Below are 54,782 nucleotides of genomic sequence, written 5' to 3'. Positions count from 1 at the left end.
ATCGCGAACTGGTTCTGCGGGGACTGCTTCGCCGAGAGCTCGCCGGTGACCTTCGCGAACGCGTCGGTGCCGCGGTCGTTGAAGTCCATCGTGACGATCCATCCACCCTGCTGCGGGTCGATGACGCCCTTGGCGCTCTTGACGTCCTTGCCCTCGACGGCGGCCGGGCCCAGGACCCACTTGCCCCAGGCGGTGCCGCGCTGGCCGCAGGCGAGCGTCGGCTCCTCGGGCTTGACGCCCTTGCCGACGGTGGCGCGCTGCGCCTCGTCGGTGCAGTCGAGCGCGGCGAACTTGGCCTGGAGGTCGGCCGCCGCGGCTTCCTCACCGGTGGGCGGGGCGGACGCGGAGGGCGACGGCGCCTTGTTGTCGTCTGCCTTCTTCGACTCGCTCGCCGAGGGCGAGGGAGTGGGGGTGGCGGCCGGGGCCTTGAGGGCCTCACTGAGCGCGCGGCCCTGGGAAGTGGCGCTGGACGACGGGGTGGCCGACGGGGACTTGTTGCCGTCCTCGGCCTTGGGAGCACCGGAGCCGCTGGCGGACGGGCTCGGGCTCTGGGTGCCCTCGGGAGCGGCGGGGGCGCCGTCCGCGAAGGCGATGACCGGGCGGAAGTAGAGCTGAGCGGTCGTACCGACCTGCTCGCGCGCCTGCTTCTCGTTCATCCCCTTGGGGATGTTGACGATGATGTGGTCTTTGCCCTGGGTCTGGACCTCGGCCTCGGACACGCCGAGACCGTTGACACGGCGCTCGATGATGCCGACCGCCGTCGCCATGTTCGTCGGGTTGACGGCGTTCTCTTTACCGGGCTCGCTCTTGGCCTTGAGCGTGATGCTCGTGCCGCCGGCGAGGTCGATGCCGAGCCGGGGAGTCGTCTGACCAGTGAGGAACATCCCCGCGGTGAGCGCCACCATCGCGATCAGGATGAGGGCCAGGGCGCGCCCCGGCCTCCCCTGAGCCCCCGTGGGCCGCCGGCCCTTCTTCGGTGCTGCCACCTTGTCGTTTCTCCCTGTCCAACCGTCCCGCGCCGGGTCAGCGCGCGGACGGCCACGAAATGTGTGGTGGGGACCCCTGCCCCCCGCAGAAGTGGGTCACTGACCGGGACCGCGACGGCCGCCGGTCAGGCGCCCCCGCGGTCCCCGGCCGCGCGCTACTTCGCGCCGGCCTCGCCGTCGGTCTTGCCGTCGCTCTTGCCGTCCTCGGGCTCGTCCCCGGGGGTGTCCTTCTTGCCCAGGTCGAGCTTGGGAGCCTCGTCCCCGCCCTTCTCGTCCTTGGTGAGGTCGGCCTTGGGGGCCTCGGTCAGCGAGGACGCGTCGTCGGGGACGACCGGCGTGTCGCTCTCGGGCACCTCGCTGACGCCGTGGACGATGCGGTTGTACTCCTCGTCGTCGAGGACGGCGCCGATGGAGTTCTTGGCGTACACGGCGTGGACGCCGGGAGCCACCTCGAGGGTGACGGTGTCTTCGCCGAGCTCCTTCACCGTGGCGTACATGCCGCCGATGGTGCGGACCCCGGTGCCGGGCGTCATTTCGTTGCGCATCGCGACCGCCGCCTGCTGCTTCTTCTTGGCGGAGCGGGTCATCAGGAACATGGCCCCGATGAGCACGATGAACGGGAGGAGTGTCACGAGATTCACGGGACGGAGATCCTTCGCACGACCGCACGCGGACGGCGGCCTTTTTACGGGGGGTGGGCATACCGACCCGAAGGGTCGGCATCGGCGGAGTCTAGGCGAGTCCGCACCGATGGAACAACGCCCAGCATGGCATCGCAGTTCCTGAGGGGGCGAACCTCCGCGCCGTCAGGCCCCGAACAAGCCCTGTTGTCCGCTTGATCCTCCCACGCCGTGCTGCGGCGGGACGAGCCCCAGGTGAGCCCATGCGGCGGGGGTCGCCACCCGCCCCCTGGGAGTGCGCGCCAGCAGGCCCTCGCGGACCAGGAAGGGCTCCGCGACCTCCTCCACGGTCTCCCGCTCCTCGCCGACGGCCACGGCGAGCGTGGACAGCCCCACGGGGCCGCCGCCGAACAGCTTGAGCAGGGCCTCCAGCACCGCCCGGTCGAGCCGGTCGAGCCCGCGCGCGTCCACCTCGTACACCTGGAGGGCGGTACCGGCCACCTCCCGGTTGATCACACCGTCGGCCCGTACCTGCGCGTAGTCGCGGACCCGGCGCAGCAGGCGGTTCGCGATGCGCGGGGTGCCGCGGGAGCGGCCGGCGATCTCGGCGGCGCCCGCGGTGTCGATCTCCACGTCGAGGAGGCGGGCGGAGCGGTGGATGACGCGCTCCAGCTCCTCGGGGTTGTAGAACTCCATGTGCCCGGTGAAGCCGAAGCGGTCGCGCAGGGGCGGGGGCAGCAGGCCGGCCCGGGTGGTGGCCCCGACGAGGGTGAAGGGGGGCAGCTCCAGCGGGATCGCGGTGGCCCCGGGGCCCTTGCCGACGATCACGTCGACGCGGAAGTCCTCCATGGCCATGTAGAGCATCTCCTCGGCGGGCCGGGACATGCGGTGGATCTCGTCGAGGAAGAGCACCTCCCCCTCCTGGAGGGAGGAGAGGATGGCGGCGAGGTCGCCGGCGTGCTGGATGGCGGGACCCGAGGTGATCCGGATGGGGGCGCCCATCTCGGCCGCGATGATCATCGACAGGGTGGTCTTGCCGAGGCCGGGCGCCCCGGACAGCAGGACGTGGTCGGCGGTGGCCCCGCGCTGGCGGGCCGCCTTGAGGACGAGGTCCAGCTGCTGGCGGACCTTCTCCTGGCCGACGAACTCGCCGAGGTCCTTGGGCCGCAGCGCGGCCTCGACGGCGGTGTCCTCGCCGTCGGCCGCGGCGGCGACGATGCGCGCCTCTTCCTCGGCGGTGGTCTCGTCGTCCCAGTTCACGGTGTCAGTCTGCCTTCTCGGTGGTGGAGCGGGTGGTCGGTCCCTGCGGGTGCGGCCCCGCGGCGCGGCCGGGCCCGCCCGGCCCCGCCCGGCCCCGTCCCGTCCCGTGCGCACGCGGGTGCGGGGGGCGGGGCAAGGGACCCCTCGGCGGTGGTCAGCGGGCCCGGTTCAGGGTCTGGAGGGCGGCCCGCAGGAGCTGCGGCACCGGGGCCGGTCCGCCGGCGGCGATGGCCTCCTCGGCCTGCGGGGTCACCGCGGAGACCGCCTCCTCCGCCTCGCGGGAGGCGTAGCCCAGCCCGATCAGCGCCGCGGCGAGCTGCTCGGTCCAGGGCGCGGGACCGGTGGCGGCCGCCCGCTGGGCACCGACGAGGCCGCCGGCCCCCAGCGGGGCGCCCAGCTTGTCCTTCAGGTCCAGCAGCAGTTTCTGGGCACCCTTCTTGCCGATGCCGGGCACCGCCGTCAGGGCCTTCTCGTCCCCGGTCGCCACGGCCCCGCGCAGCGCGTCCGGGCTGTGGACGCCGAGCATCGCCTGGGCCAGCCGCGGACCGACCCCGCTCGCGGTCTGGAGCAGCTCGAAGACCTGCCGCTCGTCGTCGTCGGCGAATCCGTACAGGGTGAGCGAGTCCTCCCGTACGACCAGGGAGGTGGCCAGCCGGGCCGGCTCGCCGGTCCGCAGCCCGGCGATCGTGTTCGGCGTGCAGTGCACGGCCATCCCCACTCCCCCGACCTCGATCACGGCGAGGGCGGGGGTGAGCGCGGCGACCGGGCCGCTGACGAAGGCGATCATCGGGTACGGCCTTTCGAGGCGTGCAGGGCGACCGCCTGCTGGAGGCGGTTCTGGGCGGGGGCCCGCCAGATGTGGCAGATGGCGAGGGCGAGGGCGTCGGCGGCGTCGGCGGGCTTCGGCGGTTCGGCGAGCCGCAGCAGGCGGGTGACCATCGCGCCGACCTGGGCCTTGTCGGCCCGCCCGCTGCCGGTGACGGCGGCCTTGACCTCGCTCGGGGTGTGCAGGGCGACGGGGATACCGCGGCGGGCGGCGCACAGCATGGCCACGGCGCTCGCCTGGGCGGTGCCCATCACGGTGCTGACGTTGTGCTGGCTGAACACCCGCTCCACGGCGACGACTTCCGGGCGGTGGGCGTCGAGCCACTCCTCGATGCCCTGCTCGATGGCGACGAGCCGGCTGCCCAGAGCGGCATCGGCGGGCGTCCGTACGACCCCCACCGCGAGCATGGCCAGGGGACGGCCGGCGACACCCTCGACGACGCCGACACCGCACCGCGTCAGCCCCGGGTCCACACCGAGTACGCGCACCCCGCCCCCTGTTCCGTTCGATCGCCCGTCCGTGTGCGTGCAGGCTATCCGGCGCCACTGACATCGCGCACAACGCGACGGCGGGCCGCCGGGGTGTGTCCCCGTCGGCCCGCCGTTCGAATGCCGCGTGGTGGAGGCGTTACGCGTCGACCTTCTCCATGACCTCGTCCGAGACGTCGAAGTTGGCGAAGACGTTCTGCACGTCGTCGCTGTCCTCCAGCGCGTCGATCAGCTTGAAGATCTTGCGCGCGCCCTCCTCGTCCAGCTCGACCTGCATGGTCGGCAGGAAGTTGGAGTCGGCCGAGTCGTAGTCGATGCCCGCCTGCTGGAGCGCGGTGCGGACCGCGACCATGTCGGTGGCCTCGCTGATGATCTCGAAGCTCTCACCGAGGTCGTTGACCTCCTCGGCGCCGGCTTCGAGCACCGTCTCCAGGACGTCGTCCTCGGACAGCTCGCCCTTGGGCAGGAGGACGACGCCCTTGCGGTTGAACAGGTACGAGACCGAGCCCGGGTCGGCCATCGAGCCGCCGTTGCGGGTCATCGCGACACGCACGTCGGACGCGGCACGGTTGCGGTTGTCGGTGAGGCACTCGATGAGCACCGCGACGCCGTTCGGGCCGTAGCCTTCGTACATGATCGTCTCGTAGTCGGCGCCGCCGGCCTCCAGGCCGCCGCCGCGCTTGACCGCGGAGTCGATGTTCTTGTTCGGAACCGAGCTCTTCTTGGCCTTCTGGATGGCGTCGAAGAGCGTCGGGTTGCCGTCGATGTCGGCGCCGCCCATCCGGGCCGCGACCTCGATGTTCTTGATCAGCTTCGCGAAGAGCTTGCCGCGCTTGGCGTCGACCACGGCCTTCTTGTGCTTCGTCGTAGCCCATTTAGAGTGGCCGGACATCTGCCTGTCTCCTTCGCGTCACCAACAGTGTTCGCTCAGATCCTACCGGGACGCCGTTACAGCCCCGCGCGCACCATGTCGACGAAGTACGCGTGCACCCGGTCGTCGCCGGTCAGCTCGGGGTGGAACGAGGTCGCCAGGACGCTGCCCTGCCGCACGGCGACCGTGTGGCCGTCGTACGTGGCGAGGACCTCGGCGGCGGCGCCGACGGACTCGACCCAGGGGGCGCGGATGAAGACGCCCTCGACCGGCCCGCCCGCTATGCCCGCGAACTCGACCTTCGCCTCGAAGGACTCGTTCTGCCGGCCGAAGGCGTTGCGGCGGACGATCATGTCGATCCCGCCCAGCGTCTCCTGGTCCTCACGGCCGTCCAGGAGCTTGTCCGCCAGCATGATCATGCCGGCGCAGGTCCCGTAGACGGGCATGCCGCCGCGGACGCGCTCGCGCAGCGGCTCCAGCATGCCGAACAGCACGGCGAGCTTCGACATGGTCGTGGACTCGCCGCCGGGGATCACCAGGGCGTCGACCTCGGCGAGCTCCTCGGGACGCCGGACCGGCCTGGCCACGGCGTCCGCCGCGGCCAGGGCGATCAGGTGCTCCCGTACGTCGCCCTGGAGGGCCAGGACACCGATCACGGGGGTGTGGGTCATGTCCGGTTACCAGCCGCGGTTGGCGTAGCGCTCGGCCTCGGGGAGGGTGTCGCAGTTGATGCCGACCATGGCCTCGCCCAGGTTGCGGGAGGCGTCCGCGATGATCTTCGGGTCGTCGAAGAAGGTGGTGGCCTTCACGATGGCGGCGGCGCGCTTGGCCGGGTCGCCCGACTTGAAGATGCCGGAGCCGACGAAGACGCCCTCGGCGCCGAGCTGGCGCATCAGCGCGGCGTCGGCCGGGGTGGCGACGCCACCGGCGGAGAACAGCACGACCGGGAGCTTGCCGAGCTCGGCGACCTCCTTGACCAGCTCGTACGGGGCGCGCAGGTCCTTGGCGGCGGCGAACAGCTCGTTGTTGTCGTAGCCGCGCAGGCGGGCGATCTCGTTCTTGATCTGGCGCAGGTGGCGGACGGCCTCGACGACGTTGCCGGTGCCGGCCTCACCCTTGGAGCGGATCATGGCCGCGCCTTCGGCGATGCGGCGCAGGGCCTCGCCCAGGTTGGTGGCGCCACAGACGAAGGGGGTGGTGAACGCCCACTTGTCGGAGTGGTTGACCTCGTCGGCCGGGGTCAGGACCTCGGACTCGTCGATGTAGTCGACGCCGAGGGACTGGAGCACCTGGGCCTCGACGAAGTGGCCGATGCGGGACTTGGCCATGACGGGGATCGAGACGGCCTCGATGATCTCTTCGATCATGTTGGGGTCGGACATGCGGGCCACCCCGCCGTCCTTGCGGATGTCGGCGGGGACCCGCTCCAGGGCCATGACGGCCACGGCGCCGGCGTCCTCGGCGATCTTCGCCTGCTCGGCGTTGACCACGTCCATGATCACGCCGCCCTTGAGCTGCTCGGCCATGCCGCGCTTCACGCGCGAGGTGCCGATCGCCGACTCGGCGGACTGGGGGGAGGTGGGAAGCGTGCTCACGGATTGACCTCACTCGAAGGGGAAGACGCAACTACTACACGACTGAGAAAACCCCACCGACCAGTCCACAGCAAGGGCCAATGTGTAGCCGGTGGCTCCTCGACTTGTCCGCTGCGGCCCTGGACCGCTCCCCGACGGGTCCCTGCTGGGCCCTGTCGGTCGAAGTCCCGCCCGGCCCTACGTTGACGACAGGACCTAGACCGGCCGGTCCGCGAGATCGGCGGGGGGCTCGTCGTCCATTTCGAAGGCGAGCGGGAAGGGCGCGTGCCCCGCCAGCCTGAACCAGCGGACCTTGCGGTGCCTGCGCAGGGCGCGGGCGGCGCGTACGGAGTCGTTGTGGAAGCGCCGCGCCATGGGCACCCGGCGCACGGCCGCGGCGAGCTCCTCGGTGGCCTCGGCCCCGCCGGGTGCGGCCTTGAGCACCTCGACCTGGTCGACGTCGGCGAAGACGGCCCGCAGTGCCTGGCTGAGCTCGCTCTCGGCGACCTCCCGGTGCTCCTCCTCGGCCTGCCGGGCGGCGTGCGCGGCCTCGTACAGCACCAGGGAGGAGGCGGGGTCGAGCACGCCGGAGGTGGAGACCTCCACGACGACGGAGGCCCGCCGTACGAGCTGTGCGTCGAGCGCCGCCCGCGCGGCGTCCATCCGCGAGTGGAGCCGGTCCAGACGGCCCGCCGTCCAGCTGAGGTGGACACCGACCACGGCGAGCGCCAGGGCGATCCAGACAAGGTTTTCGATCACGGGCGGCGACTCTACCGGCCCCCGCCCCGCCCACGGTCAGCCCCCGGGGGCGCTACGGCGGGCCCGCCGGGCCCCCGTGGCCGGTCCGGGCCGCGCCCCCGGCCGTCGCGGGAGTGCCGGCCCGTCGCGGGAGTGCCGGCCGGGCCCGGCCGCGCCCGCGGCGCGGCCCTCACGCGTCCCGGGAGAGGCCCAGCCTGGTGCGCAGGGGGACACGTTCGTCCGCGGCCACCGCCGCCGCGCCGTCCGTCACCGTCTCGTAGACCGCGAGGATGTCGGCTCCGACCGTCGCCCAGTCGAAGCGGCGTACGTGGGCCGAGCCGCGGGCGCTGAGCTCGGCGCGCCGGGCCGGGTCCCGCAGGAGGGCGATCGCGCCGGCCGCGAGGGCGTCGGCGTTCTCGTTGGCGAAGAGGTCGCCCGCCCCGCCCTGGTCCAGGACCTGCGCGAAGGCGTCCAGGTCCGAAGCCAGCACCGCGGCGCCCGCCGACAGGGCCTCGACGAGGATGATGCCGAAGCTCTCGCCGCCCGTGTTGGGGGCCACGTACACGTCCACGCTGCGCAGCAGCCGCGCCTTGTCCTCGTCCGAGACCATGCCGAGGAACTCCACCCGGGACCGGAGGTCCGCCGGGAGCGTCGCCACGGCCTCCTCCTCGTCGCCCCGGCCGGCGACCAGCAGCCGTACGTCCGGGCAGGCCTCCACGATCTTGGGGAAGGCCGCCATCAGCACCGGCAGCCCCTTGCGGGGCTCGTCGATGCGGCCGATGAAGCCGAGGGTCCGGCCGCCCCACTCGGGCTTGGGTTCGGCCTTCGCGAAGAAGTCCACGTCGACCCCGTTCGGGATGACCACCGCGTCCCCGCCCAGGTGCTCCACCAGGGTGCGCCGCGCGTACTCGCTCACCGCGATCCGCGCGCTGATCTTCTCCAGCGCCGGCTGGAGGATCGGGTACGCCGCGATCATCGCCCGCGAGCGCGGGTTCGAGGTGTGGAAGGTGGCGACGATCGGTCCCTGCGCCGCCCAGCAGGCCAGCAGGCCCAGCGAGGGCGAGGCGGGCTCGTGGATGTGGATCACGTCGAAGACCCCGTCGTGCAGCCAGCGGCGCACGCGGGCGGCCGAGAGGAAGCCGAAGTTCAGCCGCGCCACCGACCCGTTGTACGGCACCGGCACCGCCCGTCCCGCCGAGACCACGTACGGCGGCAGCGGGGTCTCGTCGTCGGCCGGGGCCAGGACGGACACCTCGTGGCCCAGGCGGATCAGGTGGTCGGCCAGGTCGCGGATGTGGAACTGGACGCCTCCGGGCACGTCCCACGAGTACGGGCACACGATGCCGATCTTCACTACGGGCGCTCCTCCAGGTCGTCGAGCCACAGCCGCTGCAGCATGTGCCAGTCCTCCGGGTGCTCGGCGATGCCCAGGGCGAAGGCGTCGGCGACCGCCTGGGTCATGGCCCGGGCCTTCTCGGGCCGGGTGCCGGTCCCGGGCACCTCCACCGCGGGGTGGATCCGGCCGTACATCTGCGGCGTCTCGCCGTAGTACAGCGTCGCCGGGAGCAGCACCGCGCCCGTCTGCTGGGCCAGCAGGGCCGGCCCGGCCGGCATCCGCGCCGTGGAGCCGAAGAAGTCCACCTCGACCCCGGAGGCCGACAGGTCCCGGTCGGCGACCAGGCAGACCAGGCCGCCGGAGCGGAGCCGGCGGGCGAGCGTGCCGAAGGCGGAGCCGCCGCTGTGGGGCAGGACCTCCATGCCCAGGCTCTCCCGGTAGGCCACGAACCGGTCGTAGAGGGACTCGGGCTTGAGGCGCTCGGCGACCGTGGTGAAGGGCACCCCGAGGTGGCCGGTGGCCCAGGCCCCGGCGAGGTCCCAGTTGGCGAGGTGCGGCAGGGCCACGACGACCCCGCGCCCGGAGGCGAGGGCCTCGCGCAGGATGTGGTCGTCCTTCATCTGCACGTCCGTGCCGAACCGCTGCGGGTCCATCGTCGGCAGCCGGAAGGACTCCATCCAGTACCGCATGTAGGAGCGCATCCCCGCCCGCGACAGCTCGCGCAGCCGCTCCGGGCCGGCGTCGGGCACCACCCGCGCCAGGTTCGACTCCAGCCGCAGCACGCTCTTGCCGCGGCGCTTCCACGCGAAGTCGGCGATGCGGCGGCCCAAGGCCACCGCGGCCGGCTCCGGGAGCTTCTTGACCCCGGCCCAGCCCAGCCCGTACAGCCGGTCGACCAGCTTGTCCTGTGCGGCGCCCATCAGGCGGCGCCCCCTTCCGCCGACGCCGCGGCGTCGGCCTCGGCCGCCTCGCGGCGCACGGTGACCACCCGCTGGATCAGCGTGACGAGCGAGCCCGCCGCGACGATCCACAGGGCGACCGGGAGCAGGACGCCGATCCAGGACGGCGCCCCGAAGACCTGCAGGCCGGAGAGGCCGGCCGCGACCAGCGAGATCACCAGGCGCTCGGCGCGCTCGATGAGCCCGTTGACGGCCACCGGCAGCCCGATCGACTCGCCGCGGGCCTTGGTGTACGAGACCACCTGGCCGCTGGCCAGGCAGAAGATCGCGACCGCGCACAGGGCGTTGTCGTTCCCGGAGCCCGCGTACCAGAGCGCGAGCCCGCCGAAGATCGCCGCGTCGGCGACCCGGTCGAGGGTCGAGTCGAGGAACGCGCCCCACCGGCTGGAGAGGCCGGCCTGGCGGGCCATGTTCCCGTCCACCAGGTCGGAGAAGACGAAGAGGGTGATGGTGATCGTGCCCCAGAAGAACTCGCCCCGGGGGAAGAAGACCAGCGCTCCCACCACCACTCCGGCCGTGCCGATCAGGGTGACCGCGTCCGGGCTCACCCCCCGCCGGAGCAGAAAAGCGGCGAATGGCGTGAGAACACGCGTGAAGAATGCACGCGCGTACTTGTTCAGCATGGCCTTCCCGGAGGGTCGCTGGGCCGCACGGCCACCACGGCCACCGGCTGGCCCATCGTAGCCAGCACGCCGCGCCCCGGGCGCCGCGCACCCACCGGTTCGGGCCATGTGGGCCGTACTTCATCCCCCCCGCGCCCTCCCGTCGTGCCGCCGGCACGTGCCCGGCACGACGTATGGACGCGGTGTGACACCGGTGCAAAGCTCGAAGGACCCCGTTTCCCTCCTCACCGTCACCACCGGGAGGCACGAACACCATGGGAGCCACATCACACCAATCCGGAGCCGCCGGCAGGGCACCGACGGCCGACCGCCCCGCCTCCGTACGGAACGTCGTGCTGGTCGGCCACAGCGGGTCCGGCAAGACCACACTGGTCGAAGCCCTGGCCCTGACCGCCGGAGCCGTGAACCGGGCCGGCCGGGTCGAGGACGGCGCCACCGTCTCCGACTACGACGAGATCGAGCACCGCAGGCAGCGCTCCGTCCAGCTGTCCCTCGTCCCCGTCGAATGGGGCGGAATCAAGGTCAACATCCTGGACACCCCGGGATACGCCGACTTCGTCGGAGAGCTCAGGGCCGGTCTGCGCGCCGCGGACGCGGCCCTCTTCGTCGTCTCGGCCGCCGACGGCGCCGAGGGCCTCTCCGGGGCCACCCGCGCGGTCTGGGACGAGTGCGAGGCCGTCGGGATGCCCCGCGCCATCGTCGTCACCCACCTGGAGGCCGCCCGCGCCGACTACGCCGCGATGGCCGCCGTCTGCGGCGACACCTTCGGCGCCGAGGACCCCGACGCCGTCATCCCGCTGTACCTGCCCCTGTACGGCCCCGCCGCCCCCGACGGCCGCGCCCCCGTCACCGGGCTCCTCGGCCTCCTCTCGCAGCGGGTGTACGACTACGCCTCCGGCGAGCGCGCCGAGCGGGAACCGGACCCGGCCGAGCTCGCCCTCATCGCCGGGGCCCGCGCCCGCCTCATCGAGGGGATCATCGCCGAGAGCGAGGACGAGAGCCTCATGGACCGCTACCTCGGCGGCGAGGACATCGACCTCAAGACCCTCGTGGACGACCTGGAGCGCGCCGTCGCGCGCGGCACCTTCCACCCCGTCCTCATGGCCGCCCCCGCCGCAGACGGCGCGCGCCAGGGCCTGGGCACCGTGGAGCTCCTCGAACTGGTCACCGGCGGCTTCCCGAGCCCGCTGGAGCGGGCCTCCGTCGGGGTCACCGCCCCGGACGGCTCCGCCTGCCCCGATGTCGTCTGCGACCCCGACGGCCCCCTCGTCGCCGAGGTCGTCAAGACCTCTTCGGACCCCTACGTGGGCCGGGTCTCCCTCGTCCGCGTCTTCTCCGGCACCCTGCGCCCCGAGGAGACCGTCCACGTCTGCGGGCACGGGCTCGCGGAGCGCGGCCACGCGGACCACGACGTGGACGAGCGGACCGGCACTCTCACCTCCCCCTTCGGCAAGCAGCAGCGCCCCCTGACCCGCTGCATCGCGGGCGACCTCGCCTGCGTGGCGAAGCTGACCCGCGCGGAGACCGGCGACACCCTCTCCGCCAAGGACCACCCGCTGCTCATGGAGCCGTGGGCGATGCCCGACCCGCTGCTCCCCCTCGCCATCGAGGCCCACAGCAAGGCCGACGAGGACAAGCTCTCCCAGGGCCTGGCCCGCCTCGTCGCCGAGGACCCCACGATGCGGCTGGAGCAGAACCAGCACACCCGCCAGCTCGTCCTGTGGTCCCTCGGCGAGGCCCACCAGGACCTCGCCCTGGAGCGGCTGCGCACCCGCTACGGCGTCCGGGTCGACCCGGTCCCGCACCGGGTCAGCCTGCGCGAGACCTTCGGGGCCAAGGCCTCCGGCCGCGGGCGGCACGTCAAACAGTCCGGCGGCCACGGGCAGTTCGCCATCTGCGAGATCGAGGTCGAGCCGCTCCCGCCGGGCAGTGGCATCGAGTTCGTGGACAAGGTCGTCGGCGGAGCCGTCCCCCGGCAGTTCATCCCGTCCGTGGAGAAGGGGGTCCGCGCCCAGGCCGCACGCGGCCTCGCCGCCGGCCATCCGCTGGTCGACGTACGGATCACCCTGCTCGACGGCAAGGCGCACTCGGTGGACTCCTCCGACGCCGCCTTCCAGACGGCCGGCGCGCTCGCCCTGCGCGAGGCCGCCGCCGAGGCGCTCCTGCACCTCCTCGAACCGGTCGCCGAACTCTCCGTCGTCGTCCCCGACGAGTACGTCGGACCGGTCATGAGCGACCTCGCGGGCCGCCGCGGCCGCGTCGTCGGCACCGACCAGGCGGGCCCGGGGCGGACCAGGGTCCGCGCCGAGATCCCCGAGATCGAGATCGGCCGCTACGCCGTCGAGCTGCGCTCCGTCTCGCACGGCACCGGCAGCTTCACCCGCAGCTACGCCCGGCACGAGCCCATGCCGCCCCACATCGCCGACACGGTGCGGGAACAGTCCGCGAAGGGAGCCCGGTTGAACTAGTGCTGTGACCGGAACGGTTCACCGCACCGGTCGAAGTGCCGCCCGACCGCCAACCCGCTTGCGGTGGGCGGCATTTCCCTGTCCCATGACCATGGGGCGGAATCCGCCGATAGGCTCTTCGGCGCACGCAGAGCACGGCACAGCGATGGGGGCAGCGGTGGCGGACGACGGATTCGACTTCAGGCCCGGAGCGCAGGTCCCCCTCCAGGGGGGCGGGGGGCAGACGGCGGCGACCAACGCGCTGGCGTCGGCCGCCTACCGGGACGGCGCGAAGGACACCAAGCTCGACCTCATACTCGGCGCCAACGGCGAACACCACGCGGCCACGGTCAAGCCCCCGCGGATCTCCCTCTTCGAGCCCAGCCTGGGCGAGGCGTTCTGCCGGGCGGTCGAGACCCGCACCCTCGGTCCCGGCCGCAAGCCGCTGATCCAGTCCTTCGGCGCCGATCCGCAGACCGTCGTCGAGCACTGCCTGGCCGCCTCCCGCATCCGCAAGGAGCGCGACCGCAAGCTCCGCCTGATCGTGCTGGTCTGCGGCGTGCTGTTCCTGCCCGGCCTGCTGCTGTGGCTGGGCCTGTTCCAGCTCCGCAAGTCCCTGGCCTCGGGCGACGGCAAGCGCGCGTCCTGGGTCGGCACGGCCCTGCTGGTCGGGGTCGCCGTCCTGGTCGCGATCCTGATGTTCCGGCTGCCGTTCACCGGCTTCCTCGGCCTGTACCTGCGCGCCATGGTCATCGCGCCGGCGCTGGGCTGGCTGCTCGCCCGCCGCATCTGCGAGGCCACCGCCGCCGACCTGCGCTCGCGCTGGGACGGGCTGCTGGGGGGCGGCGGCGTCGCCGCCAAGATCCCCGAGGCGGTACCCGGCAACCCCGACGAGAAGGCCCGCGAGGACCTGCGCCACCAGCTGGCCAAGCTGACCGCCGAGGACCGCAGCAACTCGGTCTTCTACGCGGGGTCCAAGGGCATCCTCGGCATGGGCACCCGCTGGGGCAACTGGCAGCTGGCCGAGGAGCTCGCCCCCAAGACCGAGGGCGGCGAGATCCACCCCTTCCGCAGCTGGGACGTCATACGCGCGATCGACGCGCAGCTGCGCAAGCTGGAGCGCGGCCCCCTGCACACCGGCGGGTTCCCGCCCGCCGCCATCCAGCACTGGATCGTGACGCCGGTCGGCGAGGGAGCCGCCGAGGTGGCCCGCCCCACCGGCGAGAACGTCGACACCTTCCTGATCAAGCCGCACGAGATCACCCGGATCTGCAACGAGCAGCAGTTCAACGCGGGCAACCGCCACTACCTCGGCATCCAGTACCCGCTCTGGGACGGCCAGCTCGTCATCACCATGCTGGTGACCGTCACGGTGCTCTACAAGACCCTGCGCGTGGACGTGACCGCCCACGCCCTGGGCCCCGTACACGGCCTGTTCACCACGAAGTCCAAGGCGCCGGTGGTGGAGGTGCCCAAGAGCATCCGCTTCTGGGAGACCGTGGAGCGCCCCCTGCCGCTGGTCGACGCCCAGGAGGTGGTGCGCCTCGCCGTGCGCGCCCCCCTCACCTGGTACCCGCCGATCCTGGACTACTTCGGCGGCAAGCTGGTCCTGCCCGAACCCTTCGGCGTCCGGCACGTGTGGGCGGGCTCGATGTGGCGCCACCGGTTCATGGCGGACGACGCCCTGCGCACGGTCGCCCCGGTACTGCGCGCGGTCCACGCGGCGACCTTCAGGGTCCTGGAGGAGAACGGCGTCGACACCGAGCGCTTCACCAACCGCTCCTCGATCATGAGCGGCATGATCCAGGAACCGGCACCGCGCAAGGCCGACATGTACGACGCCTAGCTAGGCTGGGGGCGCAGGGCAAGGCGTCCGTACGATCCGGAGGTGCAGCCGTGACCGAGCGCAAACCCCCTGGTGTCAGCTTCGAGTCCTTCGTGGACCGGCAGATCGGCGAGGCCGCCGCGCGGGGGGACTTCGAGAAGCTGCCCGGCTACGGCAAGCCGCTGGCCTCGCTCGACGCCCCGTACGACGAGCTGTGGTGGATCAAGGGGAAGCTGCACCGGGAGGGCTTCTCCGCGCTGCCGCCGGCCCTCGCTCTGCGCAAAGAGGCCGAGGACGCCCGGGAGGCGGTCCGCGCGGCCCGCTCCGAGCGCCGGGTGCGGGAGGTCCTCGCCGAGATCAACGACAAGATCCGGGCGGCCCTGCGGATGCCGCCGCCGGGCCCGCCGCTGAACCTGACGGAGTTCGACGTCGAGCACGAGGTCGCCGCGTGGCGGGCCTGCGCTCCCGACCGCGCCTAGTGCTGTGACCGGATGGGTTCACCGGGGCGCGGCACTAGGCGACGGGCCAGGCGTCCGCGAGCATCTGGCGGGTGTCCGCGAGGAGTTGCGGCAGCACCTTGGTGTGTCCGACGACCGGCATGAAGTTCGTGTCGCCGCCCCAGCGGGGCACGATGTGCTGGTGCAGGTGCGCGGCGATGCCCGCGCCCGCGGCGGCGCCCTGGTTCATGCCGATGTTGAAGCCGTGCGCTCCGGAGGCCTTGCGCAGCGCGGCCATCGCCCGCTTGGTGAGCTCGGCCAGCTCGGCCGTCTCGGGGCCGTCGAGCTCGGTGTAGTCGGCGACGTGCCGGTACGGGACGACCATCAGGTGGCCGCCGTTGTACGGGTAGAGGTTGAGCACGGCGTAGACGTGCCGGCCCCGCGCCACGACCAGTCCGTCCTGGTCGGACATCTCCGGAATCCCGCAGAAGGGACAGCCGTCCCCGGCCTCCGGGCCGGTGGGCTTGTTCTCCCCCTGGATGTAGGCCATCCGGTGGGGCGTCCACAGACGCTGGAACGCGTCCTGCGTGCCCACACCGATCTGCTGCTCCGGCTCAATCGTCATGGGATGCAGCATATGACCTTGCCCGCGCGGACGAGGAAGGCCCCCGGGAAGCGGTCGCTCCCCGGGGGCCCGGCCTGCGCGTTCCGTGCGGATCAGACCTGGACGCGGTCCGCGACGACCTTGGCCAGCTTGGCCAGCGCCTCGTCCTTGGCGATGCCGTTCTCCTGCGAACCGTCGCGGTAGCGGAAGGAGACCGTGCCCGCGGCCATGTCCTCGTCACCGACGATGATCATGAAGGGGACCTTGAGCTTCTGGTGGTTGCGGATCTTCTTCTGCATGCGGTCGGAGGAGGCGTCCACCTCGACGCGCAGACCCTGCTTCTTCGCCTCGGCGGCGAACTCCTGGAGGTACTCCACGTGCCCGTCGCCGATCGGGATGCCGACGGCCTGGACCGGGGCGAGCCACGGCGGCATGGCGCCCGCGTAGTGCTCCAGCAGTACGGCGAAGAACCGCTCGATGGAACCGAACAGCGCGCGGTGGATCATGACCGGGCGCTGGCGGGAGCCGTCGGGCGCGGTGTACTCCAGGTTGAAGCGCTCCGGCAGGTTGAAGTCCAGCTGGACGGTCGACATCTGCCAGGTGCGGCCGATGGCGTCCCGCGCCTGTACGGAGATCTTCGGGCCGTAGAAGGCCGCGCCGCCCGGGTCGGGGGTCAGCGGGAGCCCCTGCTTCTCGGCGACCTGCTGGAGGACCGCGGTGGCCTCCTCCCAGGCGTCGTCCGAGCCGACGAACTTCTCCGGGTCCTTGGTGGACAGCTCCAGGTAGAAGTCGGTCAGACCGTAGTCGCGGAGCAGGTTCAGCACGAAGGTGAGCGTGCGGTCGAGCTCCTCCGCCATCTGCTCACGGGTGCAGTAGATGTGCGCGTCGTCCTGGGTGAAGCCGCGGGCGCGGGTCAGGCCGTGCACGACGCCCGACTTCTCGTACCGGTACACGGTGCCGAACTCGAACAACCTCAAGGGAAGCTCGCGGTAGGAGCGGCCGCGCGCGTCGAAGATCAGGTTGTGCATGGGGCAGTTCATGGGCTTGAGGTAGTAGTCGGTACCACCGTCGAGCTGCATGGGGGGGTACATGCCCTCCGCGTACCAGTCCAGGTGGCCGCTCTTCTCGAAGAGGGCGCCCTTGGTGGCGTGCGGGGTGTAGACGAACTCGTAGCCCTCCTCCTCGTGCCGGCGGCGCGAGTAGTCCTCCATGGTCCGCCGGATGACGCCGCCGCGCGGGTGGAAGACGGCCAGGCCCGAGCCGATCTCGTCCGGGACGGAGAAGAGGTCGAGCTCGTTGCCGAGCTTGCGGTGGTCGCGCTTCTCGGCCTCGGCGAGGAAGTCGAGGTGCGCCTTGAGCTCGTCCTTGGTGGGCCACGCGGTGCCGTAGATGCGCTGGAGCATCGGGTTCTTCTCGCTGCCGCGCCAGTAGGCGGCGGCGTTGCGCATCAGCTTGAAGGCCGGGATGGTGCGGGTGGTGGGCAGGTGGGGGCCTCGGCAGAGGTCCTTCCAGCACAGCTCGCCGGTCTTGGGGTCCAGGTTGTCGTAGATGGTCAGCTCGCCGCCGCCCACCTCGACGTTCGCGCCGTCCTCGGTCGAGGCGGAACCCTTGATGCCGATGAGCTCCAGCTTGTACGGCTCGTCCGCGAGCTCTTCGCGGGCCGCCTCGTCGGAGACCACGCGGCGGGCGAACTTCTGCCCGCGCTTCTGGATCTCCTGCATCTTCTTCTCGATGACCTTGAGGTCCTCGGGGGTGAAGGGCTTCGCGACGTCGAAGTCGTAGTAGAAGCCGTCCCGGACCGGCGGGCCGATGCCCAGCTTGGCCTCCGGGAACAGCTCCTGCACGGCCTGCGCCATGACGTGCGCGGTCGAGTGGCGCAGGATGTTCAGGCCGTCCTCGGAGGAGATCTCCACCGGCTCGACGCTCTCGCCGTCCTTCACCTCGTACGCGAGGTCCTTCAGCTCACCGGCGATGCGGGCGGCGACGATGGTGCGCTCGCCGGCGAAGAGCTCCGCCGCCGTAGTGCCCGTGGCCACCACGCGCTCGTCCCGCTCGGAATCGCGTTGGATGATCACACGGACGTCTGACACCGGTCTCTCCTGACTCAGGGGGTGCGCAAGCGAACACTGCGCGCCTGAATCGTACCGAGCGGAGTGGCTGCGCCGCTAAACGGTTATCGGGCGGGCCCGCCCGGGGGCTCCCCGGCCCTCGGTAGCCTGGCCGCATGCGCAGCCCGCGAATCCGCCCCCTGGACCTGACCGACCACGCCACCGCGGCGGCCGTGCACCGGATCGGGCTGGCCGCGTACGCGGTGGAGGCGGAGCTGATCGGCTTCCACGGGATCCCGGCGCTGGGCGAGAGCCTCGGGCAGATGCGGGCGCACGCCTCGAACTGGGTCGGGTCGGTCTCCGAGGGCGGGAAGATCGCCGGTTTCCTCGCCTGGCAGGAGCGCACCGACGGCGGCGTCGGGATCGACCGGCTCTGCGTGGACCCGGCGTGGTTCCGCCGGGGCGTCGCCTCCCAGCTGCTGCGCCACGCCCTGACGGACCTCTTCCCCGGCCGTCCCCTCACGGTCACCACGGGCGCCGCCAACACCCCCGCCGTGACCCTGTACGCACGCATGGGCTTCACCCGGGGCCCCGACTTCTCCCCCGCCCCGGGCCTGCGCATGGCGTCCTTCAGCCGCCCGTAGCGCGGCGCTACTCGTCCGAGGGCAGGACGTCCGCCGGGTCGAAGGCGTCGTCCAGCGACTTCATCAGCCGGTCCCGCTCGACCTCGTCCAGCGGGACCGGCGCGACCTCGGCCGCGTCCGTCAGCCGCCGGAAGCCGCCCCGCTGCTGGAGCCGCCCGCCGACCCTGATCGGCAGGCCCACCAGGTGCGCGTGGCCCGCCACCCGGTACGCCTCCTCGTCCAGCGCGGCCCGTACGTACGGGACCTCCGCGCCGCCGAGGACCCGCAGCCGGACGGTCCCGCCGCCGCCCGGCGCAGAGCGCCGCATCCGCACCACCGCGCCCGTGATCCTGACCTGCACGGCCGGCTCGTCGCGGGTGTAGCGGGCCGCCGCCTCGCGCAGCACCGGCAGGTCGCCGGGTGAGAACTCCACCGGCTCCGGGCGGGCCGCACAGCCCGCCGGCACCCCCGCCGCGGGCGCCCAGGCCAGGGCGATCCGCGCTCCCTCAGTGCCCCGGACCAAGGCGATCAGCGCGTCGGCGAGCTCCCGGCTGACCCCTGCCTCCACGGCGGCGTCGAAGGCCTCCATGCCTCCGGTGGCCCGCCGGTAGTCCACGGCCTCGCGGGCCGCGTGCAGGGCGTGGTGGAGCCGGGTCGCGATGCCCCGCCCGCCCTCGACCGGGACGTAGGCGGTGAGCCGCCGGCCGCCGGGCGAGGGGCCCACCAGGACCCCTTCCAGGGCCCGTTCGGCCTTCCCCCGGTGCCGGGCGCCGTAATAGCCCGCCCGCGCCCGGTCCGCCAGGGCCCCGGCCAGCAGGAGCTGCCGGGCGGCCGAGCGCAGCTGCTCCTGGACCGTCCACGCGGCCTCGGCCCGGAGCCGGTACGGCCCGGCCGGGATCTCCCGGTCCCAGTGGACCTCGTCGCTCGGCACGCTCAGCCCGTACAGCACCTCCCGCGCGGACGGCACCCCGCTGCGGGAGAGGGCGGTGAGCGCCTCCTCCACCAGGTCGGTGCAGTCCGGGAAGGTGCGGCTCTCGGGGACCAGCAGGCTGGTGGCGGCGCCGGCCGGGTGGCCGGCGGGCGGGGTCCAGCGCCCGTACCGGCCGGCGGCCCCGCCGCGGCGCAGCCAGCCGTGGCGGCGCAGCAGGGCCCCCAGCACCGCGGGATCGACCTGCGCGGCGTCGACCTGGGCGGGGTCGGGCGCGGCGGGGTGTGCGGGGTCCGTGGGCTCCGCGGACGGCAGCGGTTCGAGGTGCGGCGAGTGCCAGTGCATCAAGGTGTCCCTCCCGACCCGACCCGGGTCATGATCTCGCAGAGCGCCCGGTCGTCGAAGATCCGCGTGGTCGGGATCCGCACGGTGGTCCGGCGCCGGCCGGTCACGGGGTGTCCGGCGAGATTGGTCCAGTAGCAGCAGTGCCTCAGGTCGAGCCGGTCGTGCCCGGCGGCGAGCCACTGGTCGCGCTCCCGCGGGACGAGCATCACGACGAGGATCTTGTGGACGGCGACCGGGCTGCGGGCCAGCTTCACCAGGTGCTCGTTGTCGAGGGTGAAGCCGAAGGTGGGCCCGGCCGGCCGGGGCGGTACCTGATACGTCGCCTTGAGCTGCACCTTGATGGTGACCTCGTCGTCGACGACGTGCTGGGGGGCGCCGTGGCTGACGTGCCAGTCGATGCCGTTGTCCGGGAAGGGCTGGGAGAGGGAGCAGCCGGCTGCGGCGGCGACGGCGTGCAGGTAGCCCACCTGGAGGGTCTCCATGCAGGCGGTGGTGGCGAGTGTGCCGCGCAGCGGTCCGGTCCGCGCCCCGCCCGGCGTACCGGTTCGCGGATCGATCCGCCCCGCCAGCACGCCGCCCTGTTCGGGCTGCGCGAGCGCCATGGCCGGCTCCCCTGCCTTGCGGGCTCTGCCGTGGGTGCGGACGGGATGACGACCGGTCATGTGCACGGTCCCCCAGGGTTGTTGTCTCCGCAGACGGGCCGCGGCAAACGGCGTACGGAGCAAACAGCCCGGGTATCACCGCTTCGGGCAAGGCGGCGTGAACCGAGTGCGCCCCATCTGCCGACCGGGGACGAGGAGTTCGCCATGACACGCTGGTACGAGGGCCCGCTGGCCGCATTCGACACCGAGACGACCGGGGTGGACGTCGAGCAGGACCGGATCGTGTCCGCCGCGCTCGTCGTCCAGGAGTGCGCGGGCGGCCGGGTGCGCTCCACCCGGTGGCTCGTCAATCCCGGGGTCCCGGTGCCCGCGGGGGCGACGGAAGTGCACGGGCTCACCGACGACCACCTCCAGCGCAACGGCCGGTGGCCCGCGCCGGTGGTCGAGGAGATAGCGCGGGCGCTCGGGGAGCAGCAGGTGGCGGGCCGGCCGGTGGTGGTGATGAACGCGCCCTTCGATCTGACGCTGCTGGACCGCGAGTTGCGCCGGCACCGGGCGTCCTCGCTCTCGCGGTACCTGGACAACCGGCCGCTGACGGTGCTGGATCCGCGGGTGCTGGACAAGCACCTGGACCGCTACCGCAAGGGCCGGCGGACGCTGACGGACCTGTGTGCGCACTACGGGATAGAGCTGGAGGCGGCGCACGACGCGGCGGCGGACGCGATGGCCTCGCTGGAGCTCGTGCGGGCGGTGGGGCGCCGCTTCGCGGGACGGCTGGAGCGGCTGACCCCGACCGAGCTGCACACGCTCCAGCAGGTGTGGCACGCGGCACAGGCGCGGGGCCTGCAGGCCTGGTTCGCGCGCCAGGGGACGCCCGAGTCGGTGGACCCGCACTGGCCGCTGCGGCCGGACCTGACGGCCGCCGCGTAGGACGGGGCCGCACGGAAGGCCCTCGTACATGCGGAAGGCCGGTCCGTCAGCAGACGGACCGGCCTGTCCCGGTGGGCGATACTGGGATCGAACCAGTGACCCCTTCGGTGTGAACGAAGTGCTCTCCCGCTGAGCTAATCGCCCGGGAACGCACTGAACAATACAGAAGGCCCGGGGCTGGTTCAAACCGCTTCCGGCAGCGCGGCCAGCCGGGCCTGCAGGCCGTGCCGCCCGGCCCGCATCATCAGGGCGTGGTTGAGCCGGAACACCGGCCGCCCCGGGAGCGAGAGCCGGCGCATCAGGGGACGCCGCACCTCGACTTCCTGCTCGTAGAGGGCGCGGGTCCGCGCGCCGCCCGTCCCGCCGCGCCCCCGTACGGTCCACCGCGCCCAGCCGTCGAGGTCTCCGCGCAGTGCCACCTCCAGGACGCCCCGGCCGGGATCGCGCAGCAGCTCGGTGGCGGTGACGTGGAGCGCGTACGGGAGGACCGAGCGGACCAGCGCGGTGCCGGTGCGGTCGTCGACCGCTTCGACCCGGCGCACCTGGGGCCACCAGAGCGGGTATTCGCCGGGCTGTGCCAGCACGGCGAAGACGCGGGCGGGCGGGGCGTCGAGGTCCCACACGCTGCGGAAGCGGTAGCGGCTCATACGGTCCCAGCTGTTCAGGCGCATGGAGGCAGTCTGGCCCGCGCCGGGGGTCCGCATGCCCGGTTTCCCCAACCCGGCTACTCAGGCGGCCCTGAGTACCCGCGCCCATGTCCTCGGAGCGCGGCCGACGGCACACTCCGGACCATGAACATGCCTCTGCCGCCGGCCGAAGAGCTGGCGCGCATCGACCACGAGCTGGTCCAACTCGACGCCCGGCGCGCGTACTTGCTGGGCCGCCGGGACTGGCTGCTGCGCCTGCTGTACGCGCCGGCGCCGCCCGGGGCCCCCGCCCCGGGCCCTGCTTCCGGCCGCGTACCGGCCCCGGCGGCCGCCGGGGAGGCGCAGGCGCCGAGTGCCCAGACGGTGCTGCTGACCCTGGGCGCGGTGCTGCTGGCGGTGGCCGCGCTGGCCTTCACGCTGGTCAGCTGGGGCTCGTTGGGGATCGCGGGGCGTTCGGCGGTGCTGGCCGCGGTGACGGCGGCGGCGCTGGCCGCGCCCGCGCTGCTGCTGCGCCGCGGGCTGCGCTCGACGGCGGAGTCCGTGGCGGCGGTCGCGCTGCTGCTGACCATGCTGGACGCCTACGCGCTGTACGCGGTCGCCCTGCCGGACACCGACGGGACGGCGTACGCGGCGGGGGCGGCCGCGGTGGCGGCGGCGGTGTGGGCCGGCTACGGGCGGGTGCTGCCGGGGCTGCGGCTCCCGCTGCCCGCGGCGGTGGCCGCGGCGCAGCTGCCGCTTCCGCTGGCGGCGCTGGCCGGGCAGGGGGGTGCGGTGGGGGTCGGCTGGGCGCTGCTGGCGACGGCGGCCCTCGACGCGGCCCTGGCGCTGCGGGTCCGCCGGTCGGCCGTCCTGGGCGTGGTACTGGCCTCGGCGCTCGGCGCGGGGGCGCTGCTGCTGGGAGCGGCCGCCTCCTGGTCGGCGGCGTCGACGGCGCAGGCCTGGAGCCCGGCGGCGCTGCTGCTGGCCGCCGCGGCGCTGGGCACGGCGGCGGCCTGGCGGGAGCCGCGCGCCGCGGCGGCCGCGGCGGCGGGCGGTCTGGCCTGGGTGGTGGCGCTCGGCGGTGTGGCGCGGCCGGGACTCGAGCCCGGCTGGGCGGTGGCGGCGCACCTGGCGGCGGCGCTGCCGCTGGTGGCGCCGGTGGGCGTCGGCGCGCTGCCGGCGGCGGTGCGGCGCGGGCTGGCCGCGGCCGGCGCGGGGACGGCGGCCCTGGCGGCGCTGTGGGCCTGGTCGGTGGCCCTTCCGGCGCCGGCGGCCCGCGCCGGGGTGCTGGACGAGGTGTGGGCGGCGACCGCTCCCGGCGGGAGCCCGTTCGCGCAGGGGGCCGCGGCCGCGGTGGTGCTGCCGGTGGCGGCGGGGGCGGCCTGGTGGCTGTCCCGGCGGCTGTCGCGCCCGGAGCCGGCGGTGGTGGCGGTCGTGGCGGCCTGGTCGGGGCTGTTCACGGCGCCGGTGCTGCTCGGGTTCCCGGCGGCGGTGGTGTTCGCGGTGCAGGTGGCGGGGGTTGCCGCCGCCGGTTTGCTGGCGCTGCGGTCCGCGGCGCGGGGCGTCGCGGTCGCGGCGGGCGCGTGCGCGCTGGGCGGGGCCCTGAACGTGTCCCTGGGCGCGCTGGACGGCCGCGCGGCCACCTTCGCGGTGTGGGGCCTGCTGGGCGCGGGCTGCGCGCTGGGAGCGGCGTACGGGACCGCTCCGCGGTGGGCCCGATCGGCGGCAGCGGCGGGCGCGGCCGGATACGCCGCCGGCCTGCTGGGGGCGGCATCGGCGCTGACCGACCTGGCGGTGGCCTGGTGGGGGCTGCCGCTGCTGGCGGTGCCCGCGGCGGTGGCCGCGCTGGGGTCCCGGCTCGGTCCGGTACGGCTGTCGGCGGAGATCGCGGCGGGGGCGGTCGGGGTGGTGGCGGTCGCCCTGTCGGCCCTGCGCCCCGGGACGCTGGCGCTGACCCTGTCGCTGGCCGGGGTGGTGTGCGCGGGCGCCGCGGTGCGGCCGGAGCGCCGCGCCCTGGGCTGGGCGGCCGGGGTGCTGCTGGTGGCGGCGTCCTGGGTCCGGCTGGCCTCGGAGGAGGTCACCGCGCCGGAGGCCTACGCCCTGCCGGTGACGGTGTCCGCCCTCGCGGTGGGCTACCTGCGGCGCCGCAGGGACCCCCGGGCCTCGTCCTGGACGGCGTACGGACCGGGACTGGGGGCGATGCTGCTGCCGAGCCTGCTGGCGGCCTGGGCGGACGCCGGCTGGCAGCGCCCGCTGCTGCTGGGCCTGGCGGCGCTGGCGCTGACCCTGGCGGGCGCCCGGCGCGGCCTCCAGGCCCCGCTGCTGCTCGGCGGTGCCGTCCTGGCGGCCGTGGCACTGCACGAGCTGTTCCCGTACGTGGTCCAGGTCGCGGGGGTCTTGCCGCGCTGGCTCCCGCCGGCGCTGGCGGGGCTGCTGCTCCTGGCGGTGGGGGCGACGTACGAGAGGCGGCTGGCGGACGCCCGGCGGATGCGGGAGGCCCTGGGCCGGTACCGCTGAACGCCAGAGGCCCGGAGACTGTGAACAGTCTCCGGGCCTCTGGTCCGGGTGGGCGATACTGGGTTCGAACCAGTGACCCCTTCGGTGTGAACGAAGTGCTCTCCCACTGAGCTAATCGCCCGGACGCACCGCAAACATTACCGCATGTCAGCGGTGCTCCCCGCCATCACTGGTCCTTGATGTCCCACGGCAGGACGAGCCCGTACTTCCACAGGTAGAAGCCGATCAGGGCGCCCGCGACGGCGAGGCCCGTGCCGGTCAGGACGAGGTTGCGGCGGCGCACCCTCGGGTCGAGCGCCTTCTGGGCCGCCTCGGTCACCTTGCGCTTGGTCCAGCGCAGGACGAGGTGGGCCCAGGCGAACTCGGTGGCCCAGATCGCCAGGCCCGCGAAGATGGCCACCCAGCCAGGACCGGGCAGGACGAGCATGGCGACGCCCGCGCCGATGACGGCGAGGCCGACGACGAAGACGCCGACCTGCCAGCTCAGGTGCAGGGTCCTGCGGGCCTTCACGAAATCGGGCGCCTTGGAGACGTGCGGCGCTTCCTCGGCGGCTCCCGTCGCCGGATCACGTGCTGCGGACTCGTCGGTGCCGTGGTCACTCCCCGTATTCATAAGGTCGAATCTACCCGAGCCGGATGCACACGCGAATGCGGGTTTGGATCCGCCGTACGAGGGACCCAGAGGTCCGCAAAACGGTCAGAGGGGTTTACAACGGCACCGTAGGTGGCATGTCGATTTCGCCGACGTGCGAATCCCCGAGCGCACACTGAGCGAAAGGCCCTGGCGCTTATGAACACCACGGTCAGCTGCGAGCTGCACCTGCGCCTCGTTGTGTCGAGCGAGTCCTCACTGCCTGTTCCCGCGGGCCTGCGGTATGACACGGCCGATCCCTACGCCGTGCACGCCACCTTCCACACCGGCGCCGAGGAGACGGTCGAATGGGTATTCGCCCGCGACCTCCTCGCGGAGGGCCTCCACCGGCCCACCGGTACCGGCGACGTCCGCGTCTGGCCGTCCCGCAGCCACGGTCAGGGCGTCGTCTGCATCGCCCTGAGCTCTCCGGAGGGAGAAGCACTGCTCGAAGCACCCGCCCGAGCACTCGAGTCGTTCCTCAAGCGGACGGACGCCGCGGTCCCGCCCGGGACCGAACACCGGCACTTCGACCTCGACAAGGAGCTCTCCCACATCCTGGCCGAAAGCTGAGCCAGCCCTACCACCGCTCGACACCGTCCGACTCGGGGCGACGGTGCGGGGCGGACAACCACATACGTGCGTGCCGGCGCTGTCCTTGCGGGAGCCATCCGCGGGGACGGCGCCGGTGCGCGTGGGGGCGGCCCCGCGAGGGGACCCGCTAGAGTCGGCCACCTGCCGCGGCGGCCCGTCGCCGCAGGCCCCGGCCCCCGAGGGAGACCCGTGCAGATCCCCCACGACACCCGTCGCGCGCTCGACGTCGTCGTCGCGCTGGTGAACACCGCGGCCGAGGCCGACCAGCCCGACGGGCTCGCGGACATCGGGGCGCTGCGCGGTTTCGTGCGGGAGTACGCGATCAGCGACGTCGGTGAGCTCGGCGCCCGCGACCTGTCGGGCGTCCGGGCGGTGCGCGGCAAGTTCGCCCAGGTCTTCGCGGCACCGAACTCCCGTGCGGCCTCCGTACTGATCAACGAGCTGGTGGCGACGGCGGGCACCACTCCGCAGCTCACCGACCACGACGGCTACGACTGGCACGTGCACTACTTCGCCCCCGGCGCCTCGGTGGGCGACCACCTGGCGGCCGACGGCGGGATGGCCCTGGCCTTCATCGTGGTCTCCGGTGAGCAGGAGCGGCTGCGCCGCTGCGAGGCACCCGACTGCCGGCGTGCGTTCGTAGACCTCTCCCGGAACCGCTCGCGGCGTTACTGCGACAGCCGGACCTGCGGGAACCGGTTGCACGTGGCGGCGTACCGGGCCCGGCGCAAGGAGGCCGACGCCGGGGCGTCAGAGCACGAACAGGTCGTGGACGGCGGCGAGCAGCAGTAGGGTCCCGATCACTCCCAGGAAGATCATCAGAGGTGGCTGGGAGAGGGCGAAGAGGCAGCCTCGCGGCTCCTCGGCAACGGGCGCGGGGGCCTGGGCGGAAACCGACGGCTCACTGTGCGGTGTGTCGAGCATCTCCGGCCGATGATGGCGCAGCGGACCGCCGCCCACCGGTCAACACGCCAATTCCCCAGCGGTAGTTCGCCCGATCTCGTGGACTCGGCCCGATCCCGCTCCCCTGGGGTCGGCTGCCGTGCTTGTCAGACGCCGTGCTGGTCGTCAGATGCCGTGCTTCTTGAGGATCGCCTCGATGTCGGAGAAGTCGTCACCCGCGGCGGCCGGCTGCTGCCGCCCTGCCGCCCGGGGCGGGGCGGCGGCCGCGGGCGCCGAGGCGCCCGGGGCGACGGCCTCCCGGACCGGGCCGCCCTTGACCGGCTTCGCCGGCTTGCCGCCCTTCGCGAGGCTGCGGCGCTCGACGGCACGGGTGGTGGCGAAGAGCAGCCAGGCCAGGCCGAGCACGCCGAAGCCGGCCCAGACGCTCGGCTCGAAGACGACCTCGGTCGCCCACTGCACCACGCCGGTCAGCACCAGCCCGACCGGGACGAGCGCGTACGCGGTGATCCGCGCGGCCGCCAGGAAGCGCTTGCGGTAGGCCGTGAGCGCGGCGATGCCCAGGCCCGCCGCGGACACCGCGGAACATATGGTCTCGGCAAGCATGGGGCCCTCCGGCTGTCGGTGACGGGCGATCCGTACCCGTCCATCCTGCACCGGGCGAACCCGCACGGGCCAGGCCGGCGGCCGCCCGCGGGCGGATCTCCGGGAGAACTCCGGGTCGGGCCTCCTCCCCGGGTACCGGTCGGCGGGGGCGGGCGGGGGCCGGGGCGGGGCGCGGGCTGGGAGACTGTCCGCATGACCGATTCCGTGATCCTCGACGTCTGGTGCGAACTGCAGTGCCCGGACTGCCACGCCGCCCTGGACGACGTACGCGCCCTGCGGGCCCGCTACGGCGACCGGCTGGACATCCGACTGCGCCACTTCCCCCTGGAGAAGCACAAGCACTCCTTCGCCGCGGCCCAGGCCGCCGAGGAGGCCGTGGAGCAGGGTCAGGGCTGGCCGTACGCCGAGGCCGTCCTGGCGCGCGCCGCGGAGCTGGGACGGGAGGGCGAGCCGGTGCTGCTGGACGTCGCCCGTGAACTGGGCCTCGACGTCGACGAGTTCGACACCGCCCTGATCGACGGACGGCACATCCTGATCGTCGACGCCGACCAGGCCGAGGGCAAGGCGATCGGCGTGACCGGCACCCCGACGTACGTGATCGGCGGCGAGCGCCTCGACGGCGGCAAGAGCCAGGACGGCCTGCGCGCCCGCATCGAGGAGATCGCGGACCGGCTGCTGGCCTGAGGGCCGTCCCCGGGACCCCGGGCGGGCGCGCGCCGCGCGGCACTCCGGTGCCGTGACCGGAAGGGTCCGCCGGGTCGCTGCCCCCGGCACGCCCTCCCGGCCTTGGCCGTCTCTTTCGGATCGTGCCGGGCCCGCGGCGTCCGGCACCGCACCCGGCCACGTTGCCGGGCACGGCACCGGACGCCGCGGGCTCGGCCGCCACGATCCGGAAGAGACGGCCTAGACGAGCGCCTTGATCGCGTTCACGGCCGTGTCCCGGTAGCCCAGCGACTCGTAGAGCCGGCGGGCCGGGGTGTTGCCCTCGGCCACGTGCAGACCCAGGTGGCGGGCGCCCGCGGCCAGGGCGGTGTGCTCGGCGAGCAGCATGAGGGTCCGGCCGTGGCCCCTGCGCCGGTGCTCGGCCGCGACGTCGACGTCCCACACGTACGGGACGGCGCCGAGGCCGGGCAGCGTGCGGTCCCCCGTCCACAGGGTGCCGAGGACCGCGCCCTGCGGCGTCTCCAGCACGAGGAAGGACGAGCCGGGCGTCCGGGACCCCTGCGGCAGCAGCCGGGCGTGCTCCGCGCGGGAGGCGGCCAGGCCCTCCTCGGCGGTGCTGCCCGGGGCGACAAGGCGCCGGGAGTACTCCACGACGGCCCGCTCCCGCCAGGCGTCGAACTCGGCCGGCGTCATGGGCCGGCCCCGGCTGTCCGCCGGGAGGGCGGGCGGCGCGGGCGGCAGCTCCTTGACCATGACCCGGCCGGTCTCGCGGTAGCCCAGGGCGTCCGCCAGCCGCAGGGCGCGAGCCGCGTCGGCCGGTACCGACACGGCGACGCTGCCGCAGCGCCAGCCGCGGAGCACCTCCTCCGCCGCGAGCGCGGCGACCGTGCCGCGGCCGCGCCCCCGGTCCGGTTCGTCGATCCACAGGTCCCGGATCACTCCGACTCCCGGCTGGGAGGCGGACCGGGTGGCCAGTTCGAGGGTTCCGACGCGGCGGCTGTTGACCCGGACCTCGTAGGTCCGCGAGCGGGTGCCGTCGCTGTTCTGCTGGAGCGGCCGTGTCGGCCGCAGGGTGGTGGTCATCCCCCGTGTTCTACCCGCCCCGCGGCCCCGGCGACAGGGCCCGGCCCGGTCCGGGTCCTGGTCCGGACCACCGGTCCCGGAACAGCGCTCAGGGGTCGAGGTCGTCGGCCGCGCGGGCCGCGAAGACGCGCATCGCCTCGGCGGTGACCGGGCCGGGGGCGGACCCGATGCGGCGGTCGTCTACGCGCAGCACGGCCTGGACGTCGCGGAGCGAAGAGGTCAGGAAGACCTCCTCGGCCTGCTCCAGCGCCTCGAGGGGAAGATCGGTCTCCTTCGCCCCGGCCCACTCGACGACGAGCGCGCGGGTGATGCCGGCCAGGCAGCCGGAGGCCAGGGGCGGGGTGTGCAGTTCCCCGTCGAGGACGACGAAGACGTTGGAGCCGGTGCCCTCGCAGAGCCGGCCGACGGTGTTGGCGAGGAGCGCCTCGGAGGCTCCCGCGCGGTGGGCCGCGGCGAGCGCGACGACGTTCTCGGCGTACGAGGTGGTCTTCAGGCCGGCCACCCCGGAGCGCTCGTTGCGGACCCAGGGCACGGTGACGACGTCCGTGGTGTCCGCGCGCCGCTCGGACGGGGCGGTGGCCGCGATCAGGGTGGGGGCGGCGTCGCCGCGGTCGGAGCCGAGCGGGGAGACGCCCCCGGTGTAGGTGACGCGGAGCCGCCCGAACGGCATCGGGTTGGCCTCCAGGACGGCGGCGCAGGCCCGGCGCACCTCGTCGTGGTCGGGGTCCGGCAGACCGAGGCCGCGCGCCGAGCGGGTCAGCCGCTCCAGGTGGCGGGTGAGCGCGAAGGCCTTGCCGTGCTCGGCCTTCAGAGTCTCGAAGACTCCGTCTCCCACGGTCAGCCCGTGGTCGAACACGGACACCTTCGCGCCGTCCGCGTCCCGCAGCGCTCCGTCGAGCCAGATCTTCACCGTACGGTTCCTCCGCTCATGCCGTTCGTCCCACGGGCACCGGTCGCCCCGTGGGTGCCTGACGCTACCCGCAGCAGCCGGGCGGCCTTCAGTTCGGTCTCGGCCCACTCCCGGTCGGGGTCGGAGCCCCAGGTGATGCCGGCCCCGGTGCCGAAGCACAGCCGGGGCCCGCCGGGGCACGTGCGGTCGATCCAGAAGGTACGGATGCCGACGGCGAGTTCGGCGGCGCCCCGGTCCGCGTCGACCCAGCCGACGCCTCCGCAGTAGGGGCCGCGCGGGGCGGTCTCCAGGGCTTCGATGATGCGCAGGGCGGAGGACTTGGGCGCGCCGGTGACGGAGCCCGGCGGGAAGGTGGCGGCGAGCAGTTCGGGCCAGCCGGCCCCGGCGGCGAGCTCGCCGCTGACGGTGGAGACGAGGTGGACCAGGCCCGGGTGCTCCTCGACGGCGCACAGCTCGGGGACGGTGACGGAACCGGTGGCGCAGACCCGGCCGAGATCGTTGCGCACCAGGTCCACGATCATCACGTTCTCGGCGTGGTCCTTGGGCAGGAGGTCGGCGACGGTGCGGCCGGTGCCCTTGATGGGGCCGGACTCCACGCGGCGGCCGGTCCGGCGCAGGAAGAGCTCCGGTGAGGCGGTGGCGATCTCGACGCCGTGCGCGGGGAGCCTGATCGTTCCCGCGTAGGGGGCGGGGTTCCCGCGCGCGAGGAGGGCCGTCAGGGCGTCGACGTCGGCTCCGGCGGGGTCGGGCAGCGGCGCGGACATCACCCGGCAGAGATTGGCCTGGTAGACCTCGCCGGCGGCGATGTGCTCGCGGATGCGGCGGACACCGAGGACGTACTCGGCCCGGTCGAGCGAGGAGGCCCAGGCGTCGGTGTCGGGGCCCCGCCAGGCGCCGGGTATCGGCGCGGGGACGGGGTCCGGGCGTATGTCCCCGAAGCGGGCGCAGACGAGCCGCCCTTCGAAGTCCGCCGAGACCGCCCAGAACCCGGTGGAGTCCAGGGCGGCGGGATCACTGGTGACATCGCGGAGGTCGGTCGCGAGGAGGCCGCCGAAGCGGGCGAGGGGAGGCAGGTCGTGCACGGCTGCGAGTCTATGACCGGTGACGCGCCGGCGCCGGTGCGGTGACCGGCGGTGATCGAGCGGCAGCACGCTGCGGAAACGCGTTTTTGAGCTGGCCCGGGAATCCGCTAGAGTTCAACTCGTCGCCAGGGAGCGAAGGGGCAGAGCCCCGGAGTGAACACGGTGACCTGCGGACGTAGCTCAGTTGGTAGAGCACCACCTTGCCAAGGTGGATGTCGCGAGTTCGAGTCTCGTCGTCCGCTCGAAGTGGGGGATCTTCCCGAGAACCCTTGCTGGCTCCATGGTGGAGTGGCCGAGAGGCGAGGCAACGGCCTGCAAAGCCGTCTACACGGGTTCAAATCCCGTCTCCACCTCCACGGACGATTAGCTCAGCGGGAGAGCGCTTCCCTGACACGGAAGAGGTCACTGGTTCAATCCCAGTATCGTCCACTGGTCCGCAAGGATCACCCGCGCGATTAGCTCAGCGGGAGAGCGCTTCCCTGACACGGAAGAGGTCACTGGTTCAATCCCAGTATCGCGCACGCAGCACCCCGTACCACCTGCTTGACCTGCGGCGTTCATGCCGTGGACTCGCGCGATTAGCTCAGCGGGAGAGCGCTTCCCTGACACGGAAGAGGTCACTGGTTCAATCCCAGTATCGCGCACCACCCCGGAAGCCCCGGCCGTCTCCACGGCCGGGGCTTCCGCGTGCTCGGCTCCGGATCAGGAGGAGAAGAGCATCCGGCCGAAGCCGCCCTTGTGGCGGCCCTGGTGCCCGTGGTGTCCGTGGCCGCCGTGCTGGGGGGCGCCCCAGGCGGGGGCGGGGGCCGCGTGCTGGCCGGGGTAGGGGGCCGGCGGCGCGGCGGGCGGCGGGACCTGGCCGTACTGGGCGGTGTACTGGGACTCCAGGCGGGTCAGGGCCTCCAGCTCCCCGTAGTCGAGGAAGATGCCGCGGCAGCCGCTGCACTGCTCTATCTGGACGCCGTTGCGGTTGTACGTGTGCATGATCGCGTGACACTTCGGACACTGCATGAACGGATCAACTCCTTGCCGTCGGACTCCGCCACCGGATGCATGCCCGGTGGCGGGGAGCCCACCCTACGACGGGGGCCCGGACTCCACGTCGGCGGCCGGGACCGCCGCGATGCGGGCGCAGGCGTCCACCATCAGCCGCTCGACCTCGTCGGGCCGGCGGCCGCCCTGCGCCGCCTTCGCCAGGGACTGGGCCCCTGCCTGTACGGTCAGCGCGCGGGCGGCCAGGTCCAGTTCGGGCCAGGGGTCGGAGCCGGGCGGGCCGGCCGCCGGGCCGCCGGCCGCCCGGTAGGCGTCCAGGAACCGCAGCCAGGCACCGGGGTCCAGCACCCCGGCCGCGTACCAGGCGGCCGGGCGGGCGAGGTCCCAGGACGGGGCGCCGGCCCCGAGGTCGTCCACGTCGATCAGCAGCCAGGTTCCGTCCGACGCGGGACTGCGGACCATCTGCCCCAGGTGCAGGTCCCCGTGGCAGAGCGCCCCGCCGCTCGGGGCCGGCGCTTCCGCGCGGGCCCAGGCGGGCAGGGTCCGGGCGGCGGCCCGTACGGCGGCCGTGTCCGCGGGGTCGGTGCCCCCGGCCCGCTCCGCACGGGCCAGGCGGTGGAGGGCGCGGGCGAGCTTGACCGGGCCGCGCATCGGGGGGACCGGGCCGGGGAGGGCGTCGAGCAGGGTCCGGTGGAGGGCGGCCAAGAGGCGGCCGGCCTCCTCCCAGGGAGCGTCCTCGGGGCGCTCCGGGTCCACGGGGGCGCCGTACGGCCACAGGGTGGCGGGCCGCCCCAGGACGGATCCGCTCCGCAGCGGTGGCAGCAGCACCCCGGCCAGCGCCGGGTGTCCCGCGACCCGTAGCCGCAGCGCCAGGGCCTCCCGGTCGGTGTCCCCGGAGTGGGCCTTGGCGACGGTGTCCCCGCAGCGGACGACGGTCCCGTCGGCGCGGTCGGCGAGCAGCCCGTACGCCTGCGGCTGCCCGCCCGAGGCCCATCCGGCGAGCGCGGCGGGCAGGACCGCGGAAGCGGGCGCGGGGCTCGCGGGCCGGGCCTGCCGGGCGGCCGGTACGGGCGCGCGGGGTGTGCTGCGGTCGGCTGCGCGGGCCACGGCCCCTCCCTCCGGTGTGCGTCGGGGGCGCGGGCCGGTCGGGCTCCCCCTCTTCCAGGAGGAGGGTACGTGTGCCGCACGGCGCGGGAGCCGGGGGCCCGGGGCGGGTGGGCATGAGAAAGGGTGCCGCCCGTCCGACTCCCCAGTCGTACGGGCGGCACCCTTCACCTGCCGTCCGTTCGCCTCTCCCCCGTCCCCACGGGGTTCGGCCGGATGATGTCCCGGTCCGGGCCGCTCTCCCGGACCCGGGGCGCCGCTCAGCGCCCCAGCATCACGCCCACGGACGACGCCTGCGCCGCCACCTGCTCGAACCCCCCGAAGAGGAAGAGCAGGACGGCGGCCAGGGGGAGGACCATGGCCGCGGCCACCAGCGGGTGGCGCGTACCGGACTCGTGGCCGTTGAACGCGAATGCCTTGCGTCCTTGCCGTGCGGTGTCCGCCATGGTCCTCTCCCTGTCGTTTGGCAGCGGCGGGCTTGTGACCTCGGGGGACGAGTGCTCCACCCGCCGCTTGCCTCAACCCTAGGCGCGCGGGGGGCCGTCGGCCTCATGCCCTCGTACCCATTGGCGGGCCTCCGGGAGGATGACGGGGTCCCTCCCGTGTACTCCCCTGGGTGGAGACCGCTCGCCCCGCGTCGGGGTCTTCCCGGAGGGGATGACCGGAGGGTAGTGACTTCTCTCACTTCCGTCACTCCCTGTTCATACGTGTCCCTCCGCCGGGCGCAGGCAAGATCCACTCGACTGTACGCACGGCGCGGGCCCGCCGAATCGGGTCGAAGCACCCCCCGGCACGTCAATCCCCGTGCCCCGAGGGCCGTTTGGGCGGGCCGGGCAGGCGCGCCCCGGTGCCCGCCGTGCGGACTGAAAGACCCTCAAGTGTGCTGTGGCGCACAGACAATCGAATCTCCCGGCGAGGGCGCGGCCTCTGAGCACGCATGCCGGATGGTCCGTAAGCTGTGCCACGTCAACAGGACGACCGGTCAGCGGGGTGGACATGGCGATGATGCGGCTCCGGCGCGAGGACCCGCGTGTCGTCGGCTCGTTCAGACTGCACCGGCGGCTCGGCGCCGGCGGCATGGGCGTCGTGTACCTGGGATCGGACCGGCGCGGGCAGCGCGTCGCCCTGAAGGTCATCCGGCCGGATCTGGCCGAGGACCAGGAGTTCCGCTCCCGGTTCGCCCGCGAGGTGTCCGCGGCCCGGCGCATCCGGGGCGGCTGCACCGCGCGCCTGGTGGCGGCCGACCTGGAGGCCGAGCGGCCGTGGTTCGCCACGCAGTACGTCCCCGGGCCCTCCCTGCACGACAAGGTCGCCGAGGAGGGCCCCCTCACGGCCGCGCAGATCGCCGCCATCGGCGCCGCGCTCTCCGAGGGGCTGGTCGCCGTCCACGAGGCCGGGGTGGTCCACCGGGACCTCAAGCCCTCGAACATCCTCCTCTCCCCCAAGGGCCCGCGGATCATCGACTTCGGGATCGCCTGGGCCACCGGGGCGAGCACCCTCACGCACGTCGGCACCGCCGTGGGCTCTCCCGGCTTCCTCGCGCCCGAGCAAGTGCGGGGCGCGGCCGTCACCCCCGCCACGGACGTCTTCGCCCTCGGCGCCACGCTCGCCTACGCCGCGACCGCCGACTCGCCCTTCGGGCACGGCAGTTCCGAGGTCATGCTGTACCGCGTCGTGCACGAGGAGCCCCACCTGGTGGGCGTACCGGACGCGCTCGCGCCGCTCGTACAGGCCTGCCTGGCCAAGGACCCCGAGGAGCGGCCGAGCACGCTCCAGCTGTCGATGCGGCTGAAGGAGATCGCGGCCCGCGAGGCGCAGGGGCTCTCCGACGGCCGGCCGCCGGCGCAGCGCGCCCGGATCGCCGAGCGGCCGACGGGCCGGCTCCCCGAGGCCGACCAGTACGTCGACCAGCGCACGGAGCGCCGTACCGGCGGGTCCACCGCGCCGCGGGCCCGGGGCGGGCCGCACAGCGGACCGCAGTCGCGGCCCTCCTCCGCGCGCAACCCGGGCGGGCCGTCGTCCCGGCCGACCGCGGGGCGTACGGGCGGCCGTCCGGCCCCCCGCACGACGGGGGCGGGCCGACGGCCCTCACGGCCGGACCCGAAGCTGATGCGGCAGCGGCTGATCGTCTTCGTCGTGGTGACACTGATCGTGGCCCTGGGCATCGCGGCGGCGCAGAAGCTGTGACGCGCGGCCCGGGGCGGTACGTCGGACCTCTCCGGCGGAGCCCCCCGGTCCGCGGCCGTGTGCGGGGCCGGGCGCCGTCCGGCGGACCGACCTGCGCCGGCCCCGCCCCGCCCGCCGCCCCGCGGACGGGCCCGCGCTACGCGCCGTCGCGGCCCTGCGCGCCTTCGCGGCCCTGCGCCACCGCGTAGAAGGCGACGGCGGCGGCCGCGCCGACGTTCAGCGAGTCCACGCCGTGCGCCATGGGAATCCGTACCCACTCGTCGGCCGCGACCAGTGCCTGGGTGGACAGGCCGTCCCCCTCGGCGCCGAGCATCAGGGCGACCCGGTCCAGGGACTGGGGTGCGGCCACGTCGATGGGTGAGGCCTTCTGGTGCGGGGTCAGCGCCAGCAGCTTGAAGCCCGCTTCGCGGACGGAGTCCAGGCTCTTGGGCCAGGCCTCCAGGCGGGCGTACGGCACGGAGAACACCGCGCCCATGGAGACCTTCACGGACCGGCGGTAGAGCGGGTCCGCGCAGTCCGGCGAGAGCAGCACCGCGTCCATGCCGAGGGCGGCGGCGCTGCGGAAGATGGCGCCGATGTTGGTGTGGTCGTTGACCGCTTCCATGACGACCACGCGGCGGGTGGTGGCCAGCAGGTCCTCGGCCGTGGGCAGCGGTTTGCGCTGCATGGAGGCGAGGGCGCCGCGGTGCACGTGGTAGCCGGTGACGCGTTCGGCGAGCTCGGGGCTGACGGCGTAGACCGGGGCCGGGAGCTCGTCGATGACGTCGCGCATGACGTCGACCCACTTGGCGGAGAGGAGCATGGAGCGCATCTCGTACCCGGCGTCCTTGGCGCGTCTGATGACCTTCTCGCCCTCGGCGATGAACAGGCCTTCCGCGGGCTCGCGCCGACGCCGCAGTTCGACGTCGGTCAGGCCCGTGTAGTCGCGCAGGCGCGGGTCGTCGGGGTCCTCGACGGTGATGAGATCAGCCACAGGGTGATACTGCCTTGTCGTGGGTGTGGTGCCAACGGCCTGTCAGGCGCCGGTGGTGCGGGCGGCGTCGGTTCCGACGCGGACGACCTCGCCGATGACGATGACCGCGGGCGGGCGGACCTGCTCGGCGCGCACGGTCGCGCCGACCGTGGCGAGGGTGGCGTCGACGCGGCGCTGGGTGGCGGTGGTGCCCTCCTGGACGACCGCGACCGGGGTGTCCGCGGAGCGGCCGTGGCCGATCAGGGCCTCGGCGATCAGGCCGATCTTGTCGACGCCCATGAGGATGACCAGGGTGCCGGTCAGCTTGGCGAGGGAGGCCCAGTCCACGAGGGAGCGCGGGTCGTCGGGGCCGACGTGTCCGCTGACCACGGTGAACTCGTGCGCCACCCCGCGGTGGGTGACCGGGATGCCGGCGGCGCCGGGCACCGAGATCGAGCTGGAGATGCCGGGGACGACCGTGCAGGAGATGCCGGCCTCGGCGAGGGCCTGGAGCTCCTCCATGCCGCGGCCGAAGACGTACGGGTCCCCGCCCTTGAGCCGGACCACGGCCTTGCCCGCCTTGGCGTGTTCGATCAGCGCGTTGTTGATGGCCTCCTGGGCCATGAACCGGCCGTACGGGATCTTCGCGGCGTCGATGACCTCGACGTGCGGCGGGAGTTCGTCCAGGAGGTCGCGGGGGCCGAGCCGGTCGGCGATGACGACGTCGGCCTCGGCGAGGAGGCGGCGCCCGCGCACGGTGATCAGGTCGGGGTCGCCGGGGCCGCCGCCGACGAGGGAGACGCCGGGGGCGGACCTGTGGCGGTGGCCGGGGGCGGCGAGGGTGCCCTCGCGCAGGCCCTCGACGATCGCGTCGCGGACGGCGGCCGAGCGGCGGGGGTCGTTGCCGGTCAGCACGGCGACGGTGACGCCGTCGGTGCGGCCGGTGGCGGGGGTCCAGGCGGTGGCGGCGGAGGCGTCGTCGGCGCGGACGCACCAGACGCGTTCGCGCTCGGCCTCGGCGGAGGCGCGCTCGTTGTCCTCGCGGTTCTGGGTGGCGATCAGGGCGTACCAGGCGTCGGCGAGGTCGCCGTCGCGGTAGCGGCGGCGCTCCCAGCGGATCTCGCCGGTCTCCGCCATGGCGTCCACGGACGGGGTCGCGGACGGGGAGATCAGCAGGACGTCGGCGCCGGCGGCGATGAGGGCGGGCAGACGGCGCTGGGCGACCTGGCCGCCGCCGATGACGACGACGCGGCGGCCGGCCAGGCGGAGACCTACGGGGTAGGCGGGGGTGTCGGCCATGGCGGTTGCGGCTCCTGGTGGCGGCGGTGGGACGACTGGCCGCTGCTGCGCTGGAGCGGCTGGGTTGACGTGCGGTTTCGGCTGTCCGGGTCCACGATACGACCCGCCCGGCCGGCGGTCCCGGTGGGGCCGGGCCTGCGGCGGCGCGGACCCGCGCCGCGGGGGCGGGGCGCCGGGGGCGGCTTGACGCCGGGTGGGCGGGGTGGCGGGTGGGCGGGGTGGGCCCGGGGGGTCGGGGTGTCGGGCGGGGCCCCTCCGGGGCGTCTCCTCGGCTCGCGAACCTGAGCTCCGCCGATGAGCGGGGCGGGGGTGGTTCGCTCGTCCTGCGGGGACGCCCCGGAGTGGCCCCGCCCGACGCGGCCGGACCGGCGACCCCCACCCGGCCTGCCCCACCGGCGGGGCGGGTCCCGGAGGGGGGCTCGGCCGGCGGGGCCCGGTGGGTTACTTTTCCGTGACGCCCGCGGAGTCGAACGTGGCGACCTCGTGCATCGCGCGGGCCGCGCTCTGGACCAGCGGGAGGGACAGCAGGGCGCCGGTGCCCTCGCCGAGGCGGAGGTCCAGGTCGATCAGGGGGCGCAGGCCGAGCGTGTTCAGGGCCGCCACGTGGCCCGGCTCCGCGCTGCGGTGGCCGGCGATGCAGGCCGAGAGGGACTCGGGCGCGATGGCGCGGGCCACCAGGGCGGCCGCACCGGCGCTGACCCCGTCGAGGATCACCGGCGTACGGAGCGACGCCCCGCCGAGGAGGAGGCCGACGATCGCCGCGTGCTCCAGGCCGCCGATGGCCGCGAGGACGCCGACGGGGTCCGCGGGGTCCGGCTGGTGCAGCTCCAGGGCCCGGCGGACGACCTCGACCTTGCGGGTGTGGGTCTCGTCGTTGATGCCCGTGCCGCGTCCGGTGACCTCTGCCGCGTCCACACCGGTGAAGACCGAGATCAGCGCGGCGGAGACGGTGGTGTTGGCGATGCCCATCTCTCCGGTGAGCAGGGCCTTGTTACCCGCCGCGACGAGATCGCGGGCGGTCTCGATGCCGACCTCGATGGCGGCGACCGCTTCTTCGCGGGTCATGGCCGGCTCGACGGAGAAGTCGGCCGTGCCCGGGCGCACCTTGCGGGGCAGCAGGCCGGGGGTGGCCGGCAGGTCGCCGGCGACGCCCACGTCGATCACGCAGATCTCGGCGCCGACCTGGTTGGCGAAGGCGTTGCAGACCGCGCCGCCGCCCAGGAAGTTGGCCACCATCTGGGTGGTGACCTCCTGCGGCCAGGGGGTCACGCCCTGGGCGTGCACGCCGTGGTCCCCGGCGAAGATCGCGACGGCCGCGGGCTCCGGGATCGGCGGCGGACAGACGCGGGAGAGGCCGGCGAGCTGCGCGGAGATGATTTCGAGCATGCCCAGGGCCCCGGCGGGCTTGGTCATGCGCTTCTGCCGCTCCCAGGCCTCGCCGAGCGCCTTGGCGTCGAGCGGGCGGATGCCGGCGACCGTCTCGGAGAGGAGGTCGTGCGGCTCCTCTCCGGGCAGCGCGCGGCGTCCGTACGTCTCCTCGTGGACGACCCAGGAGAGCGGGCGGCGCTGGGACCAGCCGGCCTGTGCCAGCTCGGGCTCCTCCGGGAACTCGTCGACGTAGCCGACGCACAGGTACGCGACGACCTCAAGGTGGTCCGGGAGGCCGAGCTCGCGCACCATCTCGCGCTCGTCGAAGAAGCTGACCCAGCCGACGCCGAGGCCCTCGGCGCGGGCTGCGAGCCAGAGGTTCTCGACCGCCAGGGCGGAGGAGTACGGGGCCATCTGCGGCTGGGTGTGCCGGCCGAGGGTGTGGCGGCCGCCGCGGGTGGGGTCGGCGGTGACGACGATGTTCACCGGGGTGTCGAGGATGGCCTCGATCTTCAGTTCCTTGAACTGCTTCGCCCGCCCCTTGGGCAGCGACCTTGCGTAGGCCTCGCGCTGGCGCTCGGCGAGCTCGTGCATCGTCCGGCGGGTCTCGGCGGAGCGGATGACGACGAAGTCCCAGGGCTGCGAGTGGCCGACGCTGGGGGCGGTGTGGGCCGCCTCCAGGACGCGCAGCAGCACCTCGTGCGGGATGGGGTCGGTACGGAAGCCCTTGCGGATGTCGCGGCGCTCGCGCATGACGCGGAGCACGGCTTCACGCTCGGCGTCGGCGTAGCCGGGGGCGGCCTCGCCGACCGGTCCGGCTGGCCGGGCGACCACGGCGGGCTCGGCCGCGAGGGGTTCTGCCGGGAGGGGCTCTGCCTCGGCCGCGGGTACGGCGTCCACCGCGGCGGGCTCGACGGCCGGGTCCGCGGGCTCGGGCTCCGCCGGGAGGGACTCGGCCTGCGCGGCGACCGGCTCCGCCGGGGCGGGTACGGGCTCCGCGGCCGGTTCGGCTGCGGCGGGCGGGGCGGGCTCGACCGCCGCGGCGGGCCCGGCGGCCTCCGCGGCTTCGGTGGCCTCGACCGGCTCCGTCGGGAGGGCTTCGGCCGCCGGCTCGGCCTCGGCCTCTGCCGCCTCGACCTGTGCGGGCTCTGCCGGTACGGCCTCGACCTGTGCGGGAGCGGTCTGCGCGGGCTCGGCGGCCGGGAGCTCCGCGGGCAGGGGCTCCGCCGCGAGCGGCTGGGCCTCCGCGGCGACCGGCTCGGCGTCGGGCGCGGCCGGGACGGGGGCCGGGTCCGCGGGCCCGGCCGCGGCGACGGGCTCGGCGGCGTGGACGGGCTCGGAGACCTCGGGGGCCACCGCCTCGGGGGTCGCCTCGCCCTCGGGGGCCTGAACCACCGTTTCAACGGGCGCGGGCGCGGACGACGGCTCGGCCGCGGCGGGCGCCGGCTCGTCCGGGACCTCGGCCGGTTGGGGCTGCTGCGCCTGCTCCGGCTGCTGCCCCTGCTCCGGGGCGATCACGAGGATCGGCTCCGGTGCCGCGGCGGGCTCCGGCTGCGGTTCGGCAGCGTTCTCCGGCGCCGCGGCGGGCTCGGTGGCCGGCCCGGGGTCCGCGGCGTCCGCCGGAGCGTCCGGCTCGGCCGGCGGCTGCGGCGCGAACACCGGCTCGACCGCCCACGGCGCCCCGGCCTGCGGCGGGATCTCGCCGAGCTGCGGGGCGGGGGCCGCGGCGGCCTCCGCGCGCGGGACGTCGAGGTACTCGGGGCCCGTGGTCGGCGGGCCGGCCTGCCGGACCGGCATCGGCGAAACCGGGGTGTTCAGCACGGAGACGGGCTGGGCGGCCGGGGCCTGGGCGGTCGCCGGAGCAGCGGCGGGCCCGCGGTCCGCGAGGGAGCGTACGACGCCGCCGGTGGCCTCGGGCACCGGTGGGCCCATGTGCAGCGGGCGCCGGGCTGGGGACGCGTGCGCGGCGGGAGCCGTCTGCGGCGGGCCGACGAGTCCGCCGAGGTCGAGCGAGCCCGAGTCGCGGCCGCCCGCCTCGTGCGCGCCGGCGCCGTAGGACGTGTCGGGGTACGAGGGCGCGGAGAAGTCGGGGTACGCCGGTTCGGCGTACGCCGCCGGGGCCTCCGGGAAGGAGGGATCGGCGCCGTAGGGGGCGTCCGCGTACGTCTGGGGCGGGGCGGGGAAGACGGGGGCGGGCGGGACCACCTGCGGGTCGCTCCAGGCGCCCTGGCCGCTCGGCATGAGCAGCAGTTCCTCGTCGTCCGCCTCGGCCGGGTTGTCCATGAGGTCCTGGAAGGCGTACCCGGCGGGGATCGGCGCCGGAGTCCGGGCCGGAGCGGGGATGCCCTGCTGATCCACCATGCCCGCGTCGTCCGGGTGGCCCTCGCCCGGTACCTGGCCGGTGTCAGTCATGCGTACCCCTCGCCCATCGGTGTTGCCTCTTCGATCGTCCGGTCGCCCACGAGGCCGCCGAGCGGCGCCGCGGTGCGGGCTTCCGTGCGGCGCACCGGCCCCACGTACACCCTCCACGACAACCACTAAGCATTGTCGCGCCCGTTCGCCGAGATGGCGGCCATAACCGCCGCGGGCCGCTGTGGACTGCGCCACGTCGCGCGTCCCGGCTGCGCCGCGGTGCCCGAAACGTCCTGGGCGGTACGACGATCGGCCAGCCTACCCCGCTCCTGTGTCAGCGGGTCACGGGGCGTTCGGCCGACAGCAGGAACACCACGGAACGGTCCTGTTCGGCCCAGGTCCGGGTGTCCAGGCCCACCGACTGGAGCAGCGCGCACTCGACGGCGTACCCGTGTTCGGTGAGCGCCCGGCCGATGGCCTCCGCGTCGTCGCGGGTGGAGGCGTGGCTGACGATCCGTTCGGGGCGGCGGTCGGCGACCGCCGCGACCACTTCGGCGCCGCCGCCGCCGACGCGGACGACGTCGGGTTCGGGCAGGTCTTCCAGTACGTGCGGGGCCCGGCCGGTGACGACCTGGAGCTGTACGCCCCGCCGGCGGGCGGCGGCGGTGACGCGTTCGCAGGCGGCCGGGTCGGCGTCCACCGCGATGACGGCCGCGCCGAGGGCGGCGGCGTCGACGGCGACACCGCCGGAGCCCGCGCCGATGTCCCATACGAGGTCGCCGGGGCGCGGGCCGAGCCGGGCGAGCTGGGCGGCGCGCAACTGCGCGGTCTCCCCCTCCCTGGTGCCGGCCCGGGGGCGGGCCCAGCCGCGGTCGGCGGTCTGCGCGGCGGACTGGGCGGCGGACTGGCCGAGCAGCCAGCCCGGTTCGGCGGTGGGAGCCTGTCCGGCGCCGCCGACGACGATGACGACGTTCGGGTCGCGCCAGGTGTGGTCGGCGGCCTTGTCCGAGGTGAGGACGCTCACCTGCTCGCGCTCGGTGCCCAGTTCCTCGCAGATGACGAAGGTGCGGTGGATCCCCCCGAGGAGCAGGGCGAGTTCGGCGGGGCCGGCGCCGGGCGAGGTGAGGACGGCGACCTTGCCGTGGGCCCGGCAGACGTTGACGGCGCGGCGCAGGGTGCGGGGGTGGGCGACGACGACCTGGGCGTCGTCCCAGGGCATTCCGGCGCGGGCGAAGGCCGCGGCCACGGCGGACACCGCCGGGACGACCTCCACCTCCAGGCCGTGCTCCGGGGCGCGCAGGGTGCGTACGACGCCGAAGAAGCCGGGGTCTCCGTCGGCGAACACCACGGCCGTTCCGCGGTGGCCGGCGATGCGGCGGGCGGCGAGGCCGAGGCTGCCGAGGCGGATGCGCTCGGCGGAGGGGGGGACCTCGGGGAGGGCGAGGTGGTGTGCGGCGCCGGCCACGAGGGTGGCGCCGCCGAGCGCGGACCGTGCGGCCGCGGTCAGGGGCGAGCCGTCCCAGCCGATCACCGTGACCCGGTCGGCCATCGTCGTCAGTCTCCTGGTGTGGGGGCAGCCGAAGCTTCGTCAGGGTGGTCGGGCACGGTGAGACTACCTGGTCATCGGTTCAGTTCCAGTCCGCGCCCACGACACGGCCGTTGGCCCCGGCGCGCTGTCCGTACCCGGTGGTGCCGGCGTGGGCGTCATAGCCGTCATAGCCGTCGTAGCCCTCCGTGTCGTCGAGGTCCTCGGGGACGAGGCTCCAGACGATGAGGTCGGTGCGGGTGTCGGCCCACGTTCCGTCGGGAGCCTGGGTGCGCACGATCCAGGCGTTGCGCAGGACGCCCTCGCTGATACAGCCGATCTTCTGGGCGACCTGCTGGGAGGCGGTGTTGTCCGCGGCGGTGCGCACTTCGAGGCGCTCGAAGCCCTGGTCGCGGAAGAGCCACTGGGCGACGGCGAGCACGGATTCGCTGGCGTAGCCCTCGCCGCGGGCCCAGGGGGCGGTGACGTAGCCGACCTCGGTGGCGCGGGTGCGCCAGTTGGTGTTCCGGAGGTGGACGACGCCGACGAGGCGCTGGGTGAGGAACTCGGTGACGGCGAGCACGATGCCGCGGCCCCGGGTGCGTTCGGCGTGGGACTCCCGGGTGGCCCAGGCGTGTGCGTCGGCGTGCGTGTAGGGGTGGGGCGCGGTGGTCCAGGCGATGACGCTCTCGTCGTTCATCATCTCGGTGAGCGCGGTGACGTCCTCTTCCTCGAAGGGGCGCAGCACCAGCCGGTCCGTGCTGATGGTGACGTCCGGGAAGGTGGTAGTCATGCGGAGCTCCAAGCCTGGGACCGTGGTGCGACCGTGGTGCGAGGCGACCGCGTGCGGAACCGTTCGTGCGGGCCGGTCCCTGTGGGTCGTAGGCCACAGCATGCAGCATGGGGCCGGGTCGGTGCAGGGCCGGGTTGCCCGGAAGCGGGCAGAGCTCGGCCCCGCACGCCGACGGGGGCGGGCGGGGCCGGGAGGGGTCAGGACTTCGGGGCGCCGAAGGCCGGGACGACCGAGCCCTGGTACTTCTCCTCGATGAACTTCTTGACGTCGTCCGAGTTCAGGAGCTTGGCGAGCTTCTGGATCCGGGCGTCGTCCTGGTTGCCCTCCTTGACCGCGAGGAAGTTGGCGTACGGGTTCCCGTCGGCCTTCTCCAGGACCAGCGCGTCCTTGGCGGGCGCCAGGTCCGCCTCGATGGCGTAGTTGCCGTTGATTACGGCGGCGTCGACGTCGTTCAGGGCGCGCGGGACCGTGGCGGCCTCCAGCTCCTTGAACTCGAGGCCCTTCTTGTCGGTGATGTCGGACAGCTTGGCGCTGGTGCCGACACCCTCCTTGAGGGTGATCAGGTTGTTCGCGGCGAGGAGCTGGAGCGCGCGGCCCTCGTTGGTGGTGTCGTTGGGGACGGCGACGGTCTGGCCGGCCTTGATGTCGGTGAGGGCCTTGGCCTTCTTGGAGTAGAGGCCGAGGGGCTCCAGGTGCACGTCCACGACGGGCACGATGTGCGTGCCGTTCTTCTTGTTGAAGTCGTCGAGGTACGGCTTGTGCTGGAAGTAGTTGCCGTCGACCTGGCCCTGCTCGGTGGCGGTGTTCGGCAGGACGTAGTCCGTGAACTCCTTCACCTCGAGCTTGAGGCCCTCCTTCGCCGCGAGCTTGTCCTTGACGAAGTTCAGGATGTCGGCGTGCGGGCTCGGGGAGGCCGCTATCACGAGGGGCTTGCTCTCGTCGGCCTTGCCGCCGCCGGACGTGGCGGCCGGGTCCGAGGAGCTGCCGCAGGCGGTGAGGCCGAGGGCGAGCGCGGAGGCGGTGGCGGCGAGGGCGGTGAGCTTGGTGTTCTTACGCACGAAGAGTGCCTTTCTTGCTGAACAAGTACCGAGACTTGCTGGTGGTGGCCCAAGCACGACAAGTGCGGGCTTTCTGGGGGAGGGAGTCTGTGGGCCCGGGGGCTCAGGCGGTCCGGCCGCGGCGTGCCAGGAGGCGGACCACGCCGTCGCCGATCAGCTGGATCACCGTGACGAGGACGATCAGGACGACGACGGTGGCGACCATGAAGCCGGTCTCGAAGCGCTGGAAGCCGTACGTGATGGCCTTGGAGCCCAGTCCTTCGCCGCCGACGGCGCCGGCCATGGCGGAGTAGCCGACCAGGGTGATGACCGTGGTGGTGACGCCGGCGACCAGGGAGGGCAGGGCCTGCGGGAGGAGCACCTTGCCCACCAGGGTGGGGACGGACCCGCCCATGGACTCGACGGCCTCGACCAGGCCGTGGTCCACCTCGCGGACGGCCGTCTCGACGAGCCGGGCGAAGAAGGGGATGGCGCCGATGGCCAGCGGGACGATCATGGCGGTGGGGCCGATGAAGGTGCCGACGACGGCGGTGGTGACGGGGATCAGGAAGATCAGCAGGATGATGAACGGCAGCGAGCGGCCGATGTTCACGATCACGCCGAGGACCTTGTTGAGCGGCTGGTTCTGCAGCAGGCCGCCCTTGTCGGTGAGGACGAGCAGGATGCCGACGGGCAGTCCCCCGAGGACGGTCACCAGGGTGGACCACAGCACCATGTAGAGGGTGTCGTACGTTCCCTGGGTGAGCAGGGGCTGCATCTCGGACCAGGTCACTTGGCACCATCCTTGACCAGTGCGGCGATCTCGGAGTCGAGGTCGGAGTCGGCGTCGACGACGTCGATCTGGAGGCCCTGCTCGCGCAGGAAGCCGACCGGGACCACGTTGTCCTCGTAGCGGCCGGGGAGTTCGATGCGCATGCGGCCGATCTGCCGGCCGGCGACGGTGTCCATCGCGGCGCCGAGGATCGAGATGTCGATGTTGTACGTCCGCGAGAGCTGGGAGATCACCGGCTGGGTGGCGGCGTCGCCGTGGAAGGTGACGTCGACGACCGTGCGGTCGGGGCCGGAGGCGGCCCCGCTGACCGGGAAGAGCGCGCCCGCGAGCTCCGAGCCGGGGGTGGCGAGCAGTTCGGCGACGGTGCCGGACTCGACGACCCGGCCGTTCTTCATGAGGGCCGCCGAGTCGCAGACGGACTTGACCACGTCCATCTCGTGCGTGATGAGCAGGACGGTCAGGCCGAGCTGCTGGTTGAGGTCGCGCAGCAGCTGGAGGACGGACCGGGTGGTCTCGGGGTCCAGGGCGCTGGTGGCCTCGTCGGACAGCAGGACCTTGGGGTCGCCGGCCAGGGCGCGGGCGATGCCGACGCGCTGCTTCTGACCGCCGGAGAGCTGGGCGGGGTAGGCCTTGGCCTTGTCGGCGAGGCCGACCAGGTCGAGGAGTTCCAGGGCCTTGCGCGAGCGCTCGCGGCCGGAGGTGCCGAGGATCTCCAGGGGCAGCTCGATGTTGCCCTGGACGGTGCGCGAGGACAGCAGGTTGAAGTGCTGGAAGACCATGCCGATCCGACTGCGGGCCTCGCGGAGCTCCCTGGAGGCGCGCCGGCCCCGGCCGGCCAGTGCGGTGAGGTCGACGCCGTCGACGCTCACGGTGCCCGTGGTGGGCCGCTCCAGCAGGTTGACGCAGCGGATCAGGGAGGACTTGCCGGCGCCGCTCTGGCCGATGACTCCGTAGACCTCGCCCTCGCGGACGTGGAGGTCGACGCCGTCCAGGGCGGTGACCTCGCGGCCACGGGACTGGTAGACCTTCGTGAGGCCCGATGTGGTGATCACAGGATTTCCGTCGCTGTCGAGTGCACGGCGCAGCGGGGTGCCGGGCACGGGGCGTACGTCTGGGGACGCGATACGGGTCGGAGCCATCACAAGACGTCGGGCGTCAGGCGGGACGATGGCGGCGACGCGTGCGCGGGGCAGGACCGGTCCGCGCTCGCGGGGAGCGGGCGGAGCGGCTGCGCCGGTCTCGCTTCGGGGCGCGAGGATCGGGAGGGGGCCCTCAGAAGGCGCACATTCGACACATACAACGAGCACCGGGCGTCATCGTCGCCTCGGTCGCAAGGGTGCGGCTGCTCGTCGTGGTCATGGGCCCAAGTAAAGCAGACGTATCCCGTGACCGATCAATGCCGTCCGGTATGCGGACGGAATTCGACCACATGCCGGACCACATGCCGGACCACACCGGAACGGAGCGGGGCATGGGCACGCCTGCGTCATGCCGTCCGGGGAAGCGCGGGTCCAGGGGTGCGCGCATCGGGTTTTTCGGCCCGTAATACCCTCGCTGCATGCTCGACGCCCTGACGGTCGCCATCGGCGTGGCCGCACTCGCCCTCGCCGCCTGGTGCGGCCACGCCGCCTGGCGGGACCAGCCGACCAAGGACTGGCACTTCATCGGCATGGCCGTGGTGACCCTGCTGGTCCTGGCCCAGCTGGTGGTCGGGCTGGTCGCGCTGGCGCGGGGCGGGGAGCCCGACGAGGGCACGGTGATCTTCGTGGCCTACCTGCTGGGCGCCTTCGCGACGGTCCCGGCCGCCGGGATGCTCTCGCTGACCGAGCGGACCAAGTGGGGATCGGTGACGGTGGCCGCGGGCGCCTTCGTCCTCGCCGTCCTCGAAGTACGGCTCCACGACATCTGGGGAACCACCGGTGCCTGACACGACGACGGACGCTCCCGCCGGCCGCGGGCGGCTGGTCTCCGGCCCGGGACTGCTGCTGGTCTGGCTCTACGGGGTGATGGTGGTGGGGGCCGTCTCGCGGTCGGCCTACCAGATCTCCACCGAGTTCGACCGGGCGCCGCTGGCGTACTCGCTGTCCGCGGTGGCCGCCCTGGCCTACGCCTTCATCACGTACTCACTGGTGCGCGGCGGGGAGAGGGCCCGCAAGGCGGCGCTGGTGTGCTGCGCCGCCGAACTGGCCGGCGTACTGGTCGTGGGCACCTGGACCCTGGTGCGCCCCGACGCCTTCCCCGACGCGACCGTGTGGTCGGACTTCGGGATGGGCTACCTGTTCATCCCGGTGGTCCTGCCGGTCACCGGGATGCTCTGGCTGCGGCGCAAGCGCTGACGGGACCGGGCCGGTGCTGCGGTCCGGTCCGGGGGCTCCGGGGGCGGGCTCAGGCGCTGACGGCGAAGCCGGTCGGGGCCTTGGCGTCCTTCTCCAGGATGACCAGCTGCACGCCGTCGGAGGCGGTGCGGCCGCCGACCCGGGTGTAGCCGGCCTTGCGGTAGAGCCGCAGGTTGGACTCGCTCTTGTGCCCGGTGTGCAGGCGGAAGCGGGCCGTGGCGCCGTGGCCGGCGAGGGCCTCCTCGACGGCGCGCAGCAGACGCGCACCGAGGCCGTGGCCCTGGAGGCGCGGGTGGACGCAGAGCTTGGCGATCTTTCCGGTGCCGTCCGCGTCGACGCTCCCGCGCACGGTGCCGACGACCTCGTCGCCGAGGCGGGCCACCAGGACGGTGTCCGCCGCCAGCTCTTCCTTGAGGGAGTCCAGGGTCTGGGTGAGCGGCTGGATGCGGTAGTTGCCGTACAGCTCCGCCTCGCGCTGGAAGGCCAGGTACTGCAGTTTGAAGATCTGCTCGGCATCCTCGGCAGCCGCTGCCGAAATGGTCACGCTCATGCCCATGTGCGCATGCCTCCCGCTCACCTGGTGGCCCGATGGTCTACCGCTCCTTTCCCCACAGGCCAGGAGCCGCAACCTCTGCAGCCAGCATTCTGCGCAGACATCCCAGGCAACGGGAACGGACGGGCCCCAAACTTCCTTGTGAGATACCCAACTCCCCTGCGATTTCACGGTAGGTGAGGTCTCTGGGCGAGAGAAGTGCCCCCATCAGCTCCGGACACCGTCCCGGAAGCCGGGCGACGGCCGAGCGCAGGACCCGGTTCTCCTCCCCGTGCAGCAGGGCGCTCTCCGGCTCCGCGGCGGTCCCGGAGCCGGCCGCGGGGCCCGCGCCCGCCGACGGGCCGTCACCGGCGCGGTCGCGTCGGCGGCCGCCGCCGGCGGGGCGGCGCCGGTCGTCGTACGGGACCTCCCGGCGGGCGCGGCGCCGGGCGAGGCGGGCCTCGGCGCGCACCGCCCGGCGCAGCCAGCGCGCGGGCTCGGCGGGGTCGGCCGGGTCGGGGGCACGGCGGCCGTCCTCCAGCAGCCTGACCCAGACGGCTTGTTCGAGGTCGGCCGCGTCCACTCCGGTGCCCGGGGCCTCCGCGGCCGCCTCGGCGGAGAGCAGGGGGCCGAGGTTCTCCAGCAGGTCAGCCTTCAGCAGGTCCATGCCCGGCGGGACGAGCGGGCCGGGCCCGGCGGTTTCCGACCCGGGCACGGCCCACCCGTTCGAGGACTTGCGCTCAGCGGTTGACGGGGCGGCGGCCCGGCCGGAAGGACTCGGCCGCGAGCAGCCCGGTGTCCGGGTTGTCGGTGAAGATGCCGTCGATGCCCTGCTCGAAGTACGTACGGAAGGCGCCGAAGGCGTCCCCGTAGGCGGCCGGGTCGGCGCCCTTGCGGTACTCGGCCGGCAGGAAGCTGTTCTCGTTGCGCGCGGTGTAGGGGTGCAGCAGCAGCCCCCGGGCGTGGGCGTCCCGCACCAGGGTGGTCGGGGCGGTGAGCCGCCCGGCCGCGTCGCGCGGGAGGATCAGGTCCATGGTCGGGCCGATGCCCTGGGCGAAGCCCGCGATCCACTTCAGGCCCTCGGGCTTGACCAGGTCCGCCACCGTGCGGGGGTCCTGGGCCGCCTCGAAGTCCCAGGGGCGGGTGTGGGCGGCGGAGAGCAGGACCACCCGGGGGGCGGACACGAGCCGGGAGAGCCGCTGGATGCTGGTGGGCTCGAAGGACTGGAGGAAGAGCGCGGCCCCGCGGCCGTCGCGTCCGTAGCGGCGCAGCAGCTTCGCGAGCGGCTCCTCCAGCCCGAGGCCGAGCGCCCGGAAGTAGCTGGGGTGCTTGGTCTCGACGTGCAGCCAGACCCGCCTGCCGCGCCGCTTGCCCTCGCGGTCGGCCCAGCGCAGCACCTCCTCGAAGGTGGGCACGGCCCACCGGCCGTCGTAGAGGGTGTTGCGCTGGCGGACGGCCGGGATGCGCTCCTTCGCGCGCAGGGTCTTCAGCTCGGCGAGGGTGAAGTCCTCGGTGAACCAGCCGGTGACGGAGACCCCGTCGACGGACTTGGTGGTGCGCCGGGCGGCGAAGGCGGGGTGGTCGGCGACGTCGGTGGTACCCCCGATCTCGTTCTCGTGGCGGCACACGAGGTGGCCGTCCCGAGTCGGGACGAGGTCCTGCTCGATGACGTCGGCGCCCAGGTCGAGGGCGAGCTGGTAGGACCCGATCGTGTGCTCGGGCCGGTAGCCGCTGGCGCCCCGGTGCCCGATCACCGTCGGATACGGGAGGTCCCGGTACCCGCCGTCGCCCTGCCCGCCGCCGTGTCCGTCGCCGTGTCCGCCGCCGTGTCCGCCGCCCGCCGCGGAGGCGCTTCCCGCCCCGAGGCCGGCGATGCCGGTGCCCGCCGCCAGGACGGCCGCCCCCAGTACCGTGCGCCGCGCTGCTCCACCGTGCGTCATGAGTGCCACTCCTCGTCCGAACGGGCCCGCGGCCCCGGCAACTCCGGTCGTTGCGGCGTCTCGCGGCCCCCGGTCCGGCCGGCCGATGGTAGACAGAGGAAGGTGGCCGCCGGACCGGCTCGCGGGGAACGTGGCGCGAACGCGCGTCAACACTGCGTATCCGACACGTGAACCCGATGTGCGATCAGGGGCGACCCGCGAGTATCGTCCTCACCTGCACTACCGCCGTGTGGTGGGCGTGCGCGAACCGCTTTTCGATGCCGGAGGGCCCACGTTGTTCCGTACCGCGCTCATCAAAGCCACCGTCGGACCCGTCATGCGCCTGATGTTCCGCACCCGCGTGGAGGGCATCGGGAACATCCCCGGATCCGGACCGGTGATCCTCGCGGGCAACCACCTCACCTTCATCGACTCCATGATCCTTCCGCTGGTGTGCGACCGCACGGTCCACTTCATCGGCAAGGACGAGTACGTGACGGGCAAGGGCCTCAAGGGCCGGCTGATGGCGTGGTTCTTCACCGGCTCGGGGATGATCCCCGTGGACCGCGACGGCGCCAACGGCGGGGTCGCGGCCCTGATGACCGGCCGCCGGATCCTCGAGGAGGGCAAGGTCTTCGGCATCTACCCCGAGGGCACCCGCTCCCCCGACGGCCGGCTCTACCGCGGACGCACCGGCATCGCCCGCCTCACCCTGATGACCGGCGCCCCCGTGGTCCCCTTCGCCATGATCGGCACCGACAAGCTCCAGCCGGGCGGCGCCGGGATGCCCCGTCCGGGCCGCGTCACGGTCCGCTTCGGCGAGCCGATGGAGTTCTCCCGCCACGAGGGCATGGACCGCGACCGGTACGTGCTGCGCGCGGTCACCGACTCGGTGATGGCCGAGGTCATGCGGCTCTCCGGCCAGGAGTACGTGGACATGTACGCCACCAAGGCCAAGGCCGCGTAGGGCCTACTGCCGCTGGAGGGACCGGCTGACGCCCGCCGCCGTCGTGGTGGCGAGGACCCAGCCGGTCACGATCAGCAGGTACGACAGCCACTGGTGCCAGCCGCTCGGCGCGTAGGCGGACTCCTGCCCGAAGCCGACGATCGGCAGCATCAGGTCGAGCGTGTAGAACACCGGGTTGAAGTCCGGCGCCTCCCCCGCCTTCAGGGCGCGCGGCGGAGTGGCCGTGTAGGCGGCCACCCCGGTGAGCAGCAGCGCCAGCAGCCACCCCGCCGCGCGCAGCGGCCGGAAGCCGTAGCCGACGGTGCCGTCCTGGAGGAGCCCCCACAGCCGGGCGTGCCGGGGCAGGGTGCGGCGGTGGCGGCGCAGTTTGGCGAGCTGGACGGTCCGTGCGGCTGCCTCGTCGCCCGCCGTGCGGTAGGCGGCGGCGAGCTGTTCGTAGGCGTACGGGAGATAGCCCGTCTCCTCCCGCTCCAGTGCGGGCAGCCGCTCCTCGGCCGGGAGGTGCGGGGCGAGGGTCCGGTAGGTGAGCCCTTCGATGCGGATCTGCGCCGGCCAGGTCTCGGGCGGCATGTGCAGCCGGTCGAACTGCGAGCGGCGTAGGTTCAGACCGCCCTGGATGGTCTCGCAGGAGCGCAGCCACACCTCCCCCACCAGGCAGCTGGAGGCGCGCAGGGCGACGCCGCCGGGGTTGACGAACCGGGCGTAGGCGAAGTTGAGCTGGCCCGGTATGCGGGAGCCGGTCAGGTTGACGCGGCCGTGGGCCTCCATCCGCATGGCGCGCAGGTCGGTGCCGACGGTGAGGGTCTCTGCGTGCAGGGCGGTGTCGCCGGGGGCGAGGAGCCGGGCGCCGTCGAGGTTGACCTGGCCTCCGACGGTGGCGCCGTTGATGCGGGTCTGGCCGTGGACGGTGAGGTCGGTGGCGATGACGTCGGTGGCGATGTCCGCGTGGTTGAACTGGAGGATCGGCTCCCGGCCCTCCCCGGCGGAGGCCGGAGTGCCGATGACCGCCCGCTGGAGGAAGAGGCCGCCGGAGATGCGGGCGCCGGAGAGCCGGACGGGGCCGGTGATCGTGCAGCAGGGCAGCCGCAGCACGACGTCGATGCTGACGGAGGTGGCGGTGAGGCCGGGGAGCGCCGAGTCGCTCAGCACCAGGGCCCGCAACTGCGCTCCGTAGACGAGGGGTTTGCGCTCGAACCAGCAGCCTCGCAGCCGGATCGCGTGCTCGACCACGGCGTACTTCAGGTTGAGCTTGCCGGTGATGCGGGCGCCGCGGATGTTGAGCCCGGCGACGTGGCCGGCGGCGCTGGGCCCGCTGAGCAGCAGGGCCGTGAGCACCTCGGCGCGGACGGTGCGCTCGGGGCCCCAGCCGTCGCCGTCGGCGGCGTCCTCCTCCGGGTCCGGCCGGAAGTCGACGCGCTCGCCGCGCGGGAAGGCGTCCCGTACGCGGCGCTCGGCCGGGGTCAGATCGTTGATCTCCATCGCCGGGATGGTGTCCCGCGGTTCGGCACCCTGTCAACTGCCCTCATGAGGAAGCCTTTTGGCCGGATGACGACAGGTCAGTGCTCGATGCCGTCCTGGAGCGCCTGGCCCTTGAGCAGGAACCACGCGGCCGCGGCGGTCGCCAGCAGCACGGCCGCGCCGACGCCGGAGGCGAGCCGCAGTCCGTCCACGAAGGCCTCCTGGGCCGCGCCGACCATCTGCTGCGCGGTGTGCGGGTCGAGCGCCTTGGCCGCCTCGACGGCGCCGCCGAGGGATTCGTGCGCGGCGTCCGCGACGGCCGGCGGGACCGAGGACGGGGCGGTGAAGTCCTGGTAGACACCCGTGACGATGGAGCCGAGCAGGGCGATGCCGAGGGCGGCGCCGAGTTCGTACGCCGTCTCGGAGACGGCCGAGGCCGAGCCGGCCTGTTCCTTGGGCACGCTGGAGAGGATCACGTCGGCGGTGACGGTGAAGGAGAAGCCGGCGCCGAGGCCGACGAAGAGCAGGGCCGCGCCGAGCAGCGGGTAGCCGGTCTCCTTGTGGACCAGGGTCAGGGCGGCCAGGGCCAGGCCGATGGCGGCGAGGCCGCCGGCGACGGTGGACCGCACCGAGTACCGGCGGGCGTACCGGCCGGCGAGCAGGCCGGTGACCACGGCGCCGATGGCGGCGGGCAGCTCCGCGAGGCCCGCCTCCAGCGGGTCGCGGCCCTGGACGAGCTGGAGGAACTGGGAGAGGAAGAAGACCAGCCCGGAGAGTCCGAAGACGGTGAGCAGGTCGGCGAGGACGGCGCCGGAGAAGCCGCGGTGCCTGAAGAGCCGCATGTCGAGCAGGGGCGCGGTCAGTGTGAACTGGCGGCGGACGAAGGCGTACAGGAAGGCGGCGCCGATGACGGCCGCGGCCCAGACGCCCCAGCTCATGCCGTGGGTGGCGACCTCCTTGACGGCGTAGACCACGCCGATGACGCCGACGAGGGACAGGACGACGCTGACCAGGTCCCAGGGGCCGGCGACGGGGTTCTTGGACTCCGGCAGCAGCTTGATCCCGACGAGGACCAGGACGATCATGACGGGCAGGTTGATGAGGAAGACCGAGCCCCACCAGAAGTGCTGGAGCAGGGCTCCGCCGACGACCGGTCCGACGGCCGCGCCCGCGGAGGCGGCGGCGCCCCAGATGCCGATCGCGAGGCTGCGCTCCCTGGGGTCGTGGAAGATGTTGCGGATCAGGGCCAGCGTGGACGGCATCAGGGTGGCGCCCGCGACGCCGAGCAGGGCCCGGGCGACGATCATCATCTCGGGGCTGGTCGCGTAGGCGTTCAGGACCGAGACGGCGCCGAAGGCGGTGGCGCCCAGCAGGAGCAGCTTCTTGCGGCCGATGCGGTCGCCGAGGGAGCCCATGGAGACCAGCAGGCCGGCGATGACGAAGGAGTAGATGTCGCCGATCCAGAGCAGCTGGGTGCCGGACGGCTTGAGGTCCTCGCTGAGGGCGGGCGTGGCGAGACCGAGCACGGTGGCGTCGACCGCGACCAGCAGCACGGCCAGGACGAGCACGCAGAGCGCGAGCCAGCGCCCGGGACTCCTGGGCTCCGCCCCCTTCTGCCTGCTCAGCTGTTCTGTTCGGCTCATTTCTCCACGCTCCGTCGTGCGCCACCGAGCAGCAGCTCGGTGATCATGTACTGGAAGTCCTTGGCGGCGACCCGGCCGTCCATGACGGCCCAGGCGCAGGTGCCGACGAGGCCGTAGAGGGCCTCGGTGAGCCAGGCCGGGCTCAGGTCGATCCGGATGTCGCCCTCTTGCTGGCCGCGCCGGAAGAGGGCGCCGACCCGGGCGTCGAGCCGGGCCCATCCCTCGTTGACCTGGTCGCCCTCGAACAGCTGGTTCTCGCTGACGAGGAAGGCCAGCAGCTGGGCGTCGGGCTCGACCGCGGCGACGAGGCGCCCGAGGGCGTCCACGGCCGTGCCCTCGTCGAGGCGGGCCCGGTCGAAGGCCACCTCGAACTCCCGGATCCCGAGCTCTTCGAGCGCCCGCACGAGGGCGTCGCGCCCGGCGAAGTGCCGGTGCAGGGTCGCCCGGCCGATCCCGGCCGCCCGGGCGACCTCGTCCATCGTCGCGGTCGACTTCCGGGAGAGCAGGGCGGCCGCGTCGCGCAGCACCCGGTCACGATCCATAGCCATGAGACAAGCATAACCCGATTGAGACACACGCGTCTCACCGAGCAGGCCGCGCCGGCGCTGCTGCTGCGGATCGACGAGCGGTTCGGGCTCGCCGGGGCCGACTTCGAGGCTCTGGCGGAGTGGGGCGGCGCCGTGTGAGGCTCGGCTCCAGGGGAACGCGGCCGGGGAACGCCGTGGGGGGGGGGGGGGGGCGGGGGGGGGGGGCCCCCCCCCCCCCCGGGGGGGGGGGGGTGGGTTGTGGGGGGCCCCCCCGGTGGTTAGCAACAGCAGGCGGGATAGCGTAGGAAGAAAAAA

Annotated in this window: 54 protein-coding genes and 7 tRNA genes (1 of these 61 running past the window's edge); 18 read left to right on the top strand and 43 right to left on the bottom strand. The window is 73.7% G+C overall.

Features of this window, described 5'->3' with window-relative positions; genetic code table 11:
- From secD to pgsA, 12 genes are all read right to left on the bottom strand, one after another.
- A protein-coding gene (gene secD, locus ACFWU6_RS16620) for a protein translocase subunit SecD (RefSeq protein ID WP_383805006.1) crosses the window boundary here: on the bottom strand, positions 1–986 show its 5' portion. Its footprint begins 802 nt before the window's first position; the window shows 986 of its 1,788 coding nt (coding positions 1–986); its start codon is at positions 984–986; its stop codon lies off the left edge, out of view.
- A 155-nt stretch (positions 987–1,141) separates the two neighbouring features.
- Entirely contained in the window at positions 1,142–1,627 is a 486-nt protein-coding gene (gene yajC, locus ACFWU6_RS16615; protein WP_383805004.1) for a preprotein translocase subunit YajC, read from the bottom strand.
- A gap of 165 nt (positions 1,628–1,792) precedes the next feature.
- Positions 1,793–2,866: a Holliday junction branch migration DNA helicase RuvB gene (ruvB, locus tag ACFWU6_RS16610; protein ID WP_383805002.1), complete on the bottom strand. Its 1,074-nt coding sequence runs from the start codon at positions 2,864–2,866 to the stop codon at positions 1,793–1,795.
- 154 nt (positions 2,867–3,020) lie between these two features.
- Entirely contained in the window at positions 3,021–3,653 is a 633-nt protein-coding gene (gene ruvA, locus ACFWU6_RS16605; protein ID WP_383981657.1) for a Holliday junction branch migration protein RuvA, read from the bottom strand.
- Positions 3,650–4,180, bottom strand: a complete 531-nt coding sequence (ruvC, locus tag ACFWU6_RS16600) for a crossover junction endodeoxyribonuclease RuvC (RefSeq protein ID WP_383804998.1) — start codon at positions 4,178–4,180, stop codon at positions 3,650–3,652. The genes ruvA and ruvC overlap by 4 nt, the downstream gene beginning before the upstream one ends.
- Positions 4,181–4,319: 139 nt before the next feature.
- Entirely contained in the window at positions 4,320–5,072 is a 753-nt protein-coding gene (locus ACFWU6_RS16595; protein WP_328297664.1) for a YebC/PmpR family DNA-binding transcriptional regulator, read from the bottom strand.
- A 56-nt stretch (positions 5,073–5,128) separates the two neighbouring features.
- Positions 5,129–5,722 carry a pyridoxal 5'-phosphate synthase glutaminase subunit PdxT gene (gene pdxT, locus ACFWU6_RS16590; protein ID WP_383804996.1) on the bottom strand — a complete coding sequence of 198 codons (594 nt, stop codon included), beginning with the start codon at positions 5,720–5,722 and terminating at the stop codon, positions 5,129–5,131.
- 6 nt (positions 5,723–5,728) lie between these two features.
- Positions 5,729–6,646 carry a pyridoxal 5'-phosphate synthase lyase subunit PdxS gene (pdxS, locus tag ACFWU6_RS16585; protein WP_383804994.1) on the bottom strand — a complete coding sequence of 306 codons (918 nt, stop codon included), beginning with the start codon at positions 6,644–6,646 and terminating at the stop codon, positions 5,729–5,731.
- 195 nt (positions 6,647–6,841) lie between these two features.
- Positions 6,842–7,384: a hypothetical protein gene (locus ACFWU6_RS16580; protein ID WP_383981655.1), complete on the bottom strand. Its 543-nt coding sequence runs from the start codon at positions 7,382–7,384 to the stop codon at positions 6,842–6,844.
- Between the two features lie 169 nt (positions 7,385–7,553).
- Positions 7,554–8,717 (bottom strand): glycosyltransferase family 4 protein, encoded by a 1,164-nt coding sequence (locus tag ACFWU6_RS16575; RefSeq protein ID WP_383804990.1) that lies wholly within the window; start codon positions 8,715–8,717, stop codon positions 7,554–7,556.
- Positions 8,717–9,619: a phosphatidylinositol mannoside acyltransferase gene (locus ACFWU6_RS16570; protein ID WP_383981653.1), complete on the bottom strand. Its 903-nt coding sequence runs from the start codon at positions 9,617–9,619 to the stop codon at positions 8,717–8,719. Before ACFWU6_RS16570 ends, ACFWU6_RS16575 begins: the two co-directional genes overlap by 1 nt.
- Positions 9,619–10,281, bottom strand: a complete 663-nt coding sequence (gene pgsA / locus ACFWU6_RS16565; protein WP_383804987.1) for a phosphatidylinositol phosphate synthase — start codon at positions 10,279–10,281, stop codon at positions 9,619–9,621. The genes ACFWU6_RS16570 and pgsA overlap by 1 nt, the downstream gene beginning before the upstream one ends.
- A gap of 254 nt (positions 10,282–10,535) precedes the next feature.
- Here pgsA and ACFWU6_RS16560 point away from each other — a divergent pair, with 254 nt between their 5' ends.
- From ACFWU6_RS16560 to ACFWU6_RS16550, 3 genes are all read left to right on the top strand, one after another.
- Positions 10,536–12,749, top strand: coding sequence for an elongation factor G-like protein EF-G2 (locus ACFWU6_RS16560; RefSeq protein WP_383981651.1), 2,214 nt, complete (start codon positions 10,536–10,538; stop codon positions 12,747–12,749).
- A 157-nt stretch (positions 12,750–12,906) separates the two neighbouring features.
- The gene (locus ACFWU6_RS16555; protein ID WP_383981649.1) at positions 12,907–14,574 is read left to right on the top strand and encodes a hypothetical protein; all 1,668 of its coding nucleotides are present in this window, start codon (positions 12,907–12,909) and stop codon (positions 14,572–14,574) included.
- Between the two features lie 50 nt (positions 14,575–14,624).
- Complete coding sequence (locus ACFWU6_RS16550; RefSeq protein WP_383981647.1) at positions 14,625–15,032, top strand: DUF1992 domain-containing protein; 408 nt, start codon at positions 14,625–14,627, stop codon at positions 15,030–15,032.
- A 34-nt stretch (positions 15,033–15,066) separates the two neighbouring features.
- Here ACFWU6_RS16550 and ACFWU6_RS16545 read toward each other — a convergent pair whose 3' ends face one another.
- A complete protein-coding gene (locus tag ACFWU6_RS16545; protein ID WP_383804979.1) occupies positions 15,067–15,627 on the bottom strand; it encodes an HIT family protein in 561 nt (186 codons plus the stop codon).
- Positions 15,628–15,707: 80 nt separating this feature from the next.
- A complete protein-coding gene (gene thrS, locus ACFWU6_RS16540) occupies positions 15,708–17,684 on the bottom strand; it encodes a threonine--tRNA ligase (RefSeq protein WP_383804977.1) in 1,977 nt (658 codons plus the stop codon).
- 134 nt (positions 17,685–17,818) lie between these two features.
- Here thrS and ACFWU6_RS16535 point away from each other — a divergent pair, with 134 nt between their 5' ends.
- Entirely contained in the window at positions 17,819–18,286 is a 468-nt protein-coding gene (locus ACFWU6_RS16535) for a GNAT family N-acetyltransferase (RefSeq protein WP_383981645.1), read from the top strand.
- A 7-nt stretch (positions 18,287–18,293) separates the two neighbouring features.
- On the opposite strand, the gene ACFWU6_RS16530 is transcribed toward ACFWU6_RS16535, so the two are convergent.
- A complete protein-coding gene (locus tag ACFWU6_RS16530; RefSeq protein WP_383981643.1) occupies positions 18,294–19,538 on the bottom strand; it encodes a hypothetical protein in 1,245 nt (414 codons plus the stop codon).
- A complete protein-coding gene (locus tag ACFWU6_RS16525) occupies positions 19,538–20,140 on the bottom strand; it encodes a DUF4365 domain-containing protein (protein ID WP_383804973.1) in 603 nt (200 codons plus the stop codon). Before ACFWU6_RS16525 ends, ACFWU6_RS16530 begins: the two co-directional genes overlap by 1 nt.
- 204 nt (positions 20,141–20,344) lie before the next feature.
- Between ACFWU6_RS16525 and ACFWU6_RS16520 the strand changes: the two genes are divergently transcribed.
- Positions 20,345–21,070, top strand: coding sequence for a 3'-5' exonuclease (locus tag ACFWU6_RS16520; protein ID WP_383804971.1), 726 nt, complete (start codon positions 20,345–20,347; stop codon positions 21,068–21,070).
- A 72-nt stretch (positions 21,071–21,142) separates the two neighbouring features.
- Here ACFWU6_RS16520 and ACFWU6_RS16515 read toward each other — a convergent pair.
- Together ACFWU6_RS16515 and ACFWU6_RS16510 are read right to left on the bottom strand one after the other, a co-directional pair.
- A tRNA-Val gene (locus ACFWU6_RS16515) sits at positions 21,143–21,214 on the bottom strand.
- 38 nt (positions 21,215–21,252) lie between these two features.
- Positions 21,253–21,741, bottom strand: a complete 489-nt coding sequence (locus ACFWU6_RS16510) for an SRPBCC family protein (protein WP_383981641.1) — start codon at positions 21,739–21,741, stop codon at positions 21,253–21,255.
- A 120-nt stretch (positions 21,742–21,861) separates the two neighbouring features.
- Here ACFWU6_RS16510 and ACFWU6_RS16505 point away from each other — a divergent pair, with 120 nt between their 5' ends.
- A complete protein-coding gene (locus ACFWU6_RS16505) occupies positions 21,862–24,213 on the top strand; it encodes an SCO7613 C-terminal domain-containing membrane protein (RefSeq protein ID WP_383981639.1) in 2,352 nt (783 codons plus the stop codon).
- Positions 24,214–24,262: 49 nt separating this feature from the next.
- Here ACFWU6_RS16505 and ACFWU6_RS16500 read toward each other — a convergent pair.
- Together ACFWU6_RS16500 and ACFWU6_RS16495 are read right to left on the bottom strand one after the other, a co-directional pair.
- A tRNA-Val gene (locus ACFWU6_RS16500) sits at positions 24,263–24,334 on the bottom strand.
- A 45-nt stretch (positions 24,335–24,379) separates the two neighbouring features.
- Positions 24,380–24,826 (bottom strand): TIGR02611 family protein, encoded by a 447-nt coding sequence (locus tag ACFWU6_RS16495; RefSeq protein WP_383981637.1) that lies wholly within the window; start codon positions 24,824–24,826, stop codon positions 24,380–24,382.
- A gap of 177 nt (positions 24,827–25,003) precedes the next feature.
- Between ACFWU6_RS16495 and ACFWU6_RS16490 the strand changes: the two genes are divergently transcribed.
- Positions 25,004–25,417, top strand: coding sequence for an SsgA family sporulation/cell division regulator (locus tag ACFWU6_RS16490; protein ID WP_030011909.1), 414 nt, complete (start codon positions 25,004–25,006; stop codon positions 25,415–25,417).
- Between the two features lie 210 nt (positions 25,418–25,627).
- The gene (locus ACFWU6_RS16485; protein ID WP_383810433.1) at positions 25,628–26,230 is read left to right on the top strand and encodes a CGNR zinc finger domain-containing protein; all 603 of its coding nucleotides are present in this window, start codon (positions 25,628–25,630) and stop codon (positions 26,228–26,230) included.
- Here ACFWU6_RS16485 and ACFWU6_RS16480 read toward each other — a convergent pair.
- Together ACFWU6_RS16480 and ACFWU6_RS16475 are read right to left on the bottom strand one after the other, a co-directional pair.
- Complete coding sequence (locus tag ACFWU6_RS16480) at positions 26,189–26,362, bottom strand: hypothetical protein (RefSeq protein ID WP_383981635.1); 174 nt, start codon at positions 26,360–26,362, stop codon at positions 26,189–26,191. The two genes, ACFWU6_RS16485 and ACFWU6_RS16480, sit on opposite strands and share 42 nt — an antisense overlap.
- A 144-nt stretch (positions 26,363–26,506) precedes the next feature.
- Positions 26,507–26,944 carry a hypothetical protein gene (locus tag ACFWU6_RS16475; RefSeq protein WP_383810431.1) on the bottom strand — a complete coding sequence of 146 codons (438 nt, stop codon included), beginning with the start codon at positions 26,942–26,944 and terminating at the stop codon, positions 26,507–26,509.
- 192 nt (positions 26,945–27,136) lie between these two features.
- Here ACFWU6_RS16475 and ACFWU6_RS16470 point away from each other — a divergent pair, with 192 nt between their 5' ends.
- Complete coding sequence (locus ACFWU6_RS16470; RefSeq protein ID WP_383981633.1) at positions 27,137–27,628, top strand: DsbA family protein; 492 nt, start codon at positions 27,137–27,139, stop codon at positions 27,626–27,628.
- A gap of 219 nt (positions 27,629–27,847) precedes the next feature.
- On the opposite strand, the gene ACFWU6_RS16465 is transcribed toward ACFWU6_RS16470, so the two are convergent.
- The 3 genes from ACFWU6_RS16465 to ACFWU6_RS16455 form a co-directional block, all read right to left on the bottom strand.
- Positions 27,848–28,690, bottom strand: a complete 843-nt coding sequence (locus tag ACFWU6_RS16465; protein ID WP_383981631.1) for a GNAT family N-acetyltransferase — start codon at positions 28,688–28,690, stop codon at positions 27,848–27,850.
- Between the two features lie 88 nt (positions 28,691–28,778).
- The gene (locus tag ACFWU6_RS16460) at positions 28,779–29,600 is read right to left on the bottom strand and encodes an aminotransferase class IV (RefSeq protein WP_383810422.1); all 822 of its coding nucleotides are present in this window, start codon (positions 29,598–29,600) and stop codon (positions 28,779–28,781) included.
- On the bottom strand, positions 29,597–30,682 hold the full coding sequence (locus ACFWU6_RS16455; protein WP_383981629.1) for a chorismate-binding protein: 1,086 nt from the start codon (positions 30,680–30,682) through the stop codon (positions 29,597–29,599). The genes ACFWU6_RS16460 and ACFWU6_RS16455 overlap by 4 nt, the downstream gene beginning before the upstream one ends.
- 169 nt (positions 30,683–30,851) lie before the next feature.
- Between ACFWU6_RS16455 and ACFWU6_RS16450 the strand changes: the two genes are divergently transcribed.
- The 5 genes from ACFWU6_RS16450 (at position 30,852) to ACFWU6_RS16430 (ending at position 31,329) form a co-directional block, all read left to right on the top strand.
- Positions 30,852–30,924 (top strand) — tRNA-Gly (locus ACFWU6_RS16450).
- A gap of 40 nt (positions 30,925–30,964) precedes the next feature.
- Positions 30,965–31,038: transfer RNA gene (locus ACFWU6_RS16445), tRNA-Cys, on the top strand.
- Position 31,039: 1 nt separating this feature from the next.
- Positions 31,040–31,111: transfer RNA gene (locus tag ACFWU6_RS16440), tRNA-Val, on the top strand.
- 20 nt (positions 31,112–31,131) lie between these two features.
- A tRNA-Val gene (locus ACFWU6_RS16435) sits at positions 31,132–31,203 on the top strand.
- Positions 31,204–31,254: 51 nt separating this feature from the next.
- Positions 31,255–31,329, top strand: a tRNA-Val gene (locus ACFWU6_RS16430).
- A 55-nt stretch (positions 31,330–31,384) separates the two neighbouring features.
- Here ACFWU6_RS16430 and ACFWU6_RS16425 read toward each other — a convergent pair.
- The 3 genes from ACFWU6_RS16425 to ACFWU6_RS16415 form a co-directional block, all read right to left on the bottom strand.
- Positions 31,385–31,693, bottom strand: a complete 309-nt coding sequence (locus tag ACFWU6_RS16425; protein ID WP_383810416.1) for a zf-TFIIB domain-containing protein — start codon at positions 31,691–31,693, stop codon at positions 31,385–31,387.
- A 66-nt stretch (positions 31,694–31,759) separates the two neighbouring features.
- Entirely contained in the window at positions 31,760–32,689 is a 930-nt protein-coding gene (locus ACFWU6_RS16420; protein ID WP_383981675.1) for a phosphotransferase, read from the bottom strand.
- Between the two features lie 350 nt (positions 32,690–33,039).
- Positions 33,040–33,225, bottom strand: coding sequence for a hypothetical protein (locus ACFWU6_RS16415; RefSeq protein ID WP_383810414.1), 186 nt, complete (start codon positions 33,223–33,225; stop codon positions 33,040–33,042).
- A gap of 550 nt (positions 33,226–33,775) precedes the next feature.
- Between ACFWU6_RS16415 and ACFWU6_RS16410 the strand changes: the two genes are divergently transcribed.
- The gene (locus tag ACFWU6_RS16410) at positions 33,776–34,966 is read left to right on the top strand and encodes a serine/threonine-protein kinase (protein WP_383810411.1); all 1,191 of its coding nucleotides are present in this window, start codon (positions 33,776–33,778) and stop codon (positions 34,964–34,966) included.
- A 136-nt stretch (positions 34,967–35,102) separates the two neighbouring features.
- On the opposite strand, the gene ACFWU6_RS16405 is transcribed toward ACFWU6_RS16410, so the two are convergent.
- The 9 genes from ACFWU6_RS16405 to ACFWU6_RS16365 form a co-directional block, all read right to left on the bottom strand.
- Entirely contained in the window at positions 35,103–35,939 is an 837-nt protein-coding gene (locus ACFWU6_RS16405) for a TrmH family RNA methyltransferase (protein WP_383810408.1), read from the bottom strand.
- Between the two features lie 42 nt (positions 35,940–35,981).
- Positions 35,982–37,217, bottom strand: a complete 1,236-nt coding sequence (gene cobA / locus ACFWU6_RS16400; protein ID WP_383810405.1) for a uroporphyrinogen-III C-methyltransferase — start codon at positions 37,215–37,217, stop codon at positions 35,982–35,984.
- A gap of 441 nt (positions 37,218–37,658) precedes the next feature.
- The gene (gene cobT / locus ACFWU6_RS16395; RefSeq protein WP_383981627.1) at positions 37,659–40,997 is read right to left on the bottom strand and encodes a nicotinate-nucleotide--dimethylbenzimidazole phosphoribosyltransferase; all 3,339 of its coding nucleotides are present in this window, start codon (positions 40,995–40,997) and stop codon (positions 37,659–37,661) included.
- Positions 40,994–41,119 carry a hypothetical protein gene (locus ACFWU6_RS16390; protein WP_383810400.1) on the bottom strand — a complete coding sequence of 42 codons (126 nt, stop codon included), beginning with the start codon at positions 41,117–41,119 and terminating at the stop codon, positions 40,994–40,996. The genes cobT and ACFWU6_RS16390 overlap by 4 nt, the downstream gene beginning before the upstream one ends.
- A 152-nt stretch (positions 41,120–41,271) precedes the next feature.
- On the bottom strand, positions 41,272–42,486 hold the full coding sequence (cbiE, locus tag ACFWU6_RS16385; protein WP_383810398.1) for a precorrin-6y C5,15-methyltransferase (decarboxylating) subunit CbiE: 1,215 nt from the start codon (positions 42,484–42,486) through the stop codon (positions 41,272–41,274).
- A gap of 79 nt (positions 42,487–42,565) precedes the next feature.
- Complete coding sequence (locus ACFWU6_RS16380) at positions 42,566–43,255, bottom strand: GNAT family N-acetyltransferase (RefSeq protein WP_383810395.1); 690 nt, start codon at positions 43,253–43,255, stop codon at positions 42,566–42,568.
- 197 nt (positions 43,256–43,452) lie between these two features.
- On the bottom strand, positions 43,453–44,313 hold the full coding sequence (locus tag ACFWU6_RS16375) for a MetQ/NlpA family ABC transporter substrate-binding protein (RefSeq protein WP_383981626.1): 861 nt from the start codon (positions 44,311–44,313) through the stop codon (positions 43,453–43,455).
- A gap of 103 nt (positions 44,314–44,416) precedes the next feature.
- Entirely contained in the window at positions 44,417–45,085 is a 669-nt protein-coding gene (locus tag ACFWU6_RS16370) for a methionine ABC transporter permease (protein WP_383810388.1), read from the bottom strand.
- The gene (locus ACFWU6_RS16365; RefSeq protein WP_383981624.1) at positions 45,082–46,137 is read right to left on the bottom strand and encodes a methionine ABC transporter ATP-binding protein; all 1,056 of its coding nucleotides are present in this window, start codon (positions 46,135–46,137) and stop codon (positions 45,082–45,084) included. The genes ACFWU6_RS16370 and ACFWU6_RS16365 overlap by 4 nt, the downstream gene beginning before the upstream one ends.
- Before the next feature lie 506 nt (positions 46,138–46,643).
- Between ACFWU6_RS16365 and ACFWU6_RS16360 the strand changes: the two genes are divergently transcribed.
- Together ACFWU6_RS16360 and ACFWU6_RS16355 are read left to right on the top strand one after the other, a co-directional pair.
- On the top strand, positions 46,644–47,012 hold the full coding sequence (locus ACFWU6_RS16360; protein ID WP_383810383.1) for a hypothetical protein: 369 nt from the start codon (positions 46,644–46,646) through the stop codon (positions 47,010–47,012).
- Complete coding sequence (locus ACFWU6_RS16355; protein WP_383981622.1) at positions 47,005–47,421, top strand: hypothetical protein; 417 nt, start codon at positions 47,005–47,007, stop codon at positions 47,419–47,421. Before ACFWU6_RS16360 ends, ACFWU6_RS16355 begins: the two co-directional genes overlap by 8 nt.
- A gap of 49 nt (positions 47,422–47,470) precedes the next feature.
- On the opposite strand, the gene ACFWU6_RS16350 is transcribed toward ACFWU6_RS16355, so the two are convergent.
- From ACFWU6_RS16350 to ACFWU6_RS16340, 3 genes are all read right to left on the bottom strand, one after another.
- Positions 47,471–47,977, bottom strand: coding sequence for a GNAT family N-acetyltransferase (locus tag ACFWU6_RS16350; protein ID WP_383810377.1), 507 nt, complete (start codon positions 47,975–47,977; stop codon positions 47,471–47,473).
- 37 nt (positions 47,978–48,014) lie between these two features.
- A complete protein-coding gene (locus ACFWU6_RS16345) occupies positions 48,015–48,620 on the bottom strand; it encodes a sigma-70 family RNA polymerase sigma factor (RefSeq protein ID WP_383981673.1) in 606 nt (201 codons plus the stop codon).
- A gap of 73 nt (positions 48,621–48,693) precedes the next feature.
- Positions 48,694–49,893, bottom strand: a complete 1,200-nt coding sequence (locus tag ACFWU6_RS16340) for a glycerophosphodiester phosphodiesterase (RefSeq protein ID WP_383981620.1) — start codon at positions 49,891–49,893, stop codon at positions 48,694–48,696.
- Positions 49,894–50,209: 316 nt separating this feature from the next.
- On the opposite strand from ACFWU6_RS16340, the gene ACFWU6_RS16335 reads away from it, so the two are divergent.
- Complete coding sequence (locus ACFWU6_RS16335) at positions 50,210–50,839, top strand: lysophospholipid acyltransferase family protein (RefSeq protein ID WP_383805326.1); 630 nt, start codon at positions 50,210–50,212, stop codon at positions 50,837–50,839.
- 3 nt (positions 50,840–50,842) lie between these two features.
- On the opposite strand, the gene ACFWU6_RS16330 is transcribed toward ACFWU6_RS16335, so the two are convergent.
- The 3 genes from ACFWU6_RS16330 to ACFWU6_RS16320 form a co-directional block, all read right to left on the bottom strand.
- Positions 50,843–52,318, bottom strand: a complete 1,476-nt coding sequence (locus ACFWU6_RS16330; protein WP_383805250.1) for a membrane-associated oxidoreductase — start codon at positions 52,316–52,318, stop codon at positions 50,843–50,845.
- Positions 52,319–52,395: 77 nt separating this feature from the next.
- On the bottom strand, positions 52,396–53,940 hold the full coding sequence (locus tag ACFWU6_RS16325; protein ID WP_383981618.1) for an MFS transporter: 1,545 nt from the start codon (positions 53,938–53,940) through the stop codon (positions 52,396–52,398).
- Positions 53,937–54,488, bottom strand: a complete 552-nt coding sequence (locus ACFWU6_RS16320; RefSeq protein WP_383805254.1) for a TetR/AcrR family transcriptional regulator — start codon at positions 54,486–54,488, stop codon at positions 53,937–53,939. Before ACFWU6_RS16320 ends, ACFWU6_RS16325 begins: the two co-directional genes overlap by 4 nt.
- Positions 54,489–54,782: the final 294 nt, after the last annotated feature.

Source organism: Streptomyces sp. NPDC058674, from assembly GCF_042716505.1.
GTDB lineage: Bacteria > Actinomycetota > Actinomycetes > Streptomycetales > Streptomycetaceae > Streptomyces.
Note: the sequence above shows the minus strand (reverse complement) of the source record. Positions and strands in the feature narration are given on the sequence as shown.

Coding starts and splice junctions, on each gene's coding strand:
- ruvA (WP_383981657.1), bottom strand. CDS start 3,653: ATGATCGCCTTCGTCAGCGGCCCGGTCGCCGCGCTCACCCCCGCCCTC.
- ACFWU6_RS16595 (WP_328297664.1), bottom strand. CDS start 5,072: ATGTCCGGCCACTCTAAATGGGCTACGACGAAGCACAAGAAGGCCGTG.
- pdxT (WP_383804996.1), bottom strand. CDS start 5,722: ATGACCCACACCCCCGTGATCGGTGTCCTGGCCCTCCAGGGCGACGTA.
- ACFWU6_RS16570 (WP_383981653.1), bottom strand. CDS start 9,619: ATGGGCGCCGCACAGGACAAGCTGGTCGACCGGCTGTACGGGCTGGGC.
- pgsA (WP_383804987.1), bottom strand. CDS start 10,281: ATGCTGAACAAGTACGCGCGTGCATTCTTCACGCGTGTTCTCACGCCA.
- ACFWU6_RS16560 (WP_383981651.1), top strand. CDS start 10,536: ATGGGAGCCACATCACACCAATCCGGAGCCGCCGGCAGGGCACCGACG.
- ACFWU6_RS16545 (WP_383804979.1), bottom strand. CDS start 15,627: ATGCTGCATCCCATGACGATTGAGCCGGAGCAGCAGATCGGTGTGGGC.
- ACFWU6_RS16535 (WP_383981645.1), top strand. CDS start 17,819: ATGCGCAGCCCGCGAATCCGCCCCCTGGACCTGACCGACCACGCCACC.
- ACFWU6_RS16530 (WP_383981643.1), bottom strand. CDS start 19,538: ATGCACTGGCACTCGCCGCACCTCGAACCGCTGCCGTCCGCGGAGCCC.
- ACFWU6_RS16525 (WP_383804973.1), bottom strand. CDS start 20,140: ATGGCGCTCGCGCAGCCCGAACAGGGCGGCGTGCTGGCGGGGCGGATC.
- ACFWU6_RS16520 (WP_383804971.1), top strand. CDS start 20,345: ATGACACGCTGGTACGAGGGCCCGCTGGCCGCATTCGACACCGAGACG.
- ACFWU6_RS16510 (WP_383981641.1), bottom strand. CDS start 21,741: ATGCGCCTGAACAGCTGGGACCGTATGAGCCGCTACCGCTTCCGCAGC.
- ACFWU6_RS16505 (WP_383981639.1), top strand. CDS start 21,862: ATGAACATGCCTCTGCCGCCGGCCGAAGAGCTGGCGCGCATCGACCAC.
- ACFWU6_RS16495 (WP_383981637.1), bottom strand. CDS start 24,826: ATGAATACGGGGAGTGACCACGGCACCGACGAGTCCGCAGCACGTGAT.
- ACFWU6_RS16490 (WP_030011909.1), top strand. CDS start 25,004: ATGAACACCACGGTCAGCTGCGAGCTGCACCTGCGCCTCGTTGTGTCG.
- ACFWU6_RS16480 (WP_383981635.1), bottom strand. CDS start 26,362: ATGCTCGACACACCGCACAGTGAGCCGTCGGTTTCCGCCCAGGCCCCC.
- ACFWU6_RS16475 (WP_383810431.1), bottom strand. CDS start 26,944: ATGCTTGCCGAGACCATATGTTCCGCGGTGTCCGCGGCGGGCCTGGGC.
- ACFWU6_RS16470 (WP_383981633.1), top strand. CDS start 27,137: ATGACCGATTCCGTGATCCTCGACGTCTGGTGCGAACTGCAGTGCCCG.
- ACFWU6_RS16465 (WP_383981631.1), bottom strand. CDS start 28,690: ATGACCACCACCCTGCGGCCGACACGGCCGCTCCAGCAGAACAGCGAC.
- ACFWU6_RS16425 (WP_383810416.1), bottom strand. CDS start 31,693: ATGCAGTGTCCGAAGTGTCACGCGATCATGCACACGTACAACCGCAAC.
- ACFWU6_RS16415 (WP_383810414.1), bottom strand. CDS start 33,225: ATGGCGGACACCGCACGGCAAGGACGCAAGGCATTCGCGTTCAACGGC.
- ACFWU6_RS16410 (WP_383810411.1), top strand. CDS start 33,776: ATGGCGATGATGCGGCTCCGGCGCGAGGACCCGCGTGTCGTCGGCTCG.
- cobA (WP_383810405.1), bottom strand. CDS start 37,217: ATGGCCGACACCCCCGCCTACCCCGTAGGTCTCCGCCTGGCCGGCCGC.
- cobT (WP_383981627.1), bottom strand. CDS start 40,997: ATGACTGACACCGGCCAGGTACCGGGCGAGGGCCACCCGGACGACGCG.
- cbiE (WP_383810398.1), bottom strand. CDS start 42,486: ATGGCCGACCGGGTCACGGTGATCGGCTGGGACGGCTCGCCCCTGACC.
- ACFWU6_RS16380 (WP_383810395.1), bottom strand. CDS start 43,255: ATGACTACCACCTTCCCGGACGTCACCATCAGCACGGACCGGCTGGTG.
- ACFWU6_RS16360 (WP_383810383.1), top strand. CDS start 46,644: ATGCTCGACGCCCTGACGGTCGCCATCGGCGTGGCCGCACTCGCCCTC.
- ACFWU6_RS16350 (WP_383810377.1), bottom strand. CDS start 47,977: ATGGGCATGAGCGTGACCATTTCGGCAGCGGCTGCCGAGGATGCCGAG.
- ACFWU6_RS16345 (WP_383981673.1), bottom strand. CDS start 48,620: ATGGACCTGCTGAAGGCTGACCTGCTGGAGAACCTCGGCCCCCTGCTC.
- ACFWU6_RS16340 (WP_383981620.1), bottom strand. CDS start 49,893: ATGACGCACGGTGGAGCAGCGCGGCGCACGGTACTGGGGGCGGCCGTC.
- ACFWU6_RS16335 (WP_383805326.1), top strand. CDS start 50,210: ATGCGCCTGATGTTCCGCACCCGCGTGGAGGGCATCGGGAACATCCCC.
- ACFWU6_RS16330 (WP_383805250.1), bottom strand. CDS start 52,318: ATGGAGATCAACGATCTGACCCCGGCCGAGCGCCGCGTACGGGACGCC.
- ACFWU6_RS16325 (WP_383981618.1), bottom strand. CDS start 53,940: ATGAGCCGAACAGAACAGCTGAGCAGGCAGAAGGGGGCGGAGCCCAGG.
- ACFWU6_RS16320 (WP_383805254.1), bottom strand. CDS start 54,488: ATGGCTATGGATCGTGACCGGGTGCTGCGCGACGCGGCCGCCCTGCTC.